The sequence below is a fragment of the Nitrospirota bacterium genome (assembly GCA_016214845.1).
Classification (GTDB): Bacteria; Nitrospirota; Thermodesulfovibrionia; order UBA6902; family UBA6902; genus SURF-23.
The window spans coordinates 113,479-171,149 of the sequence record JACRMS010000037.1 but is presented as its reverse complement, the minus strand read 5'-3'; the positions used below and the strand labels follow the sequence as shown (position 1 = coordinate 171,149).

Here is a 57,671-nt window from a genome sequence, read left to right as displayed (position 1 = left end):
CCATATTTAAGATTAAATACAATGAACCCGGAGATGCAGAAGATACAGTAAGTAAAATTATTCAGGTAAGGGAACCCTTAACCCAGGCAAAATTTATCCTGAAGACCAGGAACGGTTCCAACATAAATATAGAGCTTAGTTCCGCGCCGATTTCAGATAATGAGACTATTACAGGCTATGTCGTTGTCTTTCGTGATATTACCGAACGTATAACAAATGAAACAAAACTGGAGCAGTACCGTGAAGAACTGGAGCAATTAGCAGAGGAAAGCACAGCTAAATTGAAACTGTTTTCTAATATTGCAGAGAATTCTCCTGACGGGGTGCTTATAATCAACTTTGAGGGTCATATCATTTATTCCAACCATGCCATCAAAGAAATCTTCGGTTTCTCGCATAGCGAATTGAAAGGGAAACATGTTAATGTGATGAACACTGACTCCGGGTTGGCCTCAAAAACAATAATTCCATCAATAAAAAATACGGGGAAATGGTTCGGGGAATTGATGGTAAGGAATAAAAAAGGCAATGTCTTTCCTATCTGGCTGTCAGCCTTTGTTGTCAATGACAAGAGTAATATTCCATTTGCAATAATCGGCATCATCAGGGACCTGACCGAGCGTAAAATAGTTGAAATTGCGTTACAGCAAAGTCAGGATAAATACAGCAAGCTCTTTCATCATTCAAGCGATGCGATTTTTATTCATGATTTTGACGGAAACATATTGGATGTAAACCGGAAGGCTTTGGAGCAATTCGGGTATTCAAAGTCTGAGATTCTCTCCCTGCAGATTCACGACCTTTTTCCTGCTGAAGAAATCGAAAAATCAATTACCGTGTGTAATGCGGTTGTCAAACAGGGGGCCGGCAATTTTGAAATCAATTTCAAGAGGAAAAGCAATTCCGTTTTCCCCGCCGGGGTCTCGGCAAACCTGCTCGATTTAGGCGGATATAAAGTATTTCAGTGCATTGTGCGCGACATTTCCGAGCGGAAAAAAGCCGATGAAGAATTAAAGAAACACCGGGAACAGCTTGAGGAACTCGTTAAAGACCGTACCTGTGAATTATTGGAAGCCAATCATGCCCTTCAGGTGGAAATCAGCGTGCGCAAGCAGGCTGAGAAAAGACTTCTCAGCTATCAAAAACAGCTTCAGTCACTCACTTCCCAGATATCCCTGATAGAAGAGCACGAGAAGAGACGCATCGCTACAGAACTGCATGACTGTATAGGACAGACGCTTGCGCTCTCCAAGATCAAGCTCAGCTCGCTGAACAAGACTGCGCCATCAGATGATTTCAAGAGCACAGTAAAAGAAATCCTGCAGCTTATCGAGCAGACTATAAAAGAAACAAGAACATTGACTTTTGAGCTTAGCCCCCCTATATTGTATGAATTAGGACTTAGTCAGGCCATTCAATGGCTCACAGACCAATTCCGCAGTAAGCACGGTATAAAAATAACATTGGAATATGATGAGGGTGAAATGCCGTTTGACAACAATATCCGCTTCTTTCTCTTCCAGGCAGTGCGTGAGCTGCTCGTAAACATTGTTAAACATGCAAAGGCGAAAAGGGCAACAATTAAATTCATTAGAGACGACAATAAACTTAAAATTATTGTGGAAGACGACGGGATGGGGCTTCCCGACTCCTCAATACCATACAGTGGATACGGTCTCTTCCATATACGGGAAAGAATGAACCATATTAACGGGCATTTTGAAATTAAATCCATACCGGGTCTCGGTACCCGGGTCACAATCGTGGCGCCATTTCAGCTTTCAATAAAAACAACTTAGGAGGGGTATTTATTATGAAAAAAACAAGAATCTTACTGGTGGACGATCATAAAATCTTAAGAGACGGGATTCGCTCTTTGTTGAAAGAGTATCAAGACATGCAGGTCGTAGGTGAAGCCGCAGACGGGAGGACCGCATTACAACTTGTAAAAGAACTTTCACCGGACATCGTGATAATGGACATCAGCATGCCCGATTTAAACGGCATTGACGCTACGCGTAAAATTATTGCAGACCACCCCGGCGTAAAAGTTATGGCTTTATCAATGCATTATGATAAACATTTTGTCTCTGAAATATTTAAGGCCGGAGCATCGGGATATTTACTTAAAGAATGCGCCTTTGATGAAATGGCCCAGGCAATTCGAGTGGTGATGGACAACAAAACTTATATTAACCCCCAAATTGCAAGCCTTGTTGTAGAGAGTCTGGTAACCAATACTCAAAGAACCAATCATCAGGCGTTTTCCCTGCTCACTGAAAGAGAACGGGAGGTGCTTCAGCTAATAGCAGAGGGCAGATCAACAAAACAGATTGCGGCACATCTAAGTGTAAGCACAAAGACCATAGAGTCACATCGCCGTCAGGTTATGGGCAAATTAAACATTCGTAATGTGGCTGATCTCACAAAGTATGCCATAAGAGAGGGACTAACATCCGTTTAACATGATTCTGCATCGAGGCAGTGTCTATGGTATTTTAGATTAGCATCTTTCTTTATCACTATTAGTAATGGACGACCCAACCTCTCCATAACTCACACCTATACCCCCCCACGTTTTCAGCCTTCCCCCGATACCACTAAGGTGTTTCCCTAAGGTTTTATTTACTCAACAGCAATAAATAACCATCATATCCTTTTCGCTTATTTCACCTCCAGCCATACACTTCAGCCTTTTAACTGCATGTTTTATTTTATCTTTTTGCGATCACCTACCCTTAACTTGTCTTTTTTATTAGACAATAATTCTTGTTTTTCAATATTTTTTATTAAGGTATTGCATTAGGCGTACTTAATATTGTATATTATTTTTAGCAGTAAATTAAATTTTTCTGGAAAGAAGGAACTGTATTGAAGCTTAGAGAGTATAAAGATAGGATGCTGACCTCAGATGTAAAAGGTTATTCCCTGCCTATGCAAAAAGCCCAACCTTTTATTTCAACCATGTCCCCTCATAGGTCAGCATCCTATCTTTATACTCTCTTTAAGAAAATAACGGATAGAATGCTGGCCCCTGATTTTTAAAAGGTTATTCCCTGCCTATGCTAAGAGCCCAACCTTTTATTTCAGCCATGTCCCCTCATAGGGCCAGCATTCTTTTTTCTCCCTCTCAATTCTAAATTTTTCTACCCTCTATAATTGCAACAATTTTCTCTATTCCTCTAATATGCTCCTCTTTTTTTGTCATACAGCCCCTTATTTTCCACAATTAAAGTTTTCGATTTAAGTTGCCGATAAGGATGTTAGAGAAAAAATTTGGGGCGATAGCCCCCTATGCATCACTATCTTTTGTGATGGTAGCCATTTTAGACAAAGGAGGGATAAATGGCCAAACTAAATTGTTGGGAGTTTAAGAAGTGCGGAAGGGAGCCCGGCGGGGTAAAGTCCAAGGAGATGGGTATATGCCCGGCTACTACAGAGGCTTCATGCTCAGGTATGAACGCCGGCAAAAACGCCGGACGTATTTGCTGGGCAATTGCCGGGACTTTCTGTGGAGGAAAGGTCCAGGGCGATTTTGCTCAGAAGTCAGTCTCCTGTATGTCCTGCGAGTTCTTTAAATCAGTCAAGCAGGAAGAAGGCGCTGACAAGTTCATTTTGTTAAAACCGGGGCAGAAATACGCAGCAGCAGCAAAATAGATTTCTTTTGTAAACACAGAATAGTTATAAAAGAAAGGTGCTGACCTTAGCTTAAAGGTTTTCCCTGCCTTGCCAAAAAACCTGCCAAATTTAAGCGTGTCCCCTCGGGTCAGCACCTTGTTTTTTTCTTTTCTCAAAGCCATTAAGATTATCGCCGTCTTAAACAAATTACAAACAGTGGTGTCTTAAACAAGCGGGAAAAGATTTTTCTGTTATTAGTTTTCATTAAAGTTTTCAGACGGAATGCCGATAGAAAGTTACTTATGTTCTTACTGAACATCAAAATTGAAAAAGAGGGCGAGGTGGATCCAATTATTAAATAGCATTTTTTATTTACAGAAAGTCAAAAATCAAAGAATGAAAAAGGAGTAAAAAAACCATGAAAAAAATTCTATTACTGTTGTTAGTCGTTTCTTTTGTATTTGCATTTGCAGGCATTTCAACGGCAGATGATGCGCCGACACCGGCAAAACTCGAAGGAGTAAAGATTGTGACCTCAGACGAGGTAAAGGCGCTGTTAGGACAGAAAGGTGTGCATATCTTTGATATGAGAAAGGCGTTGAATTACGGCAAGGGCCACCTTCAGGGCGCAGTTTCACTCCCGTTCAAGTGGACAGTGGAGAATGAGGATGCAAGTAAGCGCGCAGGCGAGTTTAACATGTCTGTATTGCCTCAGGACAAGAATGCGAAGATTGTTTTTCACAGCGACGGGCCGACTGGCTGGAAATCATATTACGCTGCCAAGATAGCAAAAGAGGCCGGTTATAAAAACGTGATGTGGTTCAGAGACGGTTTTGACGACTGGTCTAAAAAGGGCTATCCTTTAGAGCACTAAAAAAATATCAGGACTGGGGGACAGAATAGTCTATCCCCCAGCCTTATACTTGGAGGAAAACAGGATATACATGACTATCAGAAACAGGATCGTCTTCTCCTCTGTGATATTGTGCGCGCTGTTTATCACAATGGTGCTGATAAACTGGTTCGGAAATAAGTCGGTTGCTGAAAACACCGAGCTTGCCTGGATTTTTGAAGACGAGACCATGCACCTTCAGGGTTTATTCAGAGGGATAAATGAGTTTATTATTGACGAAGGGGAGCCTCTCTCCAGGCAGCTTACCCAGGAGCATCTGAAAGGGTTTGATGAGTTACATGAACTTCTCACGACACAATTAAAAGATGCTGAATTACGCAAAACAATGCAGGAAAAAATCATTCCTCAGTGGAAAAAAGTCAGAGAAGGCGCCGAGACGTTTCTGAATATTAAACTTATAAAAGTAACAAATGATGATGCAATGCTCCAATACGGCCAGCTCACCACGGAAGCCAAGGATTTATTAAAGGAAGTTGACGCCCTTGCCGCAAAATCGCTTGCAGATGCAAAAGCAACTGCAATAAAGATTGAACGCATCATCAACATTGTTGTAGCTGTAATCCTGTTAATAATGTGCTTTATATTGATCAACCTCTATCGCTCCATCACCTCACCCATAAAAGCGCTGAATACCATTGCCGAAGGTTTTGAGAAGGGCGATCTAAGCATCGTAATGGATGAATCTAATAAAGACGAGTTCGGCAAATTAGCTTCCAACTTTAATCGCGCACTGAATAAACTCAGCAGTTTTATTAGCACCTTAAAAAACGACATTAACGCAGTTGCACTAAATGCTGAAGGTTTCTCTGCAAACACTGCAAGGATTGCTACCAACGCGCAGGAGCAGACGTCACAGACCAGCAGCGCTGTTGCCGCAACTGAGGAACTGTCTGCGACATTTAATGACATAGTGCAGAATACTGAAATCGTATCAAATTCCGCGAGGGAGTCTTTTGCGCTTGCAATTGAAAGCGGAGACGTCGTTATTGACGCCATGAACAGAATGAATTCCATCGCAGGTACTGTAAAAGAGGCCTCGGATATTGTTTCAAGCCTCTCACACAGGTCGGCGCAAATCGGTGAGATTATTAAAGTGATAGACGAGATAGCGGATCAGACAAATCTCCTTGCGCTCAACGCAAACATTGAAGCCGCCCGCGCGGGAGAGCAGGGGAGAGGGTTTTCAGTAGTAGCAAATGAGGTAAGGAAACTGGCGGAGAGGACCACTTCCGCAACAAAGGAAATAGCCGACACGATCAAAGGCATCCAGGATGACACGAATAAGGCCGTCCAATCCATGCAACATTGTACAAAAGAGGTTGCAAGCGGTTCCGACCTGGCAGGCAAGGCGGGCAATTCACTGCAGATGATAGTGGTGTCCGCGCAAAACGTTACGGAAATGATCCAGAGGATCGCCGCTACAGTCGAAGAGCAGTCCAGCGCGGCAAATGAAATAACCGCCAATCTTTCTACTGTAGCGAACCTAAGCGAGCAGACCAACGACAGCGCTCAAAAATCCTCGGAATCCAGCATACAACTGCAAAGAATGGCAACGGAGCTTAAGGCCTTAGCTGATGAATTCAAGCTCAGAAATGAAGCTGCTGATTACGATGGGGGAGAGGAATACCCTGACTTTGAAACAAAAACACCTTCCCCCGCCAATCATAACCTTCAGTAATATTATTAATTAAACCACCCGGAAAGATTTTTTCTTCATATCCCCCCTGTCTGCGGCTGCGTTCCTCTGTGCTGAAGAGTGTGTGAACATTGTGCGATGCACACTGTATCATGCCGGCAGTTGTATTTTCCCTGTTTCTTGTATTACTCTTAATTAATTACAAAATGGTTTTTTGGCAACCTGATTTGTAATGGGAAACTATGTACAAAGAATATTTCGGCCTCGAAGAAATGCCTTTCTCCATTGCCCCGGACCCCCGCTATCTCTACATGAGCGAGCAGCACAGGGAGGCGCTGGCCCATCTGGTATACGGCTTCAACAGTGACGGCGGCTTTGTCCTGCTCACCGGCGAGGTCGGGACCGGTAAGACAACAGTCTGCCGCTGTTTGCTGGAGCAAATACCGGAAAACTCCGCGATTGCATTTATTGTAAATCCTAAATTAACCGTCGAAGAGCTTCTGGCCACTATCTGTGATGAGTTCGGAATAAAATATCCGCATGGCAATACAAGCATAAAAGTCTTTGTGGACCTCCTGAACGGTTATTTACTCGAGTCCCATGAAAAAGGGCAAAAGACCGTCCTCATAATTGACGAGGCCCAAAATCTGAGCGCCGATGTTCTGGAGCAGCTTCGTCTTCTGACTAACCTTGAGACGAACCAGGTCAAGCTTCTTCAGATAATCCTGCTGGGACAGCCTGAGCTCAGGGAGAAATTAGCACAGCCTGAATTGCGTCAGCTTTCTCAGCGCGTTATTGCGCGTTACCATCTGGGATCTATATCTAAAAAAGAATTGGCGTCCTACGTTTCGCACCGTCTGACAATTGCCGGTGTAAAAAGACAGTTGTTTACAGGTCCCGCAATTGCTAAATTGTATGAATTAAGCGGAGGGGTACCACGTTTAATCAACGTCCTCTGCGACCGCGCCCTGCTCGGGGCCTTTGCCCTTGGGAAAAACGAGGTCACCAAACCCATAGTGATAAAAGCCTCGCGTGAGGTATTCGGGGGAAACAGTTTTTTGGGACAATACAAAAAAGCCGCTGTCTGGCTTGCGGCAATTATGGTTCCCGTAGTCGGTGTTGTGCTGGCTGCAACTTACTATACTAAGGACGACTTAAATAAATCACGGAAGATCACTGCAAATGTTCCTCAACAGACAACAGAACAACAGGCAACTGTAATACAGCCGGTAACAGTCATACAACCGATCAACGTCATTCAATCTCCTCTACCCGACAAACTGGAATGGCCTGAAGGTCAACCATTTAATCGAAGCAGCGAGACGGCCTTTCAATCCATTTTCAGTCAGTGGGGCATCGTATACCAACCCCGGAAAAATGTTCAGCCGTGCGAACAGGCAAAGGCAAACGGCTTACAATGTCTTAATGACGTCGGCAGTTTAAACACACTGCGTCAGTTAAACAGCCCCGCGGTGTTGAAACTCACGGATGAAAAGGGAAAGATTTTTTCCGCTGCTTTAAATGCATTTGAAGGGGAGACTGCTGCTTTGACAATAGGAACGTCAACCAAAAGAGTTCCCGTCAAAGATATCGAATCACACTGGCTCGGTGACTTCACGCTTTTGTGGAGAGCTCCGGCTGATTATCACGGCGACATCCTGCCCGGTGACAAGGGGACGGTTGTGCGGTGGCTGAGCGAGCGATTATCAGCTATGCAGGGACTACAGGCCCAGCCACGGGAAAGTTTGGTCTATGATGCCGCCCTCGTTAAAGAGGTAAAAAAATTTCAGCTCACTGAGGGACTGAAACCGGATGGCATAATAGGCCCCAAGACAATTATCGCAATTAACGCTGCTGTTGATAAGGAGCAGCCGCTGTTAGTAAAAAAATAAGTGGTTCTTTTGCTGTCATTCCCGCTTGCCGGGAATCTTTCTGACTCTTTGAGAATCACAAAAGATTCTGGACAAGCCAGAATGACAGAATGAGTAACCCTGTATCAATGAATTAAAATATATGTCATTTATACTTGATGCGCTGAAAAAAATTGAGCAGAAACGCCAGCGGGGCTCCGTACCGGACCTGATGACGGTACATATTCCTGCGCCGGAAGAGCAGAGAAAGCGTCCCGTCTGGCAATATCTTGTGCTTGCGGCATTGATTCTGAACGCCGGCATATTGGCAGTCTGGCTCCTTCCACGGGATAGAGGCAATCAAAACACTACGGCTCAAACTGCCGCTGATCAGCAGCATGAAACAACAGCCGCAGAAACAAAAACGAATAAATCCATAGTTACTGAAAAGGTTAGTGATAAGATATTTGATACACACAGCTCATCCGTAAAGGCCGCTAAAGAAAAACCTGCAAGGGAAGTAAATACTGCCGCTTCAGGGAAGCAAAACGTTGCATCTAAAACGGTAAAGCAGGAGCAGCAATCAACTGCGAAAGCAACCAAACAGGAATCAAAACCTGAAGATCAAGCGCCGCCATTGCCGGCAGTTGACGCAATAACACCACCTAAAAAAGTCGCGAGCATGAAGTTGCCTAAAGCTGCTGCAACTGAAACACTAAGAAAACAATCTCCCAAAACAATTCCTGCACTGCAGGAACCACAGCAGCCGGATACAAATAAAACCGCCTCAACCAACAGCATCCCGGAATTAAGCCAGCTGCCTCAAAATGTCCAGGGCGAGCTTCCGAAGCTATCCATTCTCGGGCATATTTATTCCAACAGCTCCGACACCCGGATGGTGAATGTTAACGGTGATATTTTACGCGAAGGCGATACGGTGGCAAAAAATCTGACGATAAAGGAAATTACCGAGACAGGGGTCGTCTTCAACTACAGCGGCACCCTCTTCCGCGTCAGGGCGTTTTAAGATAAAGTCCTTCTTGAAAATCTGGTCTAACAGGAGAGAAAAGTATGATTGGCAATAACCGCTCGGATATAAGACCTGGATTACGTGTTTCAATCGTCTTGAAACAGGACCAGCGTTCCGGGAAACTGACAGAAGGAATAGTAAGGGATATTTTAACCAAGTCGCCTTCGCATCCTCACGGTATCAAAGTGCGTCTGGAAAGCGGAGAAGTAGGACGCGTAAAAGAGATATTTGATTCCAAGAAACCCGGTTAGCCGCTGATTTACGCAGATTGACGCGGATTTATTAATTTCAAATCTAACCTTTGGGTCCAGTATGAACTGAGTTTTTTTTATCGGCGCTTATCTGCGATAATCTGTGGCCGAAGTTATTTTACCTCTACTGCCTTGAGTATCCCGTGGAGCAGCGCTATCGGGGTCGGGGGGCAGCCGGGAATATAAACGTCTACCGGAATGACCTTGTCTATGCCGCCCAGAGAAGCGTAGGTCTCTCCGAATATCCCGCCGTTACAACCGCAGTCTCCCGCGGCAACAACAAGTTTCGGAGTAGGCGTTGAATCATACGTCCTGCGTAGGGCTATCTCCATGTTCCTTGTCACAGGGCCTGTGACCAAAAGCATGTCCGCAAACCTGGGGGAAGCGGTAAAATGCATACCGAACCTCTCGCAATTGTAGATTGGATTATTTATCGCGTGGATCTCAAGCTCGCATCCGTTGCACGAGCCCGCATCCACCTGCCGGATAGTAAGGCTCCTGCTGAAACGCCTTCTGATGGCTTCCTCCAGTTTTGTGCCGACAGCCTTTATCTCTTCTTCAACCTCCGGCGGCAGCGCCTCCGTTACAATCCCTGTCCTTAGAATTTGATTGAGTATTTTCATTGGTTATAGGTCTTATATGCCTTATAGGACATATTTTCTCCTTTCACAGATCATGCCCCGAATATGACTGATTAAAACTCTTATTGCAGAGCGGAAAGTCGGGCACTATATTGCCTAACACCGCCTGCTCAAGCCCAAGCCAGTTGACGCTGGAGGGGTCCCTTACCATGCACCTGTTGACTTCGCTATTCGGCCCTGCCTGGAGCCAGTAGACAATCTCTCCGCGCCATCCCTCCACAGCGGAAAACCCTGACGTATCCGGCGCAGGAATTCCAGCCTCAGCGGATATCGCGCCGGATGGAAGCGCATTAATTATCTCGCGGATGATCCGTATGGACTCTCTTACCTCTTCGACCCTGACCCACGCCCTTGCGTGCACGTCGCCGGAAATAAGCACCGGAACGTTCACGCCGATGCGGTCATAAGGCGGAAAAGGATTTTGCGTGCGGCAGTCGAGATTAAGCCCGCTGGCCCTCGCGACAATCCCCACCGCGCACAATTCTCTCGCCTTCTCAGGGATGAGAATACCGGTCTCCCGCACCCTGTCTTCAAGTGATGAATTCTCATCATAGATAATCACGAGCCTGTTGAATTCCTTTAAGAGCTTTTTCAGCTCAGATAATATTAATTCCCTGCCGTCCGGACCAATATCAACCGATACCCCTCCGGGGATTATCCTGTCCATCATAAATCTGTGCCCGAACAGTTTGTGGTTTGTCCGAAGCATAATCTCCTTGAGCCTCGACATCTGATAAAGCATGAACGCGAAGGCTGCGTCATTGCAGATCGCGCCGAGGTCTCCGAGATGGTTGGCAATGCGCTCCCTTTCAAGAAAAAGCGCCCTCAGCCACTGCGCGCGCTCCGGCACTCTGCATCCTGTCATGGTCTCCAACGCCATGCAATAAGCGAGGCTGTGCGCGACGGTTGTATCTCCTGACACGCGTCCAGCAAGCCTTGAGCCTTCCTGCCATGAAAGCGCTTCAAATCTTTTCTCAATCCCTTTATGTACATATCCAAGCCTCTCTTCGAGATTGAGAATGTCCTCTCCCACTGCCTGAAAGCGAAAATGCCCCGGTTCAATAATTCCCGCGTGCACAGGCCCGACCGGTATTTCATAAACGCCCTCCCCTTCCGCCCTGACGAATTTGTATTCACCGGCAACACGCGGCATCGGCTTTAAAGCGTCAAAGGATTTCCTGAGCGGCCATGCGTCTTCAGGCCAGTCTTCAAATTTTATCCACGGCCTCAAGTCAGGATGCCCCACAGGCACGACACCCATGAGGCTCTTCATCTGGCGTTCAAAACGGTAGGCAGGCATAAATTTATTCGTGATACTGGCAAAGATCGGATCATCATACGGAAGCTCGATCTTTACGATCAGGTACTCAGCACCCCATCTGTAGCAGGCAAATACGCCGAAGCCCCTGCCAAGCTGCGATTCGTCGGAAGCCCATTCAGCCGCAAGAAGGGCGTGGACCTTTTTCATCGCCTTTGCGGCGTCTACGAATTTCCCTCTCGGCACAACGCAGAAATCCATGGAAGCTGGATAATTGTTTCCATCAAACACTGCTTCCACTCCGAGGGCTGATATTATCGCGTTTTTCAATATGCTCATTTCAATAACTCCACTGCGGTATGAAACCAGTTATTAAGAAACGCCGGCATATAAACGCCGAGAATAAGGACCAGCACCATATGCAGCAGCACAGGCAGGTGCGCTACTTTTATGGGCTTCTGATAAGGCGGCATATCGCCTGAGACCATCGGCTGCACCCTTCTGAAAAGGGCAGCGAAAGCCACCCCAAGACCCAGCAGAAGAAACGGCGTCAACAATGGCGCGTCTTTTATTGTTGCCGTCAATATAAGAAACTCGCTTGTAAAGACACCAAAGGGCGGCATTCCTACGATTGCCATTACGCCGAACATCAGTCCCCATCCGACCAGTGAATTGCCTTTGAAGAGACCTCTGATTTTGTCCATCTCCTGTGTCCTGTGCATCTGGGAGGCATGGCCTACGGTAAAAAATATGGATGACTTTGCGAGACTGTGCACGAGCATGTGCAGGAGCGCGCCGAATGTTGCAATGGGCCCTCCGAGGCCGAAGGCGAAGGTCGCTATTCCCATATGCTCGATGGATGAATAAGAGAACATGCGTTTAATATCTTTCTGCCTCAGGAGAGAGAAAGCCGCAACAAGTATTGAGAGCAGTCCGAAGCCCATCATTATATTTCCCGCGCGGTGTGTGCCGGTAGAACCGTCGACAAGCACCTTGCATCTTACGAGGGCATAAAGCGCGATGTTCAGCAAAAGGCCTGAAAGCACGGCGGATATGGGTGTGGGGCCTTCGCTGTGCGCGTCCGGCAGCCAGTTATGCAGGGGAACAAGGCCGACTTTCGTGCCGTACCCTACCATGAGAAATACAAAGGCAAGAGAGAGAACTGTAGGCTCAAGGCTTCCGCTTACCTGGCTCAGGTTGGTCCAGAGAAGCGCCTCGCCGCCTTCTCCAAGGACTTTTTCAGCGGCGAAGTACAGCAGCACCGTTCCAAAGAGAGCCTGCGCGATACCAACGCCGCAGAGTATGAAATATTTCCACGCCGCCTCAATTGCGGTAGGTGTCCTGTATAGGGAGACGAGCAGGACCGTGGACAATGTAGCGAGCTCCATAGCGATCCAGAGCACGCCGATATTATTTGTCAGTAAACACAAAAGCATTGCGAAGATGAAAAGCTGGAACATCGCGTGATAGAAGCGCATCCTTACGTGCCCTACCCGCCCGTGCTCCTTTTCCCTCCTCATATATCTCCTGCTGAAGATCGCCGTTGTCATGGAGACAAAAGATGTAAGCACAGCCAGATAGACATTGAACGCGTCAACGAAGAAAAACTTCCCTCCGGCAAGCATCGGCCCCTGCTCATAAACCTGCAGAGCAAGTCCCGCGCCCGCTACAAATGTTGCGGCTGACCCGGCGATGTTTATCTCGGGCGCAAACTTCCTGTCTCCCACAAACCCCAGTATCACCGCCGCAAAAAGCGGCACCAGTAGTAAAACCAGTAACATTATGTCTGCTCCTTAAAATAGCTTTAAGCGATTAGCTCTAAGCTAAAACTACAAAAACCGTCTTCTCTCTTGTTCCCGCCTTCGCGGGAATGACGAAAAGCTTACCGCTTATTGCTGAAAGCTTATCGCTACTTTCAATCCTCCTCTTTCAGCCTTGCCATCTGGTCGACATCCAGGCTGTCAAAGGTAGTGTGTATATGAAAAAAGAATATCCCGAATATGAACGCCGCGATCAGAATATCAAGCGCTACTCCCAATTCCACCACGAGCGGCATCCCGTATGTCGCGCTGGTGGCCGCGAAGAAGAGCCCGTTTTCCATAGCAAGAAATCCTATTATCTGCGTGACGGCATGTTTTCTCGTTATCATCATCAGCAACCCGATCATGACGGTGGCAAGCGCGACAGCGAGCGTCGAGCGTGTAACGAGAGTGGAAAGCTGGGTAACAGGGGCCATCAGGTAATAAGAGAATATAACAAGGGCTATGCCCATCATCATTGTCATGGGAATGTTCACTACCACTTCCACCTCTTTGTGTACCTTGAGCCGCCGTATGAGCACGTGCAGGATATAGGGAAGCAGGATGACTTTCAAAGACAATGTCAGAATGGACGATATATAAAGGTGATGTTTCCCGGCGACAAAACCGACAACGGCCGTATTGATCGATAAAAAAAGTCCCTGCCATGTAAACAGGTGCACAAGCCCGTACATCCTCCTCTGCACCAGCATTCCAAACGCGGTAAGCAGCACAAAGGCGGCCAAAAAACTATTTAACTGTGCGGCAACATTTAAATCCATATCATTTTTAGGGATTGGGGATCGGGGGTTGGGGGTTAGTTTTTTACTAATCCCTAATCCCTGACCCCTAACACCTTATTCTCCATCTCATTCCAAAATAAAATAAGACAGCATCCCGAGTGTTGCAAGTAAAAACGCCGACCCTAAAAATTCGGTCAGCCGGAATATCCTCATCTTGGCAAGACCTGTCTCTATCATTACAAGCACGGTCCCGACAATTACAAGCTTTAACAGCATAAATACAAACGCCAGAAAGATTGCGGCGAGATCGCCTGTTTCCGCAATGCCCCAGGGAGCAAAGGCCGCAACCCCCAGCATGACAAAAAGAAAGAGCTTCATCATGCTCGCCCATTCTATAAGCGCCAGATGCCTTCCCGAATATTCAAGTATCATGGCCTCATGGATCATTGTAAGTTCAAGGTGCGTGGCCGGATTATCAACCGGTATCCTGCCGGTCTCAGCAAGGGCGATCAATATAAAAGCAAAAAAGGCAAACGCGAGTGAAGGCCTTAAAGCGATCTGACCGCTGTAGATAACATGCACCATCTGCGACAGTGAAGTTGATTTGCTTGCCAGCGAAACTGTAAATATAGCCATGAGCATGGCAGGTTCGGCCAATGACGCTATTGTCATTTCGCGGCTTGAACCCATGCCGCCGAAAGCAGTCCCGATATCCATTCCCGCAAGCGCGGTAAAGAAGCGCGCAATCGCAAAGAGCGCTACAAGAACAATTACGTCAGCAGTGGACGCTATAGGAAGTTCCAGTGACAACATGGGAATTATTGCTCCGGCAAGCACGGCTGTTCCGAACACAAGGTAAGGCGTGAAGCGGAATATCCATGAAGCGTTATCAGCTAAAAAGATGTCCTTTGAAAATAATTTCAGGATGTCCCTGTAAGGCTGAAATATGCCTGCTGATGTGCGTCCCTGCGACCAGCATTTCAGCATTCTTACCCATCCCGTGAACGCTGGCGCGACCCCGAGGAGAATCGCTATCTGGAGAAATTCTATTACGAATCTGTAAAGTTTCATCGTGAAAACACCAACAGCACTATTATAGTTATAAAAGAATATATGAGATACGCCTGAATGCGCCCCTGCTGGAGCCTGCCCACCATGCGCGATACCCAGAAACTGAATTCTATGACCGGATTGTAGAGCCAGCCCCAGAAACGGTCTCTTACGCGAAGATAATAATTTAACCTTTTAGGAAAAGCCTTGTATACGCCCCTCGGTGTAAGCCTCACCTGTTCCCTGATGCTGAAAAGAAAGCCGAATATCCTGCGGATCGGCATTGAGAAAGATGTGGCATTGTATTGCATTCTCTGGTTAAGCCTTCCAAAGCCGCAGTCCCAGATAGGCACTCTGTGTATTGCGCCGGGCTTGACGTGCAGTATAAGATACGCCGCAACCACGACAAGCAATATGCCCACAAAAACTATCGGGCCTGAATATGACGCCCTCTGTTGTGCAACTGGCGTAAGCCACAGCCAGCCGTAAGTTCCTGAGGACGCGCCGATCTTTGTCCCGATCAACTGCTGCGGAATTATGTCCATCCAGTCAATAAACAGGGTGGGTAACACGCCAAGTAAAAAACAGGTCAGCGCAGCCAATATCATACCGGAGCGCATAAACCAGTCAGCCTCATGGACGCGGGGCATATGATGCCCTCTCCAGTGCCCTAAAAAAGTTACCCCGAACGCCTTTACGAAGCAGGCGGCGGCAAGCGCGCCTGTCAGCGCGAGAAGCGCCGCGCCAAGAGGGACCAATAATTTCAGTAACGGACTTGGCAGCGCGGGTGAAAGCAGAAACGCCTGAAACGTAAGCCACTCAGACACGAACCCGTTAAAAGGAGGCAGCGCGGAAATGGAAACGCACCCTATAAGAAACAGCGCCGCTGTCCACGGCATCCGGTGTATCAGTCCGCCCATTTCCTCCATATTGCGCTCTTTAGTAGCGTGAAGCACGGCCCCGGCGCCCATAAAGAGCAGTCCTTTGAACATGGCGTGATTCATTGTATGATAAAGCCCTGCGATCAGGCCTAACGCGGCAAGCATGGGCATATTAAATGAAGTGAATATCATTGACAGACCGATGCCGATGAGTATGATCCCGATATTCTCCACGGAATGGTAAGCGAGCAGTCTCTTGAGATCATGCTGCATAAGTGCGTAGAGCACGCCCATAACAGCGGATATCAGTCCGAGTATCAAAACAATGGCCCCCCACCACCACGGATATGTACCGAGGAGATCAAAAGACACGCGCACTATTCCATAGATGGCGGTCTTAAGCATTACGCCGCTCATCAAAGCGGAAACATTTGACGGAGCAACCGGATGCGCCTCAGGAAGCCAGACATGAAGTGGGACCACGCCCGCCTTTGCGGCAAACCCGAAAAAGGCCAGCAGGAACGCGGCAGTTGCCCATTTAAGAGGGAACTCAGCCTGCCGCATGGCGTCAAACGTGTAGCCGCTGAAACTTTCAAAACCCGTGGTAAGGCCCGCCATGATTCCAAAGGACAAGAGTATCGCGATCGCCCCTACATGCGCGACTATTATATAGAGAAATGCGGCACGCCTGTTTTCTATGCGTTCATCTTCAAACATTACAAGGAAGTATGAGGCCGCGGCCATGACTTCCCACGCGATAAGAAAGAACAGCGCGTCATCCGCCAGCACAACCATCAGCATGCCTGCAAGAAAAATGTTGTAGAAAACAACAAGACTTGTTACCGGCCTGCGTCCTAAATATCCCTTGATATAGCCAAGAGAATACATCGATACAAAGAGCGACAGCAGGCATATTACCGTAATGAAGAAACCCGCAAGCGGATCGGTCCTCAGATGAAAAGGAAGGTCGGGCAGTCCCACAGGCAGGATCATTTTATTTGTAATAGCTCCGCCGACAGCCCAGACGCCTCCTGTTATGCCAAGTAATGAAGCGGCTGAAGCCAGGGTGAAAGATGTACTGATTAATAGACGCTGGTTGTTTTTCAAAAGCGGCACAAGCATCACCGACAGAAAGAGCAGCAGTACAGATAAAGAGACTATCGCAAGAGGCGTAATGATCATTTCGATGACCCCCGAAATATCACAGCTGCTTCAGTGGAAAAATCAATGACTTTCTTATTTGATATTGCGGCGGGTGTGAAGCGGATACAGTTAGGGCCTTTCACTTTCGGGACAGGCAGAAGAGAGATTGCTGCAGCCGAAAGGGAACAGATAAAACCTATGAAGAAAAAACTTTCCGTATCCATTTCAAACGAAAAAACGTTTTATTTTATATAAAGATGAAAATTAAATAAAGGGGAACAAAAAAAATAAACTTTCAGCCATCTTCCATCTTCATGGTATTATAGAATTCATATTAACTGGGAGGATTTCATGAAACGGCTTCGGATAAAAAACATTCTTTCTGACGGAAGCGCCGGGCAGGCGATCACTGTCTGCGGCTGGGTGAGGACGAGGCGCGAATCAAAGGGCATTGCCTTCATTGCGCTGAATGACGGCTCGACACAGGACACCCTGCAGCTCGTCATTGCTGAAACATCACCGGCTTTTCAGAAATTAACTCACTGCAACACCGGGGCCGCGATTAAAGCCACCGGCATCTTGAAAGAATCTCCGGCACAGGGGCAGAAGTTCGAGATGGAAGTTTCCGGGATTGAAATTTTCGGCGATGCCGATCCTGCCTTATATCCTTTGCAGAAAAAAGGGCACACGCTTGAATTCCTGCGCGAGATAGGACATCTGAGGCCACGGACAAACACGTTCGGTGCAGTCTTCAGGGTGCGTAATATCCTTGCGGAGGCGGTGCATGAATTCTTTCAGGGCCGGGGATTTGTCTGGGTCCATACGCCGGTAATCACTGCAAGCGATTGCGAGGGGGCAGGTGATTTGTTTACAGTGACAACGCTTGATCTGGAGAGACCTCCGAGGGGCAACAACGGCATTGATTTTTCACATGACTTTTTCGGCAAACGCGCTTATCTGACAGTGAGCGGTCAGCTTGAGGCGGAGTTTCTCGCGATGTCGCTGGGCGATGTTTATACCTTCGGCCCTACCTTCAGGGCTGAGAACTCGAACACCACGCGCCATCTTTCCGAGTTCTGGATGATAGAGCCGGAGATGGCCTTTGCTGATATTAAAGACGATATGGAGCTGGCTGAAGATTTTTTCAGGACCTTGTGCGGAAAGGTCCTGGAGAAAGGCGAGAGCGAGATCGCATTTCTTGAAAAGTTTTATAAGAACACCTCCATCGCCGAACTTAAAAACCTTTCCGAAAAATCTTTTGTCCACATCTCGTACACCGATGCCGTCAAAGAGCTGGAGAAGGCGACAGAGAAATTTGAGTTCCCCGTGAAATGGGGACTGGATTTGCAGTCTGAACATGAGCGTTACCTGACTGACAAGGTCTATAAAGGGCCCGTGATCGTGACGGATTACCCGAAAGAGATAAAGGCGTTTTACATGAGGATGAATGACGACGGAAAGACCGTTGCCGCAATGGACGTGCTCGTCCCGAAAATCGGCGAGATAATCGGCGGCAGCCAGCGCGAGGAAAGGCTTGAGGCATTAACTGAGAGGATGGGCCAATTGGGGATACCTTTTGAAAATGTGCAATGGTATCTTGACCTCCGCAGGTTCGGCTCCGCTCCTCATGCGGGGTTTGGATTGGGCTTTGAGAGGCTGGTGCAGTATATCACCGGGATGCACAACATCCGCGACGTCATCCCATGCCCCCGCGCGCCGCAGACGATTAAATTTTAGATAACCTCCGCAAGCGGCTCTGCGTCAGGCTGCCGCATTTTTTGAATTCCCAGCAATTCAGTTTTCCCATATCACTCTCTGTTTCACCCGCCAACCAATCCGGGCTCGGCTACCTCAACCCTGTTCTTGCCTTTTTGCTTTGCCTGGTATAATGCATCATCCGCCTCTTTTATAAAGTCTTTCATGCTCTGGATCCCGGGATAACAGGATGTAACGCCGAGGCTGAGGGTAATCGCCGTCTTTGTCTCAACGGATTTCCGTATCCTCTCTGCCACCTTGCAGGCTATTTTTAAATCTGTTTCAGGAAGTAGTATCAAAAATTCTTCTCCTCCGTATCTGGCAACAAGGTCAAGATCCCTTACCTCCTCTGACAGCATGCGGGCGACTTCAACAAGCAGCCTGTCTCCTTCAGGATGTCCGTGGGTGTCGTTATATTTTTTGAAATTATCCAGGTCCAGCATGATGATTGAAAAGGAACTTCCAAATCTCCTGGCCCTTGCAATGCTCCTTTCAAATACAATGCCCATCATACGCCTGTTGGCAAGTCCTGTAAGCGGGTCATGCAGTGAAAGCTCCCTCGTCTCTTCATAGAGCATGGAGTTGTTGATTGCTATGCCGATCTGATTTCCAATTGTCCCGAGTGTAGTAAGTATACTCTCGCCAACTTCAGCGTGGGGCGGCAGGTAAAGGTACAAAACCCCTACTACTTTATCTGCGGTTTTCAGCGGTAAAATTATATGCCCGTGAGACTCCATGCCGGGATACTGAATTGTGTGATGGCGGTCAGCATGGAAATCCTTACAAACTACAATCTCTCCTGTCCTTGCCGCAAGCCCGCAAAGGCAGTCGTTTACTGTCATGTTCTCATGCATATCCAGAAAAGCCTTTGGGTGTCCGAGGTGCGCGACAAGATTTAACCTGTCGCCTTCTACAATAAATATTCCGGCCTGACGTTTGACCTTGATAATATCAAGTTCGGTTATTGCATTAAGAATATTTTTAAAGAGGCTTTGCCTGTCCAGCTTGTGGCTAATGGCCGACGTAACTTTGTGCAAAGTCATCAGCTCCACGTTCATGGCTTCAAGCTCGCAGCTCTGCCTGATAATGCGTTCCTCATTCTGCCTCAGCGCCTCCGCCTTCAGCTTGCGCTCGGTAATATCCAGCAACGTCCCTATAACGGCAGGCCGTCCATGATATAATGTTCTGGAGCCGTAAACAGACACATAGATGATCTCTCCATTTTTCTTTACTCCTCTGAAACTGTAGTGAATAGATCCGGCCTCGCCGGACATCCGCTTCTGCAAATTCTCTTTAACGAGAGGCCAATCTTCCGGCAATACAACATCTGCCGGGCCTTTCCTGTCTATCAGTTCATTTGCCGTATAACCAAACAGATTAGCCAGCTCCGGATTGACATACCTGAATATTTCATTCTGCACCAGGTAAACGCCTGCTAACGACTTCTCCACTAAATCTCTGAATTTATTTTCCTGCTCCAGCAGCTTCTTCTCGGATTCTTCACGTTTGATTGTTTCATGATGAAGCTCATTCCATCTGCGTATTGAGAAGATACTGAAAGCAATCCCAAGAAATGCAAATACGACCACGAGTTCATCAAGCTCAAGTCCTAAAAACCGCCTGTTGCCTGTCCAGTTATCAATTAACTCGTGTGCAGTGGTGAATACAGCTATTAAATATATCGCGCTTCCGAGGACCCCGATTATGAGAAGATCGATGAAAGCGGTAAAACGCTTACGCTGTTTCCATGCAAAACTAAAGCCCATACAATATGATTTCGTCTTTTTATGCCGTTTCCTTTAGCAACGTATAATACTACAGCATAAATGAGATACGCGTTCCCATGAGATAACTCATAACGTTAGAGCCTCTTGCAAATGTCCTTGCAAAATGACTTGGGCCGTCATACCCGTGAAAACGGGTATCCTGAAGTCTTTGTTTTTCAAAGGAGCTGGATTCCCGATTACTACCTCGGGAATGACAAAACAAGACTTTTGCAAGAGCCTCGTTATTTTGCTTTAAAGCTCTCCTTGAACCTGGCGAGCCATTTGATGTGGCTTCTCTCTTCGTTGATTATCTCATCAACAACATCCTTCTCCTTGACAATGTCACTGACCGCGTGGAAGTAAAGCAATGTTTCTTTTTCAAAGCCCATGGCAAAGTTCACGGCATCCTCCACGGTCTTGACGTGCTCAAGCAGAGGCAGGTGGCTGTTATTGCCGAGGAAGAACTCCGACTCGACAATCGCCCTCAGATAACTTGAAACCTCTTCCCATCCTTCCGGTTCTTCTTCCCCTGATATGTCTTTTAATTCGGAAAACATTTTTTCATGCCGCAGCTCCTTTGTCGCGAGGGTGTCGAACAGCTTCTTCAGCCCCTCGTCTTTTTCAAACCTCTTTGCCATTGTGGTGTAAAACTGGTAGCCTAATTTTTCCGTCTGCACAGCCTGTTCAATCACTTCGCTTATTGAAAACTTTTCCATGCGCTGCTCCTTTCTATGGTTTATGTTTTAGGTGTTACTATATCTTCTTGCATAATATTTTCTCAATTCCTCTGCCAAAAGCAGTCCTATGCTGAACGGTATCAGGAGCAGCCATACATCCGCTCTTAGGGGCGCGGTCCCGAAGATCCTGTTGCCCCACGGGTGATAAATAATGAGCGCCGACAGAATTATCTCGGCGGCTATTCCAAGTATGACCAGTTTGTTGGAAAAGAAGCCGAGCCTGAAGATTGAGTCTTTGAATGAGCGGCAGGCAAACACATTGCCGATCTGCAGGATGACAATTCCCAAAAAAGTTGCGGTGGCTGCCTGACGGGCCAGGGTATGCTCCATTGGTAACTCAGTGCCCCATTGCCATCCTCCGCTGAACAGGACGTAGAAGTAACCGCAAAGGACGCCGACCGCGCTTATCAGCCCGATAAAAATGTAGCCGCGGAAAAGCAGCGAGCGGTCTATAAGTCCCTTATCAAGGGGCCTGGGAGGGTTTTTCATAATATTTGCCTCCGGGGGCTCAACCCCGAGGGCCAGCGCCGGGACCGTTTCAGTGCCGAGGTCAATCGCGAGTATCTGCATCACTGTCAGGGGAAGAGGTATTTTCAGAAATGCGAACATCACATACGGGACCGCCTCGGGTGTGCCGTGCGCAAAGATGTAGGTGATAAACTTTTTTATATTCTCAAATATTGCCCTTCCTTCTTCCACTGCGTTTACAATTGTCGCAAAGTCATCATCAAGAAGGACTACATCCGCCGCCTCTTTTGCAACGTCTGTCCCGGACAGTCCCATTGCAATGCCGATGTTTGCCTTCCTCAGTGCCGGCGCATCATTAACCCCGTCGCCCGTCACCGCGACCCTCTCCCCTTCATCTTCAAGAATGGTCACTATCCTCATCTTGTGAACAGGCGTCATTCTTGCAAAGATGATTTCATCTGATAAAAGTTTTCCCCTGAGGTCGCTGTCAGACATCAAATTTATTTCATGCCCTTCAATCACTAAAGGATTATTTTTGACAAGACCGATCTGTTTTGCAACCGCAACCGCCGTCCTGCCCGCATCACCCGTGATCATGATGACCTTGATACCTGCATCGCGGCATTTTCTTATAGCGTCAGGGACTTCAGGCCTTGGCGGGTCTTCAAGCCCCATGAGGCCGAGGAAAATTAAATTTGATTCCAAATCTGCAGGGGCGAACGGCCGTTCGCCCTTACCAATATCAATATCGTTAATCTCTTTAAACGCAAACGCGATTACCCTAAACCCTTCATCCATCATTGAATGGTAGGCCTGCATGAGGGATTTTTTATCATCTTCGCTGATTGCTTTTATCTCATTGTCCCTGAGAATTCCAGTGCAAAACGGAAGGACCGTTTCGAGAGCGCCTTTGGTAAAAGAAAACAACCCCCCTTCGCCCCCCCTTGGTAAGGGGGGGATGGGGGGATGGTCTTTTCCACTAATCCCTAATCCCTGACCCCTAATCCCTGTCTTGCAAACCGTCGTCATTCTCTTCCTATCAGAGTCAAAGGGCATCTCATGTATGCGTTCAGCTTTCACGTCTCCTATCGCTTCTCTCGCGGCCTTTAAGATGGCTGCCTCTGTGGGGTCGCCTTTGTATTTCCCGTTATCGTAAACCGCGTTGTTGCAGAGGGATGCGGCTTGCATGAGCATGTCTAATGCAGAAGTTGAGGGGCTGGGAAGTTGAGAAGTTGAGAAGCTTTCAGATCCTGTCTTTTTCTCATCTTCCCATCTTCTCATCTTCCCATTTTCTGACTTTATAAGTCTTCCGCCTGCATAAACCCTCTCCACCTCCATTTTATTCTGCGTCAGCGTGCCTGTCTTGTCGGTGCATATCACCGTAACAGAGCCGAGGGTTTCAACTGATGTGAGGGTCTTTATCAACGCCTTTTTCTTTGCCATCCTCTGGCTGCCCATTGCCAGAGAAAGAGTAACAGTCGGTAAAAGCCCTTCAGGCACATTGGCGATAGTGATGCCTATGGCAAAAAGCAGATTGTGCCAGAAGCTCCTGCCGATGAAAATTCCAAGGGCAAAAAAGAATATCCCCGTGGTCAGGGCAATAACGGCTATTATTTTTGTTACCTTTATTATCTCTTTCTGCAGCGGGCTTAATCTTTCCTGAACACCGCTTGTAAGATGGGCTATCTTCCCGAATTCCGTGGACATGCCGGTGGCAAACGCAACGGCCCTTCCTGAGCCGCTTACAACATGAGTGCCTGCAAAGACGATGTTCGGGCTTTCAATATACTCTCCTTCGAATGCTTCATGACTTCGCGGCCTTGTATCGGATTCTCCTGTGAGAGGCGCGTTGTTTACCATTAAATAATTTGATTCGATGAGCCGCGCGTCAGCAGGGACTTTGTCCCCTTCACTCAAGAGTATCAGGTCTCCCGGCGTTATATTTTCAGCACAGATCTCTTTTCTGATGCCCTCCCTTACAACTTTTACGTTAAAAGGCAAGAGCTTCTTCAGAGCTTCAATTGCCTTTTCTGCACGGTACTCCTGTACAAAAGTAAAAACCGCATTGATCAATATAACCACAATTATTGCTATACCGAGTGAAACAAGACCCTCGCCCGGATGAAGGTATTCGGATAAAAAACAGAGTCCCGCCGCAAGCCAGAGGAGCATGGCAAGGAAATGCGTGAATTGTGCAATGAACCTTAGGTAGAGAGCTTTTTTTCTTACTTCTTTTATCTCATTTAGCCCGTATTCATGCATCCTCCTTGCCGCTTCAGTTTCAGAGAGCCCCTTTTCTGAAGTAACGAGATTTTTCAGCACCTCTGTTTTTGAGAGATTGTGGATATTCATTGTTAGCGGTCAGCTTTTTCTTGCCCTGAAAATTATCAGGTTGCACGGGGTCTCGCGTAAAACATTTTCTACAGGATTTCCCTTTACAATGGAGATCAGGAGACTTCTGTCGCTTGCTCCCATTACAATAAGGTCATTCCTCCTGTGCGCGGCCTCTATTGTTATTGCCCTTGCAACGCTGCCAAGTCCTGTCTTCCTTTCATACGGTATTTTGTATTTGTTTAAATGTTCCCGGAATTCCTCAACATCTTTTGGAATATATTCATCTCTCTGAACGGGCTTTAAGTGTTTCTCCCCCTGAAAGAAACTTGCGCCTGGCTTATGCAGATGGAAAAGCGTCACACTGGAGCCTGAGCCTTCCGCAAGTTTTGCAACGAAGTATGCCTTTTCTTTGAGGCCGGTTATCCTGCCGCGAACAGGCACGAGAATGTTTTTAAGGTGTATCCCCCCCATCTTCACTACCCTTACCATCGCAACCGAACAGGGCAGCTTCATCATAAGTTGTCTCGCGATGGTCCTTACAAAAAAGCGTTTCTTTACGTCTTCTCTCCTCGTGGCGGTAAAGACAATATCTATGTCATGCTCCTTTACTAATTCTTTTATCTTCCTGACTGGTTCGCCGCATTCCGTAATACTTTCAACGTCAACACCGGTATTCCTGGCTTCTGAAAAGAGCCTCTCAAGCGCGGCCTCGGCATGACGCAATTTGTCCTTTTCTATCTTCTCTTCAGCAACAAACACGAGATAAAGTTTTGCGTGAGAAGATTTCGCGAGCGTTATCGCATACCGCGAGGCTATCTCCGAATTTGAAAATTCATTTACAGCCGCAAGAATCTTTTTGTACATGCAACACCCTTTAACAGTTATATATTACTATTGCGCCTGCCTGTCAACGGTTATATCAAATTGACTTATAAAACGGGATAGGTTTATTATTTCAGCATCCTGATTTTTATTGAAAAGCAGGCTGAAGCCCGCGGCTGCAAAAAAGGAGACACCATGTCGGAAGCGAGATTGAAAGTCATTCTTCTGCGTCATACGCCGGACCCGGAGGAGACAGTAGCAATGGCTGCTAAGCTCTGTTACAGTCCCTCGGATATTGAATCCCTGAAAGATAAAATTGAAACTAAAGACCAGAAGGCCTTCGTTGAAAAGCTTGTGAAGATGGGACACATGAGTCCCATTGAACACGCTGTTTTTACATTTGCCGTTGAAGGGATTTCCCGCGCCTGCTCGCACCAGCTTGTAAGGCACCGCCTTGCCTCTTACAGCCAGCAGTCGCAAAGATACGTCAGCGAGGAGGCTGGCTTTGATTATATCATCCCGCCTGTTATCAAGGAGAACAAAGAATTAAAAAAGGTCTTCCTCTCCTCTATGGAAGATGCTCAGCAGGCTTATAACGGGATGGTCAAAAAGTTGAACGAATTGGGAATAACAGGAGAGTCCGCCAATCAGGACGCGCGCTTCCTGCTGCCGAATGCTGCTGAGACAAAGATCATGATGACCATGAACGCAAGAGAGCTTCTGCACTTCTTCAAACAGAGATGCTGCAACCGCGCCCAGTGGGAGATAAGAAAAATGGCGGAGGAGATGCTGAAGCTCGTCAAAAAAGCCGCGCCCACGATATTTCATAAAGCCGGCCCTGGCTGTCTATACACCCCCTGCCCTGAAGGCGATTATACCTGCGGCAAGATAAAAGAGGTCAGGGAAAGATACGGCCTCAAAAAGGGGACCCATTAAAAATTAAAAACGGATGGCAGCCCGGAAGGGTTGCCGCCGGACAACTTCATCACTTCCGCTATTTGCGCGGTTCCGCAAATATTAAATTCTTATAACCTTCTTACCTCCTATTGACTTTGACAATCACAGGATGTATTAGAACATTAAGAGCAGATTACTAATCTCTCGGGAGGTGCCAAATGTTAGAAAGAATCAGGGCTGATAATGTTAGTCCCGTCATTAACACTAAGGTGTATGAGTCAGTAGAAAGGATGCTCGTATGTTTGTTGGGCAAAGACGAAAAGAATTGTAAGCACTGTAAAGATTGCAACGCTTGCAGTTTTTTAACACAGGCGGTATTTACAATCGGCTGCAAACAGTAAAATGAAAATTAACCGCCAGACAAATTAATTGCCTGCTGTATTCAGCCTTAAATAGTCCCTCACTGATTGGCCTTCCTCTCATTCAGCGAGTAACGAATGACTGATCTTAATCCCTGTCTTCAGGAAGCTTATACCCGGCTCCGGCAAACTGTATGTTGGCAGGATCTTCACAGCGCGGCGGGGACACCGCATGAACGCCGCCGCATTTCGGGCACTTCCCGACAAATGTCTTTAATGTGAACGCCTCTCCGCAGCCCTGGCATTTTGTCTTCAAGCCGCTTGGAAGGGGCTGGTCCTTAATTGCTCCCCCATGAGCGTTATATACAAACTCTACCAAATCCCTTCCTTCAGAAAACGGCCCGGCCCCGGAACTGCAACTACCGCAACTTCCCATGTTGATACCTCCCTAAAAATGTTTTTGATGTTTTATGTTACACGATTTAACCTCTTCAACAATATGTCCTAAATCATATTCCTGTGAATACAAAAAATATTTGGGTTTATTAATTTGCCTTTTTGTGATACATTTTCGGAGGGTGAAATTTTATGACACTGAGCGCGTTGTTATCAAAACGGGCAAGGGAAATTCCGGATAAAATTTGTCTAAAGTTTGAGAAGAAAAAATTCACCTTCTCAGATACAGACAGGCTTGTCAGCGTCACCTCCGGCGGGTTAAGGACCTTGGGATTAAAACATCAGGACCGGGTTGCGATCTTAATGGACAACTGCCCTGAATACATAATCTCATATTTTGCAATCCTCAGGGCGGGCGGAGTTGTTGTTCCTTTAAATACATTTCTCACCCCTGGTGAAATATCCTATATTCTCAATGATTCCGCCTGTAAGATTCTGATCTACAATATCAGGTTTTTGTCTCATGTAGAAAAAATTAATAATGCTATTCCCGGGTTGAAGGTTTTTATGTTTGATGAGATACCTGTAAACCCTCCCGTCCCACCTTTAGTAAAGGGTGGATCGGATTTGGATGAAAATGAAGTCGCTGTGTTTTTATATACCTCAGGCACAACGGGATTTCCCAAAGGGGCCATGCTCAGCCACAGAAATCTCCTGACAAATGCTGAGTCGTGCATGAAGGCAATGGAGGTTTCAGGAAGTGACAGGATATTGCTCTTTCTCCCATTGTTTCATTCATTCAGCTTCACGGTCTGCGTTATATTGCCGATATTCGCCGGGGCCCAAATAATACTGCTGGTGTCTGTAAAGCCGTTTTCAAAGGTCATAAACAGTATTTTCATAGACAGGATAACCCTCTTTGTCGCGATCCCAACGATATACAATATTCTCTCCAGAAAGAAGATGCCTTTCTTTCTGAGGTTCTTTTTTAAGTTCCTCGTTAATATCAGGGCGTGCATATCAGGAGCGGCAGCGCTGCCCGCGGATACGATCAATGCGTTTGAGAAACGCTTCAGTATCCCGTTGATCGAGGGATACGGGCTTACCGAGGCATCTCCTGTGGTGGCCGTAAACCCGCTGAGAGGTGTACGGAAGCCTTCCTCCGTGGGCCTGCCTGTCCCGGGGGTTGAAGTTGCGGTTGTCGGGGAAGACGGCAAAAACCTGCCGGCCGGAGAAACCGGGGAGCTGATCGTAAGAGGCGCTAACGTTATGCGGGGATATTACAACAAGGAAAAAGAAACTGAAGAGGTCTTAAAGAGCGGCTGGCTTTATACCGGCGACATGGCAAAGATTGATTCAGACGGGTATATCTATATTGTCGACAGAAAAAAGGACCTTATCATCATCGACGGGATGAATATGTATCCGAGGGAAGTAGAAGAGCATCTAATTCAACACCCATCGGTTGAGGAATGCGCGATGGTTGGGATACCAGACGGCAGAGGCTCGGAGATACCGGTGCTTTTCATAAAAAACAAAGACAATACAGTCATTAACGAGAGTGACATAAGAGGTTATTTGAAGGGCCGCTTTGCGCGGTATAAGATACCAAAGAGGATAATTTTTATTGAGGAATTTCCCAAAACAGCTACCGGAAAGATTAAAAAGACTGAATTGCGAAAATGGAAAATATGACCTACGATAAGTTTGTGAAGGACTTCACACTCTTTAAACTTTTGATGAAATCCAGATATTCAACAGACGTACTTAAAAGCTCAACCCCCATACCGTCGTAATGACCATTGCCTTTTTTTAAACGCCTGACCTTGGCAACCACCTTTAGAAGCTTACTTTCCAGACGTATGATCACAACGAACATTGATTCAGAGGGAAGACATCTCCGGGTATTTATCAACATTCCCCTTTCGGAAATGTTTAAGATATTTCCATTGTAAAACATATTACCGAAGAAAAATCTTGCGGTAATGTTCGTGTCTATTCTCTCAAAAGCTCTTCGTTCCATGCTATTATTCCTAATAATTAGGAGAGCAAAAAATATGCCGGGGAAATACCTAAGTTAATTAAAGGGTTTAGTAGCTTCAGCAATTAAAAGAAGTGCATCAAAATGACAATTTTGCCATTTTGGCAATATATTTTTCATCATAAAAATTTTCATTATTGACAACGGCTTTTGATGAATAGATAATAACACATGCTAAAAACAGACCAGGTGATGCAGAGCTCAGGAAACAGGACCCAGACTATGGAACAAGGGACCGACAGGCAGACCGCCCTTTACCTGTCACAGCGGACAGGTCCCGAAATTTATGAACTTTTTGCATCAGCAAACAGGACAAGAGAAAAATTCCGGGGCAATAAGGTCGATCTGTGCTCCATTATTAACGCGAAGTCAGGAGCCTGTCCCGAAGACTGTTCTTTTTGCGCTCAATCCGCACACAATAAAACAACTGCCGCGGTTTATCCCCTTGTGGACAAAGCCAAAATCCTCCAGGCCGCAAGGTCGGCGAGTCAGCAGGGCGTCAAACGGTTCTGCATTGTTACCAGCGGGAAAAAAACTTCAGGTAAAGATCTAAAAGAGATTTGCGGCTTCATTCGTGAAATAAGAGGCCTGGGGCTTCTGCCATGCGCCACTCTCGGTATACTGGAACATGAGGAGCTTGCGGAGTTGAAAGATGCGGGACTTCACCGTTACCATCACAACCTCGAAACCTCCGAGGCCTTTTTCAGCGAAATATGCACCACTCACACTTACATGGATAAGATAAAGACCATCGAATCCGCAAAGGCCCTTGGGCTTTCCATTTGCAGCGGCGGCATATTCGGACTCGGTGAATCATGGGAAGACCGCATTGACATGGCGTTTGCGCTAAAAGAGATCGGCGTTGATTCAGTGCCGGTGAATTTCTTCACCCCCGTCAGCGGCACCCCTCTGTCAAACAGGGAGCAGCTTGACCCTCTGGAAGCCTTGAAGATAATAGCGATCTACAGGCTTATCCTTCCAGACAGGGGGATAAGGGTTTGCGGCGGCAGGCCGGCTACCCTGAGGGATTTGAACTCGCACATATTTCTTGCCGGGGCCGATGGGCTTTTGATAGGGAACTATCTCACTACAACCGGGAGAAACCCTGCGGATGACCTGCAGATGATCAAAGATATGGGGTTTGAAATATAATGTCAAAAAACATTCACTACAGCGTAAGGATGAGGGCGTCTAAGAACAGTGTTCATGTTTCAGGCGCCGAGGGAATATATGAAAAAGACGATATCCTCAATGTCGTCAAAGAATATACTGAAAGGGCCTTGACCCATGACAAAGGAAAGGCGGATGAAATACGCCTTGCAGTAGAGGAACTTAAAGAAAAACCGCGCAAGATATCTTCCCTGCCGCTTTGCACTTTAAATACAAAAAACCCTGAGGCGGTCAGGAAGGCGGTGTTCAAGATCCTCGCGACTATCGGAATAACCGAACGGGCGATTGAGGAGGCCTTCACATCCCTCAATATCGGCATAACGATGAGGGGTGCGATGTTAATGGACATCGAAGGGGTGAGGCTTGAACCGGACCTTTTGCGCGGGGTGCGGGTCACGCGAATGGGCATCACAAAAAATGCGGATGCCGTGCTCTCAAAACAGTTGGCCAAACTCGGCCTCAAAAATGACACCGTTCAAGAGGCCCTTATTCTGGCAAGCAAGGTCCACAAATACCCGATGGTCCTTGGGGAACTGTGCATATCCGATGACCCGAATTATACGACAGGTTATATTGCCTCCCGAAGCTTCGGATACATCCGGCTTCCGCACATTAAAAAGAGGGGCCTACCCTATGGAGGCAGGGCGTTCTTTATCACAGGCGGGGAAGTGAAGGAGCTTATCAAGTACCTCCAGACAACGCCTGTCCTGATCGACAATATTAAACCCTGCGAGGGGACCTTAACATTAAAGGAAATCCTTGAACGTAAGTCTCATCGTAAATCCCATAGCCGGTAACAGGGCATACAGGTCTATTGAAAAAATTGAGAGACTGATAAAGAAAAGGGCATCTCTCACCACCTTCATTACCAAAAAAAAAGGAGACGCCTTTCAATTCGCAAAAAGTCTCTCCGGCGTTGACCGCATCATAACCGTCGGAGGCGACGGCACATTGAATGAAGTGATCAACGGCGTCCTTTCCCCGGAGAAAGCAGATCCGGCAAATGTCCCCCTGGCCCTTATTCCGCTTGGGACTACAAATGTCCTTGCAAAAGAACTCCTCATCCCTGAGGACATTGAAAGCGCTCTCGAGCTCGCGCTGACCGGCCCTGCTCGAAAGATCTGTCTTGGAAGGATCAACGGCCGGTATTTTGCGTCAATGGCGGGGATCGGTTTTGACGCAGAGGCTGTATTGGGCGTTAAAAATAACCTGATAAAAAAAATCTCCGGCAAGGCCGCGCATGTCGTTTCAGGATTTAAGGTCTTAACAAAATATAATCCTCCGCTCATAAATATTAAAACCCCTGAGAATGAACTTACCGGCTACACGGTTGTCGCAGGTAATGCGAAGAATTACGGCGGGCAATTTTCAATTACTCCACATGCATCCATCATCGAACCACTTCTTGAGGTGTGTATCTTCAAAGGCAAAACAAGAAAAGACCTTCTGCGGTTTATCATCGGGGTAATCAGCGGAAGGCATTTGAAATTCAAAGATATCTCATGTCAAAAAACTTCAGGACTCGAACTCACATCCGGCGGCGAAGTCCATGTCCAGGTAGACGGCGACTACTTCGGGACACTGCCCGCAAAGATTGACGTTGTGAAGGACGCGCTCTATTTTGTCTGGTGAGCAATCGGAGGCACGGGAATAATGTTCGTCCACAGATTACGCAGATTTTCACAGATTTATTGAAAAGCGTTTTCTCAATCTGTGTCATCTGCGTAATCTGTTGATTTCCTTCTCTGTGTCTCTGTGCCTCCGTGGTTGATCAACATCTTAGGAATCCGGATTTCTTTTAATTACTTTAAGTTATACCGCGAGCCTCATCCTTGACACACAATAATTATTGTTGCTATATTAATAGCACTCAACGCTTGAGAGTGCTAACCAAAGATGGAAACCCTTGACGAAAGACGTAAAAAAATACTCTGTGCAATAATACAAAGCCACATCGACCTTAACATCCCGATAGGCTCGTTCTTTATAACCCAACAGTTCTCAGTCGGCTTGTCCTCCGCTACCATTCGAAATACGATGGCGAAATTGGAAGAACTGGGCTATATTTCGCAACCTCACACCTCTGCGGGAAGGGTGCCGACTGAAAAAGGATACAGGTTTTTTGTGAGCACACTTTTAGAGGAGCAGACATTGGCAGGTAATTCGGAGCTTTCTGACGAGCTGTCAGGCAAACTCATGCTTGCAGAAAAGGACAACGGCAAGATCGTAAAAGAAGCGGCAAATACCCTTTCTTTATTTTCGCATTATCTCGCGCTTGCGATCCCGCCGAAAACAGAGGACATCGTTTTGAAGCACATCAAGTTTATCAAGTATGAAGACAGAAAGGTCCTGGCCGTCCTGGTGTCTGAAGAGGGGATGATCAGCAACAAGATCATCGAGCTCGACAGGATATATTCACAGAAACAGCTTGATAATGCGTCCAATTACCTGAACGGCAAATTTCATGGATTAACGATAAAGATAATAAGGGAGGAGATAACGGGCCAGCTTCACCTGGACAAGGCGGCCTGCGACCGGTTGATCGCCAACCTGATCGCGCTCTGCAGGGAGGTATTTACGTCGGAGACTGAAGACTTCACACTGAACGTGCTTTCCGGCGCGTCCAACCTCCCGGACTTCGCGACAATGAAACAGATAAAGGAAATCCTCAGAGCTATTGAAGACAAACATTTTATGCTAAAATTACTTCATCAAATGAGTGGCTCTCATGGCACTCAGGTATTCGTGGGAATGGAACATATTCTCCCTTCACTGAGGGAACTGAGCTTGGTAATTTCCACCTACAGGGACGGAAAGCAGGCCAACGGGGCCATCGGGATAATAGGCCCGACAAGGATGAACTATAAAAAATTGATCCCGATGGTGGACCATACCGCCAGGGCATTAACAAGGATATTAACAGAAATCTAAGGAGCATCGCATTAATGGCTGAGAATCAAAATACAGGACCAAACGGGCCGGAACAAAAAACCGGCGGCGAGATTGAAGATATCGAGGCATTAAAGAAATCCCTGTCTGAGGCCAGCGATAAATACGTCAGGCTTTACGCTGAATTTGAAAACTACAAGAGATTTGCGGCAAGGCAAAAAGAAGATCAACTGAAGTACGCCAATGAAAGCCTTCTGAAAGACCTCCTTACCGTTCTCGATCATCTGGAGCTTGCTCTTCAGCATACTTCCGGTAACGAAACATCAGGCCCGCTGTCAGAGGGAGTGCAGTTAACTTTGAAGGAAATAAAGGCCACACTTGAAAAATACGGGCTGACCGGCATTGACGCTTTGAATAAACCCTTTGATCCCAATGTTCACCACGCGATGGCGCAGATAGAATCAGAGGACGCTGAGGAAAACACCGTGGTCAAGGAATTCAGAAAAGGGTATATGTTTAGGGACAGGGTTTTAAGGGCAGCACTCGTCGGCGTTGCAAAGAAACCGTCCGGTACACAGGGTGTCTCACAAAACCAGGCCGTTACAACAGAAGAAAACTAATATCAAACACAGAAAACAGATTTAAACAGGAGGAATAGATTTATGGGAAAAGTAGTTGGAATAGACCTTGGAACTACCAACTCGGTAGTCGCTGTAATGCAGGGCGGAGAACCAACCATCATCGCCAACCAGGAGGGCACAAGGACAACGCCCTCTGTTGTGGCTTTCACTGATAAAGGCGAGAGACTTGTCGGGCAGGTTGCCAAAAGGCAGGCGATCACAAACCCTGAGAATACAATCTTCTCCATAAAGAGATTGATGGGGAGAAAGTCCAGCTCAAGAGAGGCCGATGAGGCAAAGAAAAAACTTCCTTACAAAATAGTCAGCGCTCCAAACGGAGACGCCCATGTTGAGGCGCACGGCAAGACTTATTCACCTCCTGAAATCTCCGCCATGATCCTGCAGAAATTAAAACAGGCGGCGGAAGACTATTTAGGCGAGCCCGTCACTGACGCGGTCATAACAGTGCCGGCATATTTTGACGACAGCCAGCGCCAGGCCACAAAGGACGCGGGAAGGATCGCGGGAATGAACGTACTGAGAATTATCAACGAGCCGACCGCGGCATCCCTCGCATACGGCATGGATAAAAAGAAGGAAGAGAAGATCGCCGTTTATGATCTCGGCGGCGGCACTTTCGACGTATCAATACTGGAAATAGGCGAAGGCGTTGTTGAGGTGAAATCAACAAACGGCGACACATATCTCGGCGGAGATGATTTTGACATCAAGATAATGGACTGGCTTGTTACTGAATTCAAGAAAGACTCCGGCATTGACCTCCGCAATGACAAGATGGCGCTTCAGAGATTGAAGGAAAGCGCTGAGAAGGCAAAGATAGAATTGTCCTCAGCAATGGAGACAGAGATCAATCTGCCTTTTATCACAGCGGATGCAACAGGGCCAAAACATATGGTAGTGAAGTTGTCCCGGGCCAAGTTTGAACAGCTTGTTGATGACCTGATCCAAAGGACAGTTGAGCCGTGCAAACGCGCGCTTGCCGATGCGGGATTAAGCGCAAAGGAAATTAATGAAGTAATACTTGTCGGCGGACAGACAAGGACGCCGAAGGTCGTGCAGGTGGTTAAGGAGTTTTTCGGCAAAGAGCCTTCAAAGGAAGTTAACCCCGATGAAGTAGTTGCCGCAGGCGCAGCGATCCAGGCAGGCGTTCTGAAGGGCGAAGTCAAAGACGTGCTCCTTCTTGACGTCACCCCGCTTTCTCTGGGCATTGAAACCCTTGGAGGAATATTTACCAAGCTCATCGAACGAAACACAACGATCCCCACAAAAAAGAGCCAGGTATTTTCTACAGCATCCGATAATCAACCGGCTGTGACAATCAAGATATGCCAGGGCGAAAGGGAAATGGCCGGGGACAACAAGCTCCTTGGTAATTTTGAACTCGTCGGAATCCCACCTGCGCCAAGAGGTGTTCCGCAGATCGAAGTCACCTTTGACATTGACGCAAACGGCATCCTTCATGTGTCCGCAAAAGACAAGGGCACAGGAAAAGAGCAGTCAATCAGGATAACCGCGTCAAGCGGTTTAAGCGAAGAAGAAATAAAGAGGACCACAGGCGACGCGGAAGCCCACGCCGCGGAAGACCACAGGAAGCGCCAGCTTGCCGAGGCGAGAAATGAAGCTGACACGCTCATATACACAGTTGAAAAATCTCTGAAGGATTATGGCGACAAGGTGTCGCCCGAGGACAAGCAGAAGATAGAAGATGCGCTTCTAAAGTGCAAAAAGGCAAAGGATACCGCAACCGACCCGGAAGATCTTAAGAAGGCAACCGAGGAACTGACCACAGCTTCGCACAAGATCGCCGAAGAGATGTATAAATCACAAGGCGCTGCTGGAGCACAGCAGGCAGGACCAGGCGCGGGTGCCTCAGCATCAGACGGCGGCCAGAAAGAAAAAGAAGACGTCGTCGAAGCCGAATTTGAAGAAACGGACAAAAAGGACAACTGAGAACTAAGAAGTAGGAAGTAAGAAGTAAATTTTTTATTTTGCTTCTTACTTCCTACTTCCCACTTCCTACTTAAATTTCATGAAAGACTATTACCAGACACTTGGCGTAGATAAAAACGCGACGGATGCCGATCTAAAAAAGGCATACCGCCAGTTAGCGTTAAAATTTCATCCCGACAGAAACCCCGGAGACAAGGCAGCCGAGGACAAATTCAAAGAGATAAACGAGGCTTATTCGTGTCTGAGCGACGCCGAGAAACGCTCCAACTACGACAGGTTCGGCACGGCTGAAGGCGCGGGCGGCGCGGGCTTTGATTTCGGCGCGGGATTCGGCGGCTTCTCTTCTTCAAATTTCGGGGATATCTTTGGAGATGTCTTTGGAGACATATTCGGCGAGTTCACGGGGAGAAGAAGGTCACGCCCGACAAAAGGGCAGGACCTGCGTTACGATCTTGATATAGCGCTCAAGGAATCGATCTTCGGAGTTGAAAAAGAGATAAAGATCCCGAGATGGGAAAACTGTCCCGACTGTGAAGGCACCGGTTCAAAGCCCGGCAAAGGGCCTGCTGTCTGCCCGAACTGCAAAGGCACAGGGCAGATGAGGATGCAGCAGGGCTTTTTCACGATCTCAAAGACCTGCGGCAAGTGCGGAGGCCACGGCAAGGTCATCACAGACCCGTGTACAAAATGCAAAGGCCAGGGCAAGGTAAAAAGAGAGCGCTCCATATCGCTGAAAATTCCTGCCGGAGTTGATACAGGCATCAGGCTGAAAGTTTCTGGCGAAGGAGAGGCTGGATTCTACGGAGGCCCGGCCGGTGATTTGTACGTTATCATTAATGTCACACCACACCCATTCTTTAAAAGAAAAGGCAACGACCTTCTCTGCGAAGTCCCGATCTCTTTTGTGCATGCCGCCCTCGGCTCCGAGATCGAGGTGCCGACAATAGACGGTTCCGCGACAATTAAAATCCCAGCAGGCACGCCTTCAGGCACGGTCTTTCATCTGAAGGGCAAAGGCGCACCCAAGTTAGGCGGTTACGGCAAAGGCAATCAGTATATAACCGTCTTTATAGACGTCCCCAAGAAACTCACACCCCGGCAGAAAGAACTTCTCATGGAGTTCGCCAGGCTAAGCGGCGAAGACACCTCAAAAGGCTTCATGGACAAAGTCAAAGACCTGTTCAATCATAAAGAACAGGCGAAGTAGTACAAGCCGCTTATCCTAATACCCCACTCTTCGCTTTCTCACTTTCCGTCTTTCAAGCTTGCGTGCTTTCGTTCTTTTGCGCTCCTGCTCTTTCGCGCTTCTGCACTATTATTGTCTTGGATCGGCACTGGAGTGCCTACGCTGCTCTGGAAAAATCAAAGGTCAGAGGCGCAAGCGCGCAGAAGATGCTTACTGATCTGGTATCGTTGATCCGGTTTGCACTGCATCAGGAGAATGAGCTTGAGCCTTGAGTTGAATGAGGTGCTGGCTTCTTGAAGAATTAAGCGCCTTATTGTTATAATTCAGATACTATATTAAGTACTGAAAGGAGTATCGATATGAACACCTTGACTGCTCAGGAAATTAAGAGAAAAGGGATTTCAGCAGTAGATGAAGTCCTGAAAGAGGGGCCTGTTCACATTATTAAAAACAACCAGCCTCAGTATGTTGTTCTCTCTGAAGAGAGATACCGCGAATTGCTTGAGGCCGAGGGTGAGGCATATAATGCTCGCATCCGGGCGTCCCTTGAGGATTTAAAAGCAGGAAGGGTAAAACGCGGGACCGCAAAAGATCTGATAAAAGAATTGAAGCTGGAAGACTGAGGAATGTACACTCTTGTTTGGACTGCTCATTTTACCCGCTCGGCTGAAAAGTTCAGGAAGCTTCATCCCGAGCTGAAAAAGAAACTTGCCCAGGTATTGCGCGACCTTGAAAAAGACCCCTTCCAGCCGCATCTTCATTATCATCATCTCGGAGGTAAGCTAAAAGGTATTCAGGCGGTAAGCATAAATGATAAATACCGGGTGTCGCTGACTGTTGTTATAACAGAAAAAGAGATCGTCCTTCTCGACGTTGGGAGTCACGATGAGGTATATCGGTGAAGTCCAAGGAGCAATATAAATTGATAGCAGAGGATTTGAGAGAGGAGAAATAATATTGTGACCCGTTTATTCCTTCCGCCTGAAAAACTTTCAGGAGAAAAAATAATTATTGACGGTGAACAGGCGAGGTATCTTTCGCTTGTCCTGCGTGTGAAACCGGGGGAGCAGGTTGTGATCTTTGACGGCTCCGGTCACAGGTATATTTGCAGGGTCCTTCTGGTACACAAAAAAGAAGTGGTCGTCGAGAAGATAGAGACGGAGCCCTACTCCGCTGAATCTCCCGTTCACATAACCCTTGCTCAGGGCCTGCCGAAAAGTGACAAGATGGATTTTATTGTTCAGAAAGCAACCGAACTCGGCGTCAGAAAAGTCATCCCTCTAATAACCGAGCGTTCGCAGGTAAAACATACTGAGAAGATTGAACGCTGGCGCAAGATCGCTCTCTCAGCCTCGCAGCAGTGCGGCAGGGAACAGATACCGGAGATCGACGTGCCGGTGGAGTTTGAGGGATTTGTTAAAGGGGAACTTAAGGGGGGTGGGATCATTTTCTCTGAAGAGCAGGGAGAAAGAAATCTAAAAAAAATATTGACCGGTTATAAAGACACAAAAAACATCACCCTGCTCATAGGGCCTGAGGGTGGATTTACCAGAGAAGAAGTTTCCTCAGCATTCGAGAAGGGTTTTATTGAAGCCTCACTTGGCCGCAGAATCCTCCGCACCGAGACCGCTCCAATAACGGCAATCAGTATTATCCAGTATGAACTGGGTGATATGGGATAGCTTGACGGACGGCATATCTTTGCTATACTTCTTTTTATAATTTACCTTCAGGAGGTGCAGTATGGCAAATCCGTTTGTTCACATTGAATTGCAATCTAAAGACCTGGGAAAATCAAAAAAGTTCTACTCAGCCATGTTCGACTGGAAGCTGGAAGAGTTCCCGGACATGGACTACACGATAATCAACGTCGGTGAGGGGACCGGCGGAGGGATGTTTAAGAACCCTGTTGCCGGCATGCCGGACAATTGGCTTCCCTATATCCTGGTTGATGACGTTGCAGCCTCGACAAAAAAGGCGCAGACTCTCGGCGCCAGGATCTGCAAGGACGTCACCGAGGTCCCGAACATGGGGTGGTTCAGCGTAATCACAGACCCGACCGGCGCGACCTTCGGACTCTGGCAGGCCAAAGCAGGCATGTGAGTATAACGGCATTAACCACAGAGTACACGGAGGACGACAGAAGATGAGAACTTGAGAAGATGGGCCGGAGTGCTATTGGTTTTCGTATCTTCTCAACTTCTCAACTTCATAGCTTCTCAACATCTTTCCCTGTGTCCTCTGTGGTTCAACTGTTTTGTCAGGTTATGAAAATTTATGTCGGTACAAGCGGGTATGGGTATAAGGAATGGAAAGGAAAATTCTATCCTGAAAAGCTCCCGCCCAAAGAAATGCTCCGCTTCTATTCGGAACGCCTCAGCACGGTTGAGATAAATAACACCTTTTATCACATGCCCACAGAGGATGTCCTCGTGTCATGGTCTGAACAGGTCCCCGATGACTTTGTCTTCGCGCTCAAGGCGCCTCAGGTCATAACGCACATTAAGCAGTTAAGAAATGTGGAGGAGGAAACCGAGTACCTCTTCAGGACGCTGTCGGTCTTGAAGAAGAAACTGGGGCCGGTCCTTTTTCAGTTTCCAAAGAGCTTTCACGCGGACCATCTTGCGCTGAAAGAATTTCTCAAACTGGTCCCCGGCAATACGTCATGCGCATTCGAGTTCCGCAACACGTCCTGGTTTGACAGCAAAATCCTGGACCTCCTTCGCGAGAGGGGATACAGCCCGTGCATCGCGGATACCGATGAGGACCCGGCAAATGAGATCATCATAACAGCGACATGGAGATACCTGCGCCTGCACCGTTCCGATTATACGGATGATGATCTCTCCCTCTGGATAGAAAGGCTCCTTTCGCAAAAATGGAAGAAGGCCTTCGTTTTTTTTAAACACGAGGACGAGGCCAAAGGGCCGGAACTGGCAATGCGTTTTCGTGAGCTTGCCGGTTCAAGGATTAAAATTCGAGATAAATTCAGATCAAAGTAAAAAATAATTTATAAGGAGGCTACATGCAAAAAATTACTCTGTTCTTGTGGTTCGATGACCAGGCCGAAGAGGCAGTGAATTTTTATATCTCTGTTTTCAGGAATTCAAAGATCGTGAGCATTACCCGCTATGACGAAGCAGGGGCAGCGGTCTCAGGAAGACCAGAGGGATATGAGCAAAAATAATCAAAGGGCTAAAACGGGTCCTTCGACGAGTTAGCCGGAGTCATAACTGTTTGCAGATCCACCTCGTGCCCGTACCACCCGGTGAAGATATCCGATTGTTCAGCGAGAGACGGATAGTCCTCAAATCCGAAATTATGATATAATGATTGCATCAGTGATTACGGCTTCTGATCGCAGGTAATGATGGTGTAGCACCGACCGTTGCAATTCTATCTCATCCTCCTGGTTTCTATTAGAATTTTTTCAGATACAAAAAATATCTTTCGTTTGCAGTCAATGAATCAGGCACTGTAAGTCAAAAGAGAAGGATGAGTCGTCATGACAATTCTTCCGAACGAGTCAGAGAGAAACTCCAGTCCCCACGATTATCCGCAGCTCTATGCGGAACAGGTCAGGCTTTTGTACAAGATCGCGCCGGTGGCGCTCGTGGCGAGTCTGATTAATTCAGCGGTCCTGGCATTTATCCTGCGAAGCGTAATACCTCATCATATGCTGTTTGCCTGGCTGGCCTGCATTGTGCTGATAACATCTTGGGGGTACACGTCGATTGTCAGGTTCCGGCGCGCGTCCCCGGTCCCGGCAGATTTCAGAAGATGGGGGCTGCGGTTTATTACCCGCGCGGCTGTATCCGGTGCGGCATGGGGTTCTGCAGGTGTCTTTCTCTTTCCTCAATCATCGGTCATTCATCAGGCATTTCTTGCCTTTGTGCTGGGCGGCATGGCAATCGGCGCAGTTGGCGCATACTCGGTTGTTATGGAGGCATTCATTGCGTATGCAGCGCTTTCCCTGGCCCCTTTAATTGTCCGTTTCCTGGTTATTGGTGACGATATCCATCTGGCCATGGGGGGTATGTCCCTGCTTTTTCTTGTTCTCATTACCGGAATTGCTTTACGCATCAGCCGGATGACGGTTGCGTCCCTGCGCCTCCGCTTTGAGAACAGCAGCCTTGTTTCATATCTTTCCTCTGCAAAAGATGATCTGGAAAAACTCAATAAAGAGCTCTCGTCCGAGATTGTGGAGCGCAGGAAAGCGGAAGAGGAACTCATGCGGCAAGGAGAGCAGCTTGAGGATCTGGTGAAAGACCGCACTGCGGCACTGACAGCGGCGAATGCCGGTCTCCAGCAGGAAATCTTCGAACGCACGAAAGCGGAGGAGGCCATTAAAGAGGCTGAGAAAAGGTTCCGGCTGCTTGCTGAAGTCGCTTTTGATGGAATTGCACTTGCGGAGAAAGGAGTGTTCCTGGAAACGAATGAAGAGTTCGCGAAGATCTTTGGATACTCACCCTCCGAAATGCCCGGAATGCACGTGTCGAGATTGATAGCGCCCGACTATCTCGAAGATACGATGAAGAAAATCACATCGGGGTACGACAGGCCGTATGAGTGCGTATGCGTGAAAAAAGACGGCAAACAGTTCCCCGTTGAAGTTTACGGCAAGTCCTTTTCTTCAAAGGACCGTATTCTCAGGATCACGGCCATACGGGACATCACGATGAAAAGAAGACTGGAAGATGAACTCCTGAGGAGACATAAGCTTGAATCTGTCGGGATTCTTGCCGGCGGGATAGCCCATGATTTCAACAATCTCCTGACAGCGATGAGAAATAACGTTTATCTCGCAATGAAGAATATTGACCGTAACAGCAAGGAATATGAACGCCTGGAGGCGGCCGATAAAGCAATTCACAGGGAAGCGGACCTGATCCAGCAGTTGCTGACCTTTGCTGAAGGTGAAGCGCTGAACAGGAAGCCGACAAACATTGCGGGAGCTGTCCGGGAATCCGCCGACTTTGCACTGAAGGGCTCAAATATCAAATGCGTATATAAAATGGAAGACCCTCTCTGGCCTGTCGAGGTCGATGAGGGACAGATAAGCAAGGTGATCCGGAACCTTGTCATAAACGCCCGGCAAAACATGCCGGAAGAAGGCATCATACAGGTCAGCGCGGAGAACACTATCATGAGATCAGGTGCGGATGAGGCGCCGCAAAATGTGAAGTATGTAAAAGTATCAGTGCAGGACCAGGGCACGGGCATATCGAGAGAAGATTTGCAGAAGATATTCGACCCCTATTTTTCAACGCATGAGATGGGACGGGGCCTGGGTCTTGCAGTGGCATATTCAATCATCAAAAGACATGATGGGCATATATCGGTAGAATCGGAACTGCAAAAAGGTTCGGCCTTCTCCATTTATCTCCCTGCTTCTGAAAAGCGGACAGAGAAGAAGGGGCCGGGCTGCTGATACAATAGATTTATGAAACCGAAAATTACGGTATTTACATTGGGTGTGGACGGCATTCAGGCCTGATTGTATTCCTGTATCAATGTCTCGATCAGCTTTTTCACCGGAATAATTTCCGTACATCTGTACGCGTTGGACCCCGCAAAAACGAAACCTTCATCGAGGTTCCCTTCCGCCGCGTTTGTCAGCGCCCTGGCTATGCAGTAAGGGGCTGTTTGGGGATCGCAGTTTTTCAGGCAGCGGTACTTGCAGGACTTGGGTTTGGTCTGGCCTTTCATAATGTCCTCAACAAACTTGCTTTTGATCACCCTGCCGGGTAATCCAACAGGACTTTTTATGATCACCATATCTTCTTTGCGGGCTTTTATGAAGGCCTGTTTGAAATTTTCATGAACATCACATTCATCCGTGCAGACAAACCGGGTGCCCATCTGAACACCGGAAGCTCCTAATTTTAGAACGCGGGCGATATCTCCGCCGTCATAAATTCCTCCGGCGGCGATGACCGGGATGGGCGGGTCAAACGTTTTCGCAAACTTTACGATTTCAACAAGCAGGTCATCAAGTGACGGGGCTTTTCCTTCAACAAGGTCCTGAAAGTCATATCCTACATGGCCGCCTGCCTTATAGCCTTCAACTATTACGGCGTCCGGCAGTCTGTTGAAGTTCCTTTTCCATTTACCGCAGATGATGTTTAATGCCCTTACAGATGAGACGATCGGGACCAGCTTAATGTTTTTTCCTTCTACAAATTTCGGCAGCTCCAGTGGAAGCCCGGCTCCGGATATGATCAGGTCAACACCCTCATCCGCAGCGGTCCTTGCCAGCGACTCATAGTTTGAAAGCGCGACCAGCAGGTTTACGCCGATTATGCCTTTGCTCATGCTCCGGGCTTTTCTTATCTCTGTCCTTAAAGCCTCATTGTTCACGGCCTCATATTCCAGCCTCGGCAGGTCTTCAAACTTCCCCAGGCCGACTCCCGCTATAACCCCCACGCAGCCTTCATTTGCGACTGCCGAGGCGAGCCTTGAACGTGAGACCCTCACCCCCATGCCGCCCTGTATGATGGGAGGATAAACCGTTAAGTCGCCAATCCGTAATTCAGGTAATTTCATTTTCATCTTAAAATTCCGTTATGATTTCCTTATGAGAGATTCTGACACCTGTTAAAAACCGGTTTTTAAAAATGTGGCAAAGCACGATAGCTTTTTATCCCTAAAATATTTTTTCAGGTATATTGGAGGGGACCTCTTGTAGACATTTCAGAATAAATTATTCGGATAATGTAGAGCTCCTGCAATGTACCTGAATATCATAACCCCCTTACGTCGTGATTTTCAAGAGAGGGGATATCAGGGCTTGTTCCGAGCATTTTATCCTATGATCTTGAAAGGTGTTAAGGTAAAAACGCCGTTGCCTGAAGCCTTTTGTAGGGGCGAGGCGGTGCCTCGCCCGTTTTTCAATTCAGTAGTATCTTGCAAGAATAAAAACTTGTTCTCTATTTCGATGCGCTTTTTGGTTGTTTGTCCTTCTTATCTTTCAGGTCTTTTGTGTGTTGGATCTCCTTCTGTTTCCGGTCCTTGTCTTTGTCCTTTTTGCCGCCTTTGTCTCCCATTGTGTGCCTCCTTTCGTGTTGCCGGTTATATTCTTGTCTTTCGGGACCTGTGTCCCTTACGATGAATGCTACCAGAAGAACAGACCGAAGGCAAGGACGAATGCGGCGACTGTGTTCTGTAACTCTGCTGTGAAGTTGATGCCGCCTCGATGTAAGATAGAGAATGCATACCGCCATAAATGATCTTGCCCTCTTCACCGATGTGAGTGTAAGCCCCGGCCTCAAGCTTGGTGTGGGGGCCTATGTCATTATCCCGGCTTCATTTCTACACGCCTCTTCCAAAGTTATCGGAAGACTCGAAATAGCCGGGCGGATAAAAGTGCGGAGATTCGAAGGCACTTCATCGACAAGGCTCGAACTTCAGACCGTTTTATGGGCGCTTAAAGAGAACCGGCAGTTGCCGCATGGCAGCCTGACAATATATTCCGATTCACAGTGCGTTACAGGACTTCTCAAGAGAAAACCCCGCTTGTTGGCCAGAGGTTTCATTTCAAAAAAGACAAACCGGCAAATAGGCAACGCTTCTCTCTACCGTGCATTTTACGAACTTCACGACGAGTTGGGCTTTCACGTTGTGAAGGTAGCCGGACATTCCAGGTCCCGAACTCACGACACTGCTCACCGGATATTCTCATTTGTGGACAAGGAAGCAAGGAAGGTCCTAAAGGTCTGGCTAAATGAGTTAGCGAAAGAACGGACTAAGACAAACAGCGGGCACTGGTGTGTTTATGTGCTCAGGTGCCGCAACAATTCTCTATATATCGGGATGACAAATGATCTTGAGAAGAGGATTGAAAAGCACAAGCTCGGCACCGGCAGCAAATTCGTAAGATCGTGGAGGCCGTTTGAACTGGTCAAAACAATTCCATGCGCGAATGCGGCAGAAGCGAGAAGGCTTGAGGGCGCTTTAAAAAAACTCACAAGGAAAAAGAAGATCGAAGCGCTTGAGCTTTGAATATGCCGGGACTTTTTCAAAAAATTCCCCGTGCTATAATGAACAATGCCTGATGAAAGATCTAAATTGGTCTACTCCACTGACAAGCTTGTTTCCCGAAAGGAAAGACCGTCCGGAAATAGAAGGGGCGAACGGCCGCTTGCCCCTGCAGCGAATCAGAGGGTGATCGTCCGGCTCGACCGGAAGCATAGGGGCGGAAAGTCCGTCACGGTGATCGAGGGCTTGCAGGTCCCGGCAAAAGACAGGGAAGCCCTGCTTAAGGAATTGAAGGCTGGACTGGGCACAGGCGGCACAGTCAAGGACACGTCTCTTGAGATACAGGGCGACCACTGCGACGCGCTCATTGCCGCTTTGACAAAATTGGGCTACAGGCCGAAACGCTCAGGCGGCTGAATGGGAGAGCAGACTGCTTTCCACGGCCTTTATTGCATCGGCGGCTGAACTCGTTATCCCTCCTGCGTAACCTGAACCCTCGCCAATCGGATACAGGTCCTTTATATTTACTGACTCGTAGTTTTCGCTGCGTTTAATTCTTACGGGACAGGAGGTCCTCGTTTCCGCTCCTAACAATATCGCGTGCTCTGAAACAAATAACGGGTAATCCTCTTTCCATTTATTGAATGCGGACAGAAGCATCTCGGAGATAAATGTTGGAAAAATTTCGTTCATGCTAACAGATGCGGTCCCTATCCTGTAAGAATTTTTATTTAAGTCGGCAGATATCCTCCCGCGTAAAAAATCCATCAGGTTTTGCGCTGGGGCTTCCCATTTCCCTCCGCCTGCATTGAAGGCTTTGCGCTCTATATTCTTCTGGAATTGAATGCCTGCCAATGGGTCGGTTGATCCGTAATCATCCGTATGACAGGTCACAACTATCGCTGAATTAGAGAATGCCGAAGACCTGCCCGAATAACTCATGCCGTTTACAACCAGCAGGCCTTTTTCAGATGAAGCATTTATTACCTCACCTCCGGGGCACATACAGAAGGTGTAGACTCCCCTCCCGATTTTTTTATCGGTGTAGGTGAAAGAATAATTGGCAGCGCCTATGCCGGGGAAGTCCTTATATTTATCTCCATATCTTATGAGATTAATGATCTCAGCGGGATGCTCTATTCTCGTGCCGACAAATATCGGCTTCTGCTCAACGGCAACGCCTTTATCGCGGAGCAGCTCAAATGTATCACGCGCCGAATGTCCCAGCGCAAGATAGATCATTGAAGAACGATATTCCATTCTCCCGTTTATCATTACGCCTTCGGCCTTTCCATCTGAAATAATCAGGTCCGTCATTTTGGAGTTGTAGTGTATCTCCCCGCCTCTATCAAGTATGTAGCTCCTCATGTTTTTTACTATCCTGCACAACACGTCCGTGCCCAGATGGGGTTTGCTGATGTACCCTATTTCTTCAGGCGCGCCGAATTTAATGAAGGTATCCAGCACCCTGTCCGCATACCGAGAATTCTTTATTCTTGAAAACAGCTTCCCGTCCGAATATGACCCGGCCCCGCCTTCACCGAACTGGATATTTGATTCAGGGTCGAGCTCCCTTTCTTTAATAAACCGTTGAACATCAATGGAGCGTTCTTCTATCTTTTTGCCTCGTTCAAATATCAGAGGTTTGATACCGTGATCGATCAGCTCAAGGGCAGCGAACATGCCAGCAGGCCCGAAGCCAATTATGATGGGCCTCTCGCTGATGGCCGCTGATCTATTGTTCTGCTTTATTTTTTCCGCGTAAGCTGGAAAGTTCTCTTTGTTGTCGAAGCTGTCAGGAGCGCTTACCACTATTGAGATTTCATAGTAGAACTGTTCTCTATTGCCCGCATCAAGTGACTTGCTGAGGATTTTATTGAATTGAATATTATCTTCGCTGATGTTCATCTTCTGCGAAGCGGCCCTTACATATTCATCCACCCCGTCCTTTTCAACGGGTATCCGCAGGTTGTTTATTATCAGATCCAAAAGCCGCCTCCGTCCGTTTTTATTTCATAACTCATGACATAATTATTGCATTAAATAGTGGTTTAATGTAGAGGCGAACGGCCGTTCGCCCCTACATTGCGTTAAATGTTACAATTTCTCATGACCAGCAAAAGACCAGCGCTTCCGACAATGCATGTCCCACCCTATCTTATGAACGAACATTATGACGACCGCTATTTCGATGTGGTCAGTGCGATTGAAGAAGCCAAGCACATCTTTTTTCAGGGCACGGGCATGATGGATGTCCTTTCTTCCGCAGGCACGGGACGCAAAGAATTCATAATAGGCGAAACAGGCTTCGGCGCAGGCCGCCTGCTCATCGCCCTCATGGATTTCCTGGACAACTGCGGCGTCACGGATATAGCGATCACCTACAATTCCGTTGAACTGCATCCGGTCACTTCCGAACGGATGGCGTCCATACTCAGTGGATTCAGGACAGAGGCCGGGCCGCTTATCGACCTGCTTGTCGGGGCCTACAGCCGCGTCGAAATTTCCAAACCGGGTTGGCACCAGTTACAACTCACCCGGCCCTTCGGCATCGTGACCCTGAATCTCTGGATCGGCGAGGCGCTTGAAATGGTACACGCGCTCACAACGCCCTGTGACGCATGGTTCCTTGATGGTCATGGCCCAAAGAAAAACCCTGCCATGTGGCGGCATGAGCTTCTTATGGCGATTGGAGAAAAAACAGTGTCCGGCGGGACCGTCGCAACTTTTACAGTTGCCGGAGCAGTGAGACGGGGGCTTGCTGATGCCGGGTTTTCTGTTGAGCAGCGACCCGGGGTTGGGGGGAAGAAGGCGGTGCTTAAGGGGTTGAAGGGGTAGGGAAGAGTTCCTTTGTAACCGCAAATAGCGTCTGGTACATCTATATCTTCCAGACTTTATTGTAGGCCACTTCTGCAAGATGTTTGCTTCTGTTAATGATATCATTAACAGACCATGTTGTCGCAACAGACAATTCCGGTTCAAGTATAAACTTCTCTGCTATTAGTACCCTCTTCTTTTCAATAAACGATTTCCCTTTTAACTTAGCGTTTAACTTTTCTGAAACGAGAATGAGATTACCAATTTGACCTATAGTTGAATCTGTAAATCCATCAGATCCAATGACACTTTGAGGTAAAAGATGCTCAATCGTCATATGGTCATAATCAATCGTCACCCCCGTATTTATCTGTCTATCAAAATTAATGAGCATATACCTCATTAATTTCCTATTCTTTGAAAATTTATTCGTGTAAATAATATCTGAAAAAACGGCTTTGACTTCATCTAACGACGGGACACGACTGCGTAGTTTCTTTTTTAGATCACGAATAACTCTGTAAGCGTCATCTGATTTTTTTGACTCAGAAATTCGTCTGCCTAATGCCGCATACATCCCTGAAATTCCCCCTGACGAGCGTTGGGACGTGGTCGCGGTAAACAGAAAATGGAATTTTTCAACGGCAACTAATGCTTCCTCCAAATGATTTTGCTTGATCTTACCATCTTTAAATGCACGGACAAGAGATAGAACACATGGAGTTTGCTGCCTAACTTTAAATAACATGAGTGCATCGAGGGCTTCGCGAATCCTTTTCTGGTCTTTAGCCCACTTGTCGAATGAAGTCTCGTGAATAGCCCGATAAAAAACTGCATTCCTATACAGTTCATTGAGGAAATCTTTAGCTTGTGCCTTAGTAATAGTCTTTTTTAAAACTTTAAATAACTTCTTTGAAGGAAGATAATCATATTTAGAAAGCCAGAAATGGTGAATGAATGAATCGGTATCCAGATCCTCTGATGACCCCTCTATCGTTTCAAGTATCTTCTCCCATTTTATTTTTGTCTGATCGACAGATGCACTTTTCGCCTTGAGGTGCTTTGTGAGATGATTTTTAACCAGATCGGTAAGGCTAAGATCTTTACCTCGCGTATTTAAGGTCTCAAAGATTATATATGCGTCATCCTCATTGTCCAACATTACCAGAATGATTTTTAAATCTAACAATGCATCTCGAATTGCAACAAGAGAGTTTTCGATCTTTTGTTTTATTTTGACAGACGATAATGTTGTATCTGATTCAATACTTTTCACTGCACCTGAAACTAACTCTTCCAACTTCTGATATGCACTCTTTAAATTTTTTTCCTCATCAAGTGGGGTAATCGATACATCAGGTTTCCCCCATTTCTGTATATGATCCTGAAAGTATGGATATGAAGTTTCAGTTGTAAGAATAAATTCATCCTGATTGTTAATATTCTTCCGTTCGATTAACCCGTTAACACCATGAGCTAAATTCTTGAAGCCGAGCGAATCTAGCGTGTTCCTTAGCACACACAACAGTATGGTAATAGTAGTTAGTCGTTGTTGACCATCCACAACACCGAAATGCTGTTTCCCAAATTCATATACAACCATTGAGCCTATAAAACAGTCACTGGGAGCGTCTTGGATGATATCATTCCAGAAGTCTTGTATGTGTTCATGTTCCCATGAATAAGGCCTCTGAAAACGAGGAATTCTATAGTAGCCTGAGGATAAAAGAGTTCCTATATTTTGATCATGAGACTCTATCTTCATAGTTTATCCCTTTTAAAACAATATGCATTGTATCCATTCACTCATTCCCATCCTGAAGAAAATTTATTAATGATAATACTTATACCTGTTAAAGACAAGACCTTTTTTCTTCTGTGTTAAAGGGGATAGTCAGTTTACCGCCCAGCTCCATCAACGATTTAAAACTCACAAAGCCCATGCTGTTTCTCATCCCACAACTTCAAACTAAGCACTTGAGTCTTTTGCCGTTTTCTTCGATTCCACGTACTGCATTTCAGTATGTTATAATCACTTTCATTACGGGGACTATGGTTGCAGTTTTTCAATTTGCATTAATCGCATTAACCTATATCCGCCGTTCTATTTGCGATGATAAACGTGAGACGTCCGCTTTTAATAAATGCCAATAAGACGTCCGAATTCAATGAATAGGGGAAAGGAGAATACATGGCTGAAAAAAGGAGCTCAATAAAAAAGAATGCCTATAAGAAATTTCTGGGCAGGTTGAAAGATGAGATCATAACTGCAAGGCAGAAGGCATACAAGACAGTTAACAGACAATTAGTTGAATTGTACCTCAGCATAGGAGAAAGCATTTATGAAAAGGTAGAAGTTTCAAAATGGGGACAGGGCATCGTGGAAACTCTGTCACAGGACCTTCAGAAAGAGTTCCCTGATATGAAGGGATTTTCGAGTAGAAATTTATGGGAGATGAAGAAAATATTTGAAAAATACAAAGATAAGCAAAAACTGCAACCACTGGTTGCAGAATTGTCCTGGTCTCATAATTTAGTTATTGTACATCAAACGGATTCTGTAGAGGAAAATGAATTTTATTTAAAGACCTGTATCACTGAGAGATGGTCTCGACGTGAACTTGAAAGGCAGATCAATTCTTCACTCTATGAACGATCTATGCTTTCCAGAAAGACCAATAAGCTGGTCCCACACTCAAAGGAAAAGAACCAAATGACTCACTTGAAGGATGAGTATATTTTTGACTTCCTTGGATTAAAAGATTGTTTTGCGGAGCATGACCTGCGGCGTGCAATCGTTACGAACCTGAAAGAGTTCTTTCTTGAATTCGGCAGCCATCTGGCCTTTGTCGGAGAAGAATACAAAATAACAGTCGGCAATGAGGACTACAATGTTGACCTTTTGTTTTATCACAGACAATATAGATGTCTCGTAGCAATAGAGTTGAAGATCGGCAAGTTTAAGCCTGAGTATGCGGGCAAGATGCAATTTTATCTGGATGCGCTTAATGAGAAGCTGAAGCTCGATGAAGAAAACCCGTCGGTTGGTTTAATTCTCTGCAAATCAAAGGATGAAGAGGTCGTTCGTATAGCCATCAGTAAGGCCTTGACCTCAGTTAAGGTTGCTACATATAAAACAAAAATTATTGACAGGAAGTTATTAAAGAGCAAACTGCATTCACTGCCGTGGGGTGCATAAGAAGCTTCTGCAGTTTCTCATCCCACAAATTCAAAGAAAACGACTTGAGACTTTTGCGGGTTCAGGGACGGAGCCAAGTGTCTCTCATCCTTCAAATTCAAAGCGTTATTGACAGCCCTGAATCCTGTGATATAGTTTTTACAAAAGAACTTCAGCATCAACTTATCAGGAGGCATTATGGACAGGACTAAAGATATTATTCTGGTAACCGGGGCAACGGGAAGACAGGGAGGCGCTGCGGCGCGTCAACTGTTGTCGAAAGGGTATCGCATCAGGGTGATCACCCGAAACCCTCAGAGTGAAAAAGCAAGGGCGCTCTCATCGATGGGGGCACAGGTTTTTCAGGGAGATTTTGATGACGATGGGTCGCTGGAGCGCGCGCTGAAAGACGTGTGGGGGGTATACTCCGTTCAGAATACATGGGAAGCTGGTGTTGTGCGTGAAGAGGAGCAGGGAAAACGTTTTGCCGCGCTCGCCAGGGAAAAAGGTGTTATGCATTTTGTTTACTCGTCGGTTGGATCGGCGCATCGCAACACCGGCATTCCGCATTTTGACAACAAATGGCGCATCGAGGAGAAGATACGGGAGCTCGCTTTTCCTTCATACACAATTATACGTCCCGCTTTTTTTATGGAAAATTTCCTCTCCCCGTCATTCAAGCCGGGCCTGATGGAGGGTAAGCTGATCGTCGCGTTAAAGCCGGACACTGTGCTGCAAATGAACGCGGTCGAAGACATAGGGAAATTTGTACTGCTTGCATTTGAGCAGCATGAGAAGATGAACGGCGTTGCCCTCGACATAGCCGGAGATCAGCATTCAATGCCGAAAGTTGCTGAAATTCTCGGCAGGGCAATTGGCAAGAAGGTTGAGTTTGTGAGGCAGCCCATTGAAGAGGTTAGAAAGTGGAGCGAAGATTTTGCAATCATGCTGGAATGGTTTGACCGTGTCGGTTACAATGCAGATATCGACGCGCTGGGAAAAAATTACGGCATCAGGCTGATAAAGCTTCACGAGTGGGCGGCGCAGGCGCACTGGAAATAGATTCGGGCACGTTACCGCGCCGGCGACTTCAGGGACTTGAAACTCACCATCTTCTGCTGCGTCTCATCCCATAAATTCAGCGAGAACGACCTGAGGCTCTTGCGGAGACTCAGCGGCATCACGGTATGCATTACCGGAGATTCATCGTAGCACTGCTGCAGTTTATAATTGGGAATTCGCGGCAGAACATGGTGGACATGATGCAACCCGATATTGCCGGAGAACCATTGGAGCACCTTGGGCAGTTTGTAGTATGAACTCCCTTTCAGGGCGGCCTTTACCGGGTCCCAATTCTCATGACGGGACCAGTACACCCCCTCGAACTGATGCTGGACATAGAACAGCCACACGCCGACGGCCCCGGCAATCAGGATTACCGGCAGCTGGATCAGCAGATAGATCCGTAACCCTATCGTCAGGAAGGCTGCTGAGATGACCGCTAAAATAGCCAGATTGGTAACTACTGCACTGTAACGTTCATTCTTCCCTTTCCAGTGATGCAGGTATCGCTGGGTTATCAGAAAAGAGTACCCTGGGCCGATCCCGAGGAAAACCAAAGGATGGCGATAAAGCCTGTAGGCCAGCTGCTTCCTCCTTGATTCCGCGAGGTACTCGTCAACGGTCAATGTCCAGATATCTCCGACCCCCCTGTGATCAAGGTCAGCATAAGTGCCGTGATGGACGAGGTGATTGTGCTGCCAGTATTTAAACGGGGTAAAAGTAAATATGCCTGACACATACCCAAGGACCGTATTTGCCCGCAGTGAGGCAAAAAAAGAATTGTGTGCGCAGTCGTGAAAAATAATGAAAATGCGCACCAGAAAAAGGGATGCGAGAAAAATGAGCGAAGAGATCCATACAAAATGATACCCGTGCTCCACCATGTAGATAAGGAGAACCCACAATGCAACGTAGGGAACAAAGGTGTTGATCATTTGCAGGACCGCCTGCCGCAGGTCCGGGGTTGTGCGTACGGCGCCAACGTCTTCCGCAAAGAATGTATTGTCAATTCATCAGTGGACCGTGTATCCGTAACCATAGCGCATTCTTGTTGAATTGATTCAACGACCTGTTTTTTTTGTATCACGAAAAAGAGACGTAGTCAACGGGGTCATAAGAATGTGCTCCGCTGATATTAATGCCCGATAATTTCGGTCCTTAACCCACATTATTCATAAATTTACAGCAGAGAAGGCATGACTCAAAAACATCTTGAAAGCGATAGGATTTTATAATGGTACGCATGAATCTTGAAATTACAGAGTGTATTTTTTCTATATTCGCTAAGGTATCGCACAATATGTTTTTTCGCCACACCTTCTCTGGATTTATGAATAATATGGGTTAATAAACACTATGCAAAATGCAAATAATTTGATATTACTGTAGGAAAGAGGGAGGAAAATAATATGAGGAAACTTGTTGTACTGTCTTTTATAACACTTGACGGCGTAATGCAGGCCCCCGGCGGTCCAGAAGAGGACCCCACCGGCGGCTTTAAGTATGGCGGATGGGTGGCCGGGTACTGGGATGATTTCATGGGCAGGGTCATGGATGAGCAAATGGCAAAACCGTTTGATCTTCTGCTTGGCCGCAAGACCTATGAGATATTCGCAGCTCACTGGCCGTATATTAAAGATGACCCGCTCGCGGACAAGCTGAACAGCGCGAAAAAATACGTTGCATCGACAACGCTTGAGAAACTTGACTGGGCGAACTCCACGCTTATCAGGAACAATGTTCCGCAGGAAATTATAAAGCTTAAACAACAGGATGGGCCTGAATTGCAGGTGCATGGCAGCAGCGATCTTATCCAGACACTTCTGAAACACGATCTCATTGATGAGCTGCGGTTGAAGATCTTTCCTGCTGTCATCGGCACAGGCAAGCGAATCTTTGGCGAGGGCGCCATCCCGTCCGGATTCGAACTCCTTGAGAGCAAGACGTCAACCACCGGAGTCATCATAGCCACATACAAACGTGCGGGAGAGATCAAAACCGGATCGTTTGCGCTGGATAATCCAACTGAGGCAGAACTCGCGCGCCGTAAACGGCTTAAGAAGGGAAATTAGTTTATGGAGGACAAATTATGAAACCGAGAATTACGGTGGTTACAATAGGAGTGGACGATCTGCAAAAGTCGCTTGAATTTTATCGTGACGGGCTCGGCCTGCCGACCGGGGGAATTATCGGGGAAGAATTTGAATACGGTGCAGTCGCGTTCTTTGATCTGCAAAACGGTGTGAAGCTGGCCCTCTGGCCCCGAAAGAGTATTGCCCGTGACTCAACTATTCCTCTTCAGCCGCCAAGCAGCACTGAATTTACCATCGGTCACAACGTAAATAGCAGGAAAGAAGTTGACGAGGTAATGAAGCAGGCGGAAAAAGCCGGGGCAATGATGATCAAGCCTGCAGCGGATGCTTTCTGGGGCGGTTATTCAGGTTATTTTCAGGACCCGGATGGGCATTTGTGGGAAGTGGTGTGGAATCCGGAATGGGAGACTGCGTGAAGGCATAGGGTCAGGTCACGGGGCAGGAAATATTTTTTGACATATTTCGAAAATGCCCTATAATTTATTTTGAAGACAGAAAATCAGGAGGTGCACAATGAAAACTCTAAAGCAACTTTTATTTATCGCCCTCATGGGGCTTCTCTTTGTTACCGTGGCAGCAGCTGAAGAGAAAGGAAACCAACCCACCACACCGGGCCCGGCCACAACCTATCAGGCCAAGATGCCGGTCACTCTTCCGGGTGGAGAATATGATCAGATGACCCTCATAATAGACTTCCCGCCAGGGGCGGGTTTCCCGGAACATATGCATGGCGGGTACGTTCTCGTAATAGTGCTGCAGGGTGAGATAACCATCAAAGAGAAGGGCAGCGAAAAGACAATAAAGGCCGGAGAGAGCTGGACTGAGGCCCCCGGCAACCTGCACTCAGCCGTCAACGCCGGAGCTTCTACTGCCAGAGTGGTGGTCAATATGCTGCTTCCGAAAGGCGCTGAGGCAACCACGATAATCAAGCAATAAACCGGGCCGCATTCATGAAAACAAAACCCCGTTAAAGATTTTCTTAACGGGGTTAAAATTTTAATCCTGCAGGATTGTTTTTTTTGATAGCTACAGCTTTAGTCTCCGTTTTCCGTAGTGACAATCGTCGCAACTGACCGCGTGTCCCTGAGCGAAAATTTTGTACTTGCCATACGAGAATAAAGTCCGCCTGGTAAAAGCCTTGGACAACGGTGTTCCTTTAAGGTCTGAGCCATGACATTGGTTGCAATGTGAGAGGTCTTTCTTTGCAAACAAGCCGTGGGTACGCACCCACATTTGTCCAATAGTGTGGAGACCATGCGGGCCGCCGTTGCTTGTTACAGGTAAAGGCCGTATGTGACAGGCAGAGCATTCGGAAATGGTCCCGGTGTGTCCCTGGATCCGCAAACTCTGTACGTTATCATTGGGCTCCGACGTCGTATACTCTGCGTGAGTCGATCCATGACAGGCTTCGCACTGCACATTGCCGTGTCCGCCGGCTCCGGAGCCGACTTTGTAGAGGTTTGTTCCGCTTGAGAAAATACTCGCCGTCTGCCTGAAGTTGCCTGACTGGTCAAAGACACTGGTGTCACGCACATAACTTCTGGTGGCGTCAGACCAATAGTGACAGTTCTGGCACCTCGGAAGGTCTGTCCAGCCTGCCCTTCCGGGCGCGCCTACATTGCACATAGAGCCATGGCAGCTTGTGCATTGCAGCAGCGGATTGCCGTCCGGGTCCTTTGCTGTGCCCATGACACCCCTAAGGCACTGTGTGGTCGAACCTGGATGGCAATAATAACAGACGCTCCTGTCAGTTGTCTGGTCCATAGGCATTCCGGTGTTATCGTCCATCGCCATTGTCCCATGCCATGAGTGAATAGCTTCGGTCAAGGGTTTTACTCCCGTGAAACCCGGTGTTCCCAAAGCATTCGATGAATGACAACCGGCGCACAATATGGGCTTGCCAGAGTCCGATGTTGCCAGAAGACCGTCTGCGCTGTAACCTTTGTTCTGAAGCGCCTGCTGATATGTGGCATTGTTTATGTTCTTGTTGTCATGCAGCAGAAGGATATTTCTCTTCCAATCCTTACCGGGATCTGGATCATACACCCAGTCAGGCGAGGGCTGGGCCATAGGGTCACCATCGCCGGATGCGTGGCAATGCACGCAGGTCATCTCATCGCTTACAGGCAGGACCGTTCTGGTGGTTGCAAGTATACGGCCGTAGCGGTCTTTTGCTATGACCTTCACCATCGGGTAATAGTTTGCATTGCCATTATCATCGTATGGAGTAGAAGGGACCCCATCAGCTTTCCAGTATCCATTTGCCGTATCATAAGTCATTTTCGCAGGAGTCAGGCTCTGGACCGGATTGCCTGCCAGCCCGACGTCGGGACTCATGGACACTCCGAACAGCGCTACTACCCAATCCCAGAAATTGGTCTTGCCGATGCTGGTGCTGTTGATCGAACCGTTCGTGTCTTTAGTCGCCTCATAAGTAATGGTAACGCCAGAGTTGACCAGCTTGCCTGTGAATTTGTCCATGAGCTGTGCATGGAGGTTGTTGTATGGCGGCAGTATTGCAAAGACGGAATAATCATGGTCCATACAGTGCATGCCGAGGTCGTTCCATGCGATTAATGCATATCTTCCCGGGTAATGCTCCGCCCCCTCAGCCTGTGGATTTGCGTTTGCAATTCCGGCAACTCCCACGACGAAGGCCAGCAGAAAGATAATATTTTGCGGAAAGGACTTTTTGAGTACTAACATTTTTTTCTCCTTTTCAAGAAATGGGTTGATTGAATATTTCTTCTTGAATGAGTGCAAGGGCCAATGTTTTTTGACTACCCTGTCATCTCACGCGAAGTTCCGGATATTATATATGCAAAGGAAATGCCAAATCGGTATATCGTGTAAAATCAAAAAGTTTTTAATTTGGAGGATCAAGACAGATTAAGATTAGCTTGTTATGGACGGTCCATTTTGAATTATCAGGCTCATTTTGGACCGTATGCTAAAAATGAAACGCGGCCTTCCTTGTGTAATTTACAATACGGATCAAGTCTTCTCTGTGTTACATCATCAGTTTCAAGGCAAGAACTTTTTCATCTATATCAAAAGGGATTGCGATCATTAGCGGCTGCAACATTTGCCCAAAACCTCATTCTCCCGCGCCTCCGCCCAGCACCTTGTAGAGTGTCACCAGATTGGTGAGTTGGGAAAGGCGGACGGCGATCAGGCCCTGCTGCGCACTGTAGAGAGAGCGCTGCGAATCGAGGACATTCAGATAGCTCGCTATGCCTTTTTCGTAGCGCGCCTGAGATAAGCGGAAGCTTGTGGCAGTTGCGTCTGTAAGAGACTGCTGCGCTTCCATTTGATCGCTAAGAGTGCCGCGCTGCGCAAGGGCGTCGGCCACTTCCCTGAAGGCGCTCTGGACCGTTTTCTCATACTGGGCCAAAAATATTTTACGGTCGGCTTCCGTCACTTTTAGGTTGGCAAGGTTTCGTCCCGCATCGAAGATCGGCAGGGTGATCTGCGGCGCAAACATCCATGTCCCGGTCCCTCCCTCAAAGAGTCCCGACAGTTCATCGCTTGACAGACCGATGCTCGTCGTGAGTGTGATGCGCGGGAAGAACGCGGCGCGCGCCGCGCCGATGTTTGCATTAGCAGACTTGAGAAGGTGTTCGGCCTGCGTAATGTCGGGACGGCGCTGCAATACTTCGGACGGCAGACCCGCGCTGAAATCTTTCAGTGCGGTAATCTCGCTGAGCGCGGACGGCTGGAGATCAGACGGCACAGGCGAGCCGGTCACGAGGGCCAGTGCGTTTTCGTCCTGCGCCACCTGGCTGGTGAAGCGGGCAATATCCAGACGGGCCGAATCAACACTCGTCTGTGCCTGGCGGAGATCGAGTTCCGACGAGGCCCCTGCTTCGAAGCGGCGTTTGATAAGGTTGTATGATGCCTGCTGGCTCTCGAAGGTGTCTCTGGCGATTTTCAGGCGCTCTTTATCTGCTGCAAGTGTGAGGTAGTTGCTTGCCACCTCGGCCACCAGGCTGATCTGTACACTGCGGCGTGCTTCTTCGGTAGCAAAAAATTGCTCCAGCGCCCGGTCCTTAAGACTCCTCACGCGGCCGAACAGATCGAGTTCATAGGCGCTGAACCCGAGGTTGACGCTGTACTGGTGTGTTGTTATAGCGTTCCCGGTGGCTGAGAGCACTCCCGGTGTCCTCGCACTCACGGCGCTGCCGGCAGCGTTGACCGTAGGGAAGAGATCGGCGCGCTGGATGCGATACAGCTCCTGCGACTTTTCAATGTTGAGCGCGGCTATTCGCAGGTCGCGGTTGTTTTCAAGCGCGAGGGCGATCAGCTTTTGCAGTTGTTTAT

Annotated in this window: 52 protein-coding genes and 1 pseudogene (2 of these 53 only partly in view); 34 read left to right on the top strand and 19 right to left on the bottom strand. The window is 47.4% G+C overall.

Features of this window, described 5'->3' with window-relative positions; translation table 11 throughout:
- The 8 genes from HZB61_14575 to HZB61_14540 all read left to right on the top strand — a co-directional run.
- Positions 1-1,799: the 3' portion of a PAS domain S-box protein gene (locus tag HZB61_14575; GenBank protein ID MBI5057834.1), read on the top strand. 541 nt of this gene lie to the left of the window's left edge; the window shows 1,799 of its 2,340 coding nt (coding positions 542-2,340); its start codon lies off the left edge, out of view; it ends in the stop codon at positions 1,797-1,799.
- A 14-nt stretch (positions 1,800-1,813) separates the two neighbouring features.
- Positions 1,814-2,464 (top strand): response regulator transcription factor, encoded by a 651-nt coding sequence (locus HZB61_14570; GenBank protein MBI5057833.1) that lies wholly within the window; start codon positions 1,814-1,816, stop codon positions 2,462-2,464.
- An 881-nt stretch (positions 2,465-3,345) separates the two neighbouring features.
- Positions 3,346-3,657, top strand: a complete 312-nt coding sequence (locus HZB61_14565) for a hypothetical protein (GenBank protein ID MBI5057832.1) — start codon at positions 3,346-3,348, stop codon at positions 3,655-3,657.
- A gap of 379 nt (positions 3,658-4,036) precedes the next feature.
- Complete coding sequence (locus HZB61_14560; GenBank protein MBI5057831.1) at positions 4,037-4,492, top strand: rhodanese-like domain-containing protein; 456 nt, start codon at positions 4,037-4,039, stop codon at positions 4,490-4,492.
- Between the two features lie 70 nt (positions 4,493-4,562).
- The gene (locus tag HZB61_14555) at positions 4,563-6,209 is read left to right on the top strand and encodes a methyl-accepting chemotaxis protein (GenBank protein MBI5057830.1); all 1,647 of its coding nucleotides are present in this window, start codon (positions 4,563-4,565) and stop codon (positions 6,207-6,209) included.
- A 200-nt stretch (positions 6,210-6,409) separates the two neighbouring features.
- Positions 6,410-8,059 carry an AAA family ATPase gene (locus HZB61_14550; protein ID MBI5057829.1) on the top strand — a complete coding sequence of 550 codons (1,650 nt, stop codon included), beginning with the start codon at positions 6,410-6,412 and terminating at the stop codon, positions 8,057-8,059.
- A 121-nt stretch (positions 8,060-8,180) separates the two neighbouring features.
- Entirely contained in the window at positions 8,181-9,044 is an 864-nt protein-coding gene (locus HZB61_14545; GenBank protein ID MBI5057828.1) for a general secretion pathway protein GspB, read from the top strand.
- Positions 9,045-9,088: 44 nt separating this feature from the next.
- Positions 9,089-9,298 carry a YwbE family protein gene (locus HZB61_14540; GenBank protein ID MBI5057827.1) on the top strand — a complete coding sequence of 70 codons (210 nt, stop codon included), beginning with the start codon at positions 9,089-9,091 and terminating at the stop codon, positions 9,296-9,298.
- A 113-nt stretch (positions 9,299-9,411) separates the two neighbouring features.
- Here HZB61_14540 and HZB61_14535 read toward each other — a convergent pair whose 3' ends face one another.
- The 6 genes from HZB61_14535 to hyfB all read right to left on the bottom strand — a co-directional run bounded on the left by HZB61_14535 (position 9,412) and on the right by hyfB (position 16,852).
- Positions 9,412-9,921, bottom strand: a complete 510-nt coding sequence (locus HZB61_14535; protein MBI5057826.1) for an NADH-quinone oxidoreductase subunit B family protein — start codon at positions 9,919-9,921, stop codon at positions 9,412-9,414.
- Positions 9,922-9,964: 43 nt separating this feature from the next.
- Complete coding sequence (locus HZB61_14530) at positions 9,965-11,536, bottom strand: NADH-quinone oxidoreductase subunit C (GenBank protein MBI5057825.1); 1,572 nt, start codon at positions 11,534-11,536, stop codon at positions 9,965-9,967.
- Complete coding sequence (locus HZB61_14525) at positions 11,533-12,978, bottom strand: hydrogenase 4 subunit F (protein ID MBI5057824.1); 1,446 nt, start codon at positions 12,976-12,978, stop codon at positions 11,533-11,535. The genes HZB61_14530 and HZB61_14525 overlap by 4 nt, the downstream gene beginning before the upstream one ends.
- A 134-nt stretch (positions 12,979-13,112) precedes the next feature.
- A complete protein-coding gene (locus HZB61_14520; GenBank protein MBI5057823.1) occupies positions 13,113-13,778 on the bottom strand; it encodes a formate hydrogenlyase in 666 nt (221 codons plus the stop codon).
- 87 nt (positions 13,779-13,865) lie between these two features.
- Positions 13,866-14,810, bottom strand: coding sequence for an NADH-quinone oxidoreductase subunit H (locus HZB61_14515; GenBank protein ID MBI5057822.1), 945 nt, complete (start codon positions 14,808-14,810; stop codon positions 13,866-13,868).
- On the bottom strand, positions 14,807-16,852 hold the full coding sequence (gene hyfB, locus HZB61_14510) for a hydrogenase 4 subunit B (GenBank protein MBI5057821.1): 2,046 nt from the start codon (positions 16,850-16,852) through the stop codon (positions 14,807-14,809). Before hyfB ends, HZB61_14515 begins: the two co-directional genes overlap by 4 nt.
- A 312-nt stretch (positions 16,853-17,164) precedes the next feature.
- Between hyfB and asnS the strand changes: the two genes are divergently transcribed.
- Positions 17,165-18,550, top strand: a complete 1,386-nt coding sequence (asnS, locus tag HZB61_14505; GenBank protein ID MBI5057820.1) for an asparagine--tRNA ligase — start codon at positions 17,165-17,167, stop codon at positions 18,548-18,550.
- An 83-nt stretch (positions 18,551-18,633) separates the two neighbouring features.
- On the opposite strand, the gene HZB61_14500 is transcribed toward asnS, so the two are convergent.
- The 4 genes from HZB61_14500 to HZB61_14485 form a co-directional block, all read right to left on the bottom strand.
- Positions 18,634-20,334 carry a diguanylate cyclase gene (locus HZB61_14500; GenBank protein MBI5057819.1) on the bottom strand — a complete coding sequence of 567 codons (1,701 nt, stop codon included), beginning with the start codon at positions 20,332-20,334 and terminating at the stop codon, positions 18,634-18,636.
- Positions 20,335-20,576: 242 nt separating this feature from the next.
- Positions 20,577-21,050, bottom strand: coding sequence for a ferritin family protein (locus tag HZB61_14495; GenBank protein MBI5057818.1), 474 nt, complete (start codon positions 21,048-21,050; stop codon positions 20,577-20,579).
- A gap of 27 nt (positions 21,051-21,077) precedes the next feature.
- Entirely contained in the window at positions 21,078-23,891 is a 2,814-nt protein-coding gene (locus HZB61_14490; GenBank protein ID MBI5057817.1) for a cation-transporting P-type ATPase, read from the bottom strand.
- 9 nt (positions 23,892-23,900) lie between these two features.
- Entirely contained in the window at positions 23,901-24,737 is an 837-nt protein-coding gene (locus tag HZB61_14485; protein MBI5057816.1) for a universal stress protein, read from the bottom strand.
- Between the two features lie 168 nt (positions 24,738-24,905).
- On the opposite strand from HZB61_14485, the gene HZB61_14480 reads away from it, so the two are divergent.
- Positions 24,906-25,631, top strand: a complete 726-nt coding sequence (locus HZB61_14480) for an FAD-dependent thymidylate synthase (GenBank protein ID MBI5057815.1) — start codon at positions 24,906-24,908, stop codon at positions 25,629-25,631.
- A 468-nt stretch (positions 25,632-26,099) separates the two neighbouring features.
- Here HZB61_14480 and HZB61_14475 read toward each other — a convergent pair whose 3' ends face one another.
- Positions 26,100-26,387: a hypothetical protein gene (locus tag HZB61_14475; protein MBI5057814.1), complete on the bottom strand. Its 288-nt coding sequence runs from the start codon at positions 26,385-26,387 to the stop codon at positions 26,100-26,102.
- A 152-nt stretch (positions 26,388-26,539) separates the two neighbouring features.
- Between HZB61_14475 and HZB61_14470 the strand changes: the two genes are divergently transcribed.
- Positions 26,540-28,042 carry a long-chain fatty acid--CoA ligase gene (locus HZB61_14470; protein ID MBI5057813.1) on the top strand — a complete coding sequence of 501 codons (1,503 nt, stop codon included), beginning with the start codon at positions 26,540-26,542 and terminating at the stop codon, positions 28,040-28,042.
- Position 28,043: 1 nt separating this feature from the next.
- Here HZB61_14470 and HZB61_14465 read toward each other — a convergent pair whose 3' ends face one another.
- Positions 28,044-28,370 (bottom strand): PilZ domain-containing protein, encoded by a 327-nt coding sequence (locus HZB61_14465; GenBank protein ID MBI5057812.1) that lies wholly within the window; start codon positions 28,368-28,370, stop codon positions 28,044-28,046.
- A gap of 210 nt (positions 28,371-28,580) precedes the next feature.
- Here HZB61_14465 and bioB point away from each other — a divergent pair, with 210 nt between their 5' ends.
- From bioB to HZB61_14395, 14 genes and pseudogenes are all read left to right on the top strand, one after another.
- Positions 28,581-29,540, top strand: coding sequence for a biotin synthase BioB (gene bioB, locus HZB61_14460; protein ID MBI5057811.1), 960 nt, complete (start codon positions 28,581-28,583; stop codon positions 29,538-29,540).
- Positions 29,540-30,355, top strand: coding sequence for a 6-carboxyhexanoate--CoA ligase (locus tag HZB61_14455; GenBank protein MBI5057810.1), 816 nt, complete (start codon positions 29,540-29,542; stop codon positions 30,353-30,355). The genes bioB and HZB61_14455 overlap by 1 nt, the downstream gene beginning before the upstream one ends.
- Positions 30,318-31,190 carry a diacylglycerol kinase family lipid kinase gene (locus HZB61_14450; GenBank protein ID MBI5057809.1) on the top strand — a complete coding sequence of 291 codons (873 nt, stop codon included), beginning with the start codon at positions 30,318-30,320 and terminating at the stop codon, positions 31,188-31,190. Before HZB61_14455 ends, HZB61_14450 begins: the two co-directional genes overlap by 38 nt.
- 264 nt (positions 31,191-31,454) lie before the next feature.
- Positions 31,455-32,489 carry a heat-inducible transcription repressor HrcA gene (gene hrcA / locus HZB61_14445; protein MBI5057808.1) on the top strand — a complete coding sequence of 345 codons (1,035 nt, stop codon included), beginning with the start codon at positions 31,455-31,457 and terminating at the stop codon, positions 32,487-32,489.
- Between the two features lie 14 nt (positions 32,490-32,503).
- On the top strand, positions 32,504-33,067 hold the full coding sequence (gene grpE, locus HZB61_14440) for a nucleotide exchange factor GrpE (protein ID MBI5057807.1): 564 nt from the start codon (positions 32,504-32,506) through the stop codon (positions 33,065-33,067).
- Positions 33,068-33,109: 42 nt separating this feature from the next.
- Entirely contained in the window at positions 33,110-35,038 is a 1,929-nt protein-coding gene (dnaK, locus tag HZB61_14435; protein ID MBI5057806.1) for a molecular chaperone DnaK, read from the top strand.
- Positions 35,039-35,117: 79 nt separating this feature from the next.
- Positions 35,118-36,245, top strand: coding sequence for a molecular chaperone DnaJ (gene dnaJ, locus HZB61_14430; protein ID MBI5057805.1), 1,128 nt, complete (start codon positions 35,118-35,120; stop codon positions 36,243-36,245).
- A gap of 116 nt (positions 36,246-36,361) precedes the next feature.
- Positions 36,362-36,496, top strand: a complete 135-nt coding sequence (locus HZB61_14425) for a hypothetical protein (protein MBI5057804.1) — start codon at positions 36,362-36,364, stop codon at positions 36,494-36,496.
- Between the two features lie 87 nt (positions 36,497-36,583).
- Positions 36,584-36,847 carry a type II toxin-antitoxin system Phd/YefM family antitoxin gene (locus HZB61_14420; GenBank protein ID MBI5057803.1) on the top strand — a complete coding sequence of 88 codons (264 nt, stop codon included), beginning with the start codon at positions 36,584-36,586 and terminating at the stop codon, positions 36,845-36,847.
- A 3-nt stretch (positions 36,848-36,850) separates the two neighbouring features.
- On the top strand, positions 36,851-37,126 hold the full coding sequence (locus HZB61_14415; GenBank protein ID MBI5057802.1) for a type II toxin-antitoxin system mRNA interferase toxin, RelE/StbE family: 276 nt from the start codon (positions 36,851-36,853) through the stop codon (positions 37,124-37,126).
- Between the two features lie 57 nt (positions 37,127-37,183).
- Positions 37,184-37,906, top strand: coding sequence for a 16S rRNA (uracil(1498)-N(3))-methyltransferase (locus HZB61_14410; protein ID MBI5057801.1), 723 nt, complete (start codon positions 37,184-37,186; stop codon positions 37,904-37,906).
- Between the two features lie 61 nt (positions 37,907-37,967).
- Complete coding sequence (locus HZB61_14405) at positions 37,968-38,327, top strand: VOC family protein (GenBank protein ID MBI5057800.1); 360 nt, start codon at positions 37,968-37,970, stop codon at positions 38,325-38,327.
- Between the two features lie 164 nt (positions 38,328-38,491).
- Positions 38,492-39,226 carry a DUF72 domain-containing protein gene (locus tag HZB61_14400; protein MBI5057799.1) on the top strand — a complete coding sequence of 245 codons (735 nt, stop codon included), beginning with the start codon at positions 38,492-38,494 and terminating at the stop codon, positions 39,224-39,226.
- Positions 39,227-39,249: 23 nt separating this feature from the next.
- Positions 39,250-39,396: pseudogene (locus HZB61_14395) on the top strand (VOC family protein).
- A gap of 23 nt (positions 39,397-39,419) precedes the next feature.
- On the opposite strand, the gene HZB61_14390 reads toward HZB61_14395, so the two are convergent.
- The gene (locus tag HZB61_14390) at positions 39,420-39,563 is read right to left on the bottom strand and encodes a hypothetical protein (protein ID MBI5057798.1); all 144 of its coding nucleotides are present in this window, start codon (positions 39,561-39,563) and stop codon (positions 39,420-39,422) included.
- 166 nt (positions 39,564-39,729) lie between these two features.
- Between HZB61_14390 and HZB61_14385 the strand changes: the two genes are divergently transcribed.
- Positions 39,730-41,655: a PAS domain S-box protein gene (locus tag HZB61_14385; protein MBI5057797.1), complete on the top strand. Its 1,926-nt coding sequence runs from the start codon at positions 39,730-39,732 to the stop codon at positions 41,653-41,655.
- A gap of 56 nt (positions 41,656-41,711) precedes the next feature.
- Here the strand turns inward: HZB61_14385 and HZB61_14380 are convergent, their stop codons facing one another.
- The gene (locus tag HZB61_14380) at positions 41,712-42,770 is read right to left on the bottom strand and encodes a nitronate monooxygenase (GenBank protein MBI5057796.1); all 1,059 of its coding nucleotides are present in this window, start codon (positions 42,768-42,770) and stop codon (positions 41,712-41,714) included.
- Between the two features lie 663 nt (positions 42,771-43,433).
- On the opposite strand from HZB61_14380, the gene HZB61_14375 reads away from it, so the two are divergent.
- Positions 43,434-44,225, top strand: a complete 792-nt coding sequence (locus tag HZB61_14375; GenBank protein ID MBI5057795.1) for a GIY-YIG nuclease family protein — start codon at positions 43,434-43,436, stop codon at positions 44,223-44,225.
- Between the two features lie 45 nt (positions 44,226-44,270).
- Positions 44,271-44,618: a translation initiation factor gene (locus tag HZB61_14370; protein MBI5057794.1), complete on the top strand. Its 348-nt coding sequence runs from the start codon at positions 44,271-44,273 to the stop codon at positions 44,616-44,618.
- On the opposite strand, the gene HZB61_14365 is transcribed toward HZB61_14370, so the two are convergent.
- Complete coding sequence (locus tag HZB61_14365) at positions 44,607-46,190, bottom strand: dehydrogenase (GenBank protein ID MBI5057793.1); 1,584 nt, start codon at positions 46,188-46,190, stop codon at positions 44,607-44,609. The two genes, HZB61_14370 and HZB61_14365, sit on opposite strands and share 12 nt — an antisense overlap.
- A gap of 150 nt (positions 46,191-46,340) precedes the next feature.
- Here HZB61_14365 and mnmD point away from each other — a divergent pair, with 150 nt between their 5' ends.
- Positions 46,341-47,039: a tRNA (5-methylaminomethyl-2-thiouridine)(34)-methyltransferase MnmD gene (gene mnmD, locus HZB61_14360; protein MBI5057792.1), complete on the top strand. Its 699-nt coding sequence runs from the start codon at positions 46,341-46,343 to the stop codon at positions 47,037-47,039.
- A 40-nt stretch (positions 47,040-47,079) separates the two neighbouring features.
- Here mnmD and HZB61_14355 read toward each other — a convergent pair whose 3' ends face one another.
- Positions 47,080-48,783, bottom strand: coding sequence for a DUF262 domain-containing protein (locus HZB61_14355; protein MBI5057791.1), 1,704 nt, complete (start codon positions 48,781-48,783; stop codon positions 47,080-47,082).
- Between the two features lie 426 nt (positions 48,784-49,209).
- On the opposite strand from HZB61_14355, the gene HZB61_14350 reads away from it, so the two are divergent.
- Together HZB61_14350 and HZB61_14345 are read left to right on the top strand one after the other, a co-directional pair.
- Positions 49,210-50,217 carry a DUF1016 domain-containing protein gene (locus HZB61_14350; protein MBI5057790.1) on the top strand — a complete coding sequence of 336 codons (1,008 nt, stop codon included), beginning with the start codon at positions 49,210-49,212 and terminating at the stop codon, positions 50,215-50,217.
- Between the two features lie 177 nt (positions 50,218-50,394).
- Positions 50,395-51,258: an NmrA/HSCARG family protein gene (locus tag HZB61_14345; GenBank protein ID MBI5057789.1), complete on the top strand. Its 864-nt coding sequence runs from the start codon at positions 50,395-50,397 to the stop codon at positions 51,256-51,258.
- A gap of 11 nt (positions 51,259-51,269) precedes the next feature.
- Here HZB61_14345 and HZB61_14340 read toward each other — a convergent pair whose 3' ends face one another.
- A complete protein-coding gene (locus tag HZB61_14340) occupies positions 51,270-52,193 on the bottom strand; it encodes a fatty acid desaturase (protein MBI5057788.1) in 924 nt (307 codons plus the stop codon).
- A 474-nt stretch (positions 52,194-52,667) separates the two neighbouring features.
- On the opposite strand from HZB61_14340, the gene HZB61_14335 reads away from it, so the two are divergent.
- The 3 genes from HZB61_14335 to HZB61_14325 all read left to right on the top strand — a co-directional run bounded on the left by HZB61_14335 (position 52,668) and on the right by HZB61_14325 (position 54,287).
- Positions 52,668-53,330: a dihydrofolate reductase family protein gene (locus tag HZB61_14335; GenBank protein MBI5057787.1), complete on the top strand. Its 663-nt coding sequence runs from the start codon at positions 52,668-52,670 to the stop codon at positions 53,328-53,330.
- A gap of 17 nt (positions 53,331-53,347) precedes the next feature.
- A complete protein-coding gene (locus tag HZB61_14330; protein ID MBI5057786.1) occupies positions 53,348-53,767 on the top strand; it encodes a VOC family protein in 420 nt (139 codons plus the stop codon).
- A gap of 97 nt (positions 53,768-53,864) precedes the next feature.
- Positions 53,865-54,287, top strand: coding sequence for a cupin domain-containing protein (locus HZB61_14325; protein MBI5057785.1), 423 nt, complete (start codon positions 53,865-53,867; stop codon positions 54,285-54,287).
- A gap of 90 nt (positions 54,288-54,377) precedes the next feature.
- Here the strand turns inward: HZB61_14325 and HZB61_14320 are convergent, their stop codons facing one another.
- Positions 54,378-55,895 (bottom strand): cytochrome C, encoded by a 1,518-nt coding sequence (locus HZB61_14320; GenBank protein ID MBI5057784.1) that lies wholly within the window; start codon positions 55,893-55,895, stop codon positions 54,378-54,380.
- A gap of 553 nt (positions 55,896-56,448) precedes the next feature.
- Positions 56,449-57,671: the 3' portion of an AdeC/AdeK/OprM family multidrug efflux complex outer membrane factor gene (adeC, locus tag HZB61_14315; GenBank protein ID MBI5057783.1), read on the bottom strand. The gene runs 286 nt beyond the window's last position; only the last 1,223 of its 1,509 coding nucleotides appear in the window; the start codon falls outside the window, past its right edge; the stop codon is at positions 56,449-56,451.

Coding starts and splice junctions, on each gene's coding strand:
- HZB61_14570 (MBI5057833.1), top strand. CDS start 1,814: ATGAAAAAAACAAGAATCTTACTGGTGGACGATCATAAAATCTTAAGA.
- HZB61_14565 (MBI5057832.1), top strand. CDS start 3,346: ATGGCCAAACTAAATTGTTGGGAGTTTAAGAAGTGCGGAAGGGAGCCC.
- HZB61_14560 (MBI5057831.1), top strand. CDS start 4,037: ATGAAAAAAATTCTATTACTGTTGTTAGTCGTTTCTTTTGTATTTGCA.
- HZB61_14555 (MBI5057830.1), top strand. CDS start 4,563: ATGACTATCAGAAACAGGATCGTCTTCTCCTCTGTGATATTGTGCGCG.
- HZB61_14550 (MBI5057829.1), top strand. CDS start 6,410: ATGTACAAAGAATATTTCGGCCTCGAAGAAATGCCTTTCTCCATTGCC.
- HZB61_14545 (MBI5057828.1), top strand. CDS start 8,181: ATGTCATTTATACTTGATGCGCTGAAAAAAATTGAGCAGAAACGCCAG.
- HZB61_14540 (MBI5057827.1), top strand. CDS start 9,089: ATGATTGGCAATAACCGCTCGGATATAAGACCTGGATTACGTGTTTCA.
- HZB61_14535 (MBI5057826.1), bottom strand. CDS start 9,921: ATGAAAATACTCAATCAAATTCTAAGGACAGGGATTGTAACGGAGGCG.
- HZB61_14530 (MBI5057825.1), bottom strand. CDS start 11,536: ATGAGCATATTGAAAAACGCGATAATATCAGCCCTCGGAGTGGAAGCA.
- HZB61_14525 (MBI5057824.1), bottom strand. CDS start 12,978: ATGTTACTGGTTTTACTACTGGTGCCGCTTTTTGCGGCGGTGATACTG.
- HZB61_14520 (MBI5057823.1), bottom strand. CDS start 13,778: ATGGATTTAAATGTTGCCGCACAGTTAAATAGTTTTTTGGCCGCCTTT.
- HZB61_14515 (MBI5057822.1), bottom strand. CDS start 14,810: ATGAAACTTTACAGATTCGTAATAGAATTTCTCCAGATAGCGATTCTC.
- hyfB (MBI5057821.1), bottom strand. CDS start 16,852: ATGATCATTACGCCTCTTGCGATAGTCTCTTTATCTGTACTGCTGCTC.
- asnS (MBI5057820.1), top strand. CDS start 17,165: ATGAAACGGCTTCGGATAAAAAACATTCTTTCTGACGGAAGCGCCGGG.
- HZB61_14500 (MBI5057819.1), bottom strand. CDS start 20,334: ATGGGCTTTAGTTTTGCATGGAAACAGCGTAAGCGTTTTACCGCTTTC.
- HZB61_14495 (MBI5057818.1), bottom strand. CDS start 21,050: ATGGAAAAGTTTTCAATAAGCGAAGTGATTGAACAGGCTGTGCAGACG.
- HZB61_14490 (MBI5057817.1), bottom strand. CDS start 23,891: ATGAATATCCACAATCTCTCAAAAACAGAGGTGCTGAAAAATCTCGTT.
- HZB61_14485 (MBI5057816.1), bottom strand. CDS start 24,737: ATGTACAAAAAGATTCTTGCGGCTGTAAATGAATTTTCAAATTCGGAG.
- HZB61_14475 (MBI5057814.1), bottom strand. CDS start 26,387: ATGGGAAGTTGCGGTAGTTGCAGTTCCGGGGCCGGGCCGTTTTCTGAA.
- HZB61_14470 (MBI5057813.1), top strand. CDS start 26,540: ATGACACTGAGCGCGTTGTTATCAAAACGGGCAAGGGAAATTCCGGAT.
- HZB61_14465 (MBI5057812.1), bottom strand. CDS start 28,370: ATGGAACGAAGAGCTTTTGAGAGAATAGACACGAACATTACCGCAAGA.
- bioB (MBI5057811.1), top strand. CDS start 28,581: ATGCAGAGCTCAGGAAACAGGACCCAGACTATGGAACAAGGGACCGAC.
- HZB61_14455 (MBI5057810.1), top strand. CDS start 29,540: ATGTCAAAAAACATTCACTACAGCGTAAGGATGAGGGCGTCTAAGAAC.
- hrcA (MBI5057808.1), top strand. CDS start 31,455: ATGGAAACCCTTGACGAAAGACGTAAAAAAATACTCTGTGCAATAATA.
- grpE (MBI5057807.1), top strand. CDS start 32,504: ATGGCTGAGAATCAAAATACAGGACCAAACGGGCCGGAACAAAAAACC.
- dnaK (MBI5057806.1), top strand. CDS start 33,110: ATGGGAAAAGTAGTTGGAATAGACCTTGGAACTACCAACTCGGTAGTC.
- dnaJ (MBI5057805.1), top strand. CDS start 35,118: ATGAAAGACTATTACCAGACACTTGGCGTAGATAAAAACGCGACGGAT.
- HZB61_14420 (MBI5057803.1), top strand. CDS start 36,584: ATGAACACCTTGACTGCTCAGGAAATTAAGAGAAAAGGGATTTCAGCA.
- HZB61_14415 (MBI5057802.1), top strand. CDS start 36,851: ATGTACACTCTTGTTTGGACTGCTCATTTTACCCGCTCGGCTGAAAAG.
- HZB61_14405 (MBI5057800.1), top strand. CDS start 37,968: ATGGCAAATCCGTTTGTTCACATTGAATTGCAATCTAAAGACCTGGGA.
- HZB61_14400 (MBI5057799.1), top strand. CDS start 38,492: ATGAAAATTTATGTCGGTACAAGCGGGTATGGGTATAAGGAATGGAAA.
- HZB61_14390 (MBI5057798.1), bottom strand. CDS start 39,563: ATGCAATCATTATATCATAATTTCGGATTTGAGGACTATCCGTCTCTC.
- HZB61_14385 (MBI5057797.1), top strand. CDS start 39,730: ATGACAATTCTTCCGAACGAGTCAGAGAGAAACTCCAGTCCCCACGAT.
- HZB61_14380 (MBI5057796.1), bottom strand. CDS start 42,770: ATGAAATTACCTGAATTACGGATTGGCGACTTAACGGTTTATCCTCCC.
- HZB61_14375 (MBI5057795.1), top strand. CDS start 43,434: ATGCATACCGCCATAAATGATCTTGCCCTCTTCACCGATGTGAGTGTA.
- HZB61_14370 (MBI5057794.1), top strand. CDS start 44,271: ATGCCTGATGAAAGATCTAAATTGGTCTACTCCACTGACAAGCTTGTT.
- mnmD (MBI5057792.1), top strand. CDS start 46,341: ATGCATGTCCCACCCTATCTTATGAACGAACATTATGACGACCGCTAT.
- HZB61_14355 (MBI5057791.1), bottom strand. CDS start 48,783: ATGAAGATAGAGTCTCATGATCAAAATATAGGAACTCTTTTATCCTCA.
- HZB61_14350 (MBI5057790.1), top strand. CDS start 49,210: ATGGCTGAAAAAAGGAGCTCAATAAAAAAGAATGCCTATAAGAAATTT.
- HZB61_14345 (MBI5057789.1), top strand. CDS start 50,395: ATGGACAGGACTAAAGATATTATTCTGGTAACCGGGGCAACGGGAAGA.
- HZB61_14340 (MBI5057788.1), bottom strand. CDS start 52,193: ATGATCAACACCTTTGTTCCCTACGTTGCATTGTGGGTTCTCCTTATC.
- HZB61_14335 (MBI5057787.1), top strand. CDS start 52,668: ATGAGGAAACTTGTTGTACTGTCTTTTATAACACTTGACGGCGTAATG.
- HZB61_14330 (MBI5057786.1), top strand. CDS start 53,348: ATGAAACCGAGAATTACGGTGGTTACAATAGGAGTGGACGATCTGCAA.
- HZB61_14325 (MBI5057785.1), top strand. CDS start 53,865: ATGAAAACTCTAAAGCAACTTTTATTTATCGCCCTCATGGGGCTTCTC.
- HZB61_14320 (MBI5057784.1), bottom strand. CDS start 55,895: ATGGACCATGATTATTCCGTCTTTGCAATACTGCCGCCATACAACAAC.